This window comes from Legionella sp. W05-934-2, from assembly GCF_964199965.1.
Classification (GTDB): Bacteria; Pseudomonadota; Gammaproteobacteria; order Legionellales; family Legionellaceae; genus JAFIFT01.
This window is the reverse complement of sequence record NZ_CAXMZT010000001.1, coordinates 230,687-288,357: the sequence shown is the minus strand read 5'-3', so window position 1 is coordinate 288,357 and position 57,671 is coordinate 230,687. Positions and strand designations below refer to the sequence as shown.

Genomic DNA, 57,671 nt, shown 5'->3' with positions numbered 1-57,671 from the left:
GACAAATATACCAATATTCTATTCCACCTAGGCGGGAAACTCATCAACCAACTTATGCTCACCGGGTATTTTATATAAGCAACTTACCTGCAATGTTAAGTGTAACAATTCGTAGCCAAAGGGAGGGGAAGATTCAATGCCAAGGTCAATTTTTAATTAAAGCCACACACTTTTTGTTCCATCATCATCCTTATGTTCGCATATTTAACAGTGAATGCCGTATTGAAAAGCACACGCTATCGGGTAACCAACATATGATCTTTAAAAATCGATGATGATTTCGCATAGTTGTATCCCCATCAGGATATTAAACAGAATGGGTATTCGTTTGAGGAATGGCTAACTCGAATGAATTCGCAGCATCTGGTTGATAAAAGCGATACTGACTATTAGTCAAAGATGGCATATCAATAGAGCCAGTTTCAATATCGTTCACGGAATTTATAGATAAAAATATCTCATTAAACGCACGTTGTGCTTGATATACTTGATACATACCGTAGAGTAAGACACAGGGTATGGCAACCAAAGTGAATGACCATAGTGCCACAGATTGTAAATTATCTTGAATCCAATTGAGCAATGTGGGGTTGGCAACAAACTGAGCGGTACTTTCCGAATTACCTTGTTGTTTTTGATTTGTATAAACCAGCGCTTGTTGCTTTGTATAGCCAAGCTGGATAATGGATGAGGCATAATAATGTTTCGCTGTATCACGAATTTGGCCAGTATTCTGTGGGTTAGAAATGCTATTGTTGATAAGCGTATATAGACTGTTAATCGTAAAATACTGATCGAAACAAGTGAATTCGATTGTATTACTCGATTTATTCATATTCATTTTGGGTCTTTTGTTAAAGGCTAGATGATTAACAAAGTTTTGTTGATTTTCGTTGATGATTTGATTGATGGTTTTGAAAGAAACAAGATGACCACTGTTTGATAACTTTATATAGGTAAGTGCTTTTAGAACTTGTATGCGAATATCGTCTTTTTCATCAATATAGTTATCATACATTTGTTCTATCATTTTATAATACTTCCCATATTGACCCGTCAAATAGCTAGGATCAATGCCTAGTTCAAGCCAAATAGGGCGATTGACAATCATATCGATAAACACCAATATACCAAGCGGAGTAGGGGTGTTATCTCTTAGTAATGAGCCTCCGATACTGATGTCTGTGCTTGACGTTCCATTACCATATTCAAGCATACCACACATGAGAGCAGTGGTTTCTTTAGGGTTATTGGTTTTTGGCGTTCTACCGAGCTTATGAAAAAAGTAAATATAATCACAATCAACCCAATCCCAAATTTCAATGGACCATTTGATGCCAGTATTTGCCCTAGTTAAGCTCACAAACCGTTCAAGAATTTTAAGGAAATTGTCTGGTATCAATGACATGACATTACTATGATAGACATCATGAGATGTTGCTTCTAAATCGTTAACATTTTTGTAATCATGAATGATTTCATAAGGCTTAGTGGCAGGAAAATTTAACGCCGCATACCTTGCTCGATGGTTGACACCCTGTTCAATATCATCGATTCCCATTGGGCCTAGTCGGGGCATTGGACGAATATAATCCCGAAGGCCAAATGAGACTAACCCCAAAGCATCACGAGCTCCTGCAGATAAATGAACAAGATGGTTGCTTTTTAGGCGCATCATGCCATCAAGATCTATCAGCGTATGCCCTAGTTGATGGTAGTTTTTTTGGGTAGTTAGCTTACCTGTATCGGTTATATAAAAAAATTGCTCAGATTTAGGCAAAGTGGCAATCATTAAACGAAATTCTTCAAGCTCTTTAGTTGTTAAACCCTTGACATATTGACGATTTGTTAAGGAAGGCAACAAATATTCTTTAGCCACTGAAGTAAACGCGCCATCAGCATTTAAGATTGGGAAGTACCCTATTTGAGGATAGTCTTTAATGGTTTGATGGTGTTCTAAAAGAGTATAAATTTGCTGTTGTGTGATAGTGCCAGAGTCAAACAGCGACAGTGCTAGTTGAGGTAATGTTTTATCGTCAAAGATAGATGCAGAAAAGTCGCATTTTTCAATCGCTTGTTGAAGTTCATCAAGTTTACGTTTATTCAGCGATTTTCTCACTGCCGGATTCTTTTTCGGGTGGAAATTCACGAGATGATTGAAATCACCTGAATGATCACCCTTGGGGTTTACCCGTATTAAGGTGTCCCGCTCTCGAATTCTGCGCCACAATGATTGTAATACAATAGTCGCATTTTCATATTTTTCACGGTTTTTTTCAATATCCTTTAAAAAATCCTGAGACAACATGGGCAATGAGTATTGACGCTTATGATTTAATGCTTGTGAAACAGGATGATACTTTTGATAAAACTGATCCCAAATAACTCTTGCATGACTTAAGCGTGTAATATTTAACATAACACAATCAAAAATTCTTAAACGGTGCAGCTATTATATCATGGATTAACTGATTTATAAATATTCATAATGAATAAGAAAAATGCTTATCCTGTGCCGCACAATGTCATAATTGCCCGCTACCCTGGTGATCGAAGATGGGATTGCGTAAATTCTTAAAAACGCCAGATTATTGACGACAGTCTTGAAATAAGACTATGATTTAAATAGTGAATATTAATAAGGAAATAGAATGAAAGGGATTTTCACACGCATGATGATGCTTTTAGCAGTGATGATTATAATAGCAACTAGTACTCATGCTAATTCACAATCTAATTCAGCTTCGTGCATTAGTTGTCATAAGGATACTAATCAACCTTCAAAGACTACGCCGACAAAGCAATCACTGAACCAAATATGTAACGATGCTAATCATAAAAACCTTCCTGCGTGTAAACAGGAAGATAGTTCAAAGGAAAAATAAACGTTTCTTTGGGCATTAAAGGACGCGACCAACAAAAAAAACTGAGATGGAAAAAGCCTATTTTTTTGAAACACTTTCAGGGTAAATGTTCTCTTTTAAAGATTGCATTTTCCCCGATAGAAAATATACTTCAGCCATCAGAAACAAGGGTGCAATAACCATTTGCCAAAGACTGGTTAAGAAGGCGGGTTTGTTCCCTTCAATTAAATGTCCAATCAATTGAATAATCCAACCAAGAATAAAACAGACTAAAAAGACGGTGATTGATGTTTGACTTGGACCATCTCCGCCAACCCAATGGGCTATCCATAATAGGATGATAAATAGAGGGGTAATACTTAAGCCTAAGCGCCAATTGAGTAAAATATAATAAATTAAGACAGCAATGGTGAGAATCTCTGCACTCGTTAGCGAGAATACACCCGGCACAACTAATTGTAGGAATGAAAACAATACCATCACTGAGAAAACAATCAGCGGGACACCGACAAAATGCGTATACAAGGTGACAGGTTTTTGATGATAGTGGGCGTATGTTTGGGCAAGATCTAAGAAAGATTTCATGTTTATCAAATTCCTTATGATTTTTTTAATAGTGTAGCGTATATTTCTAAATTTGCTAGGGACGTTACATAGTTTATAGTGTAATAAATCAATTATTATTTTTTTGATAAATCACATGACAACTCTATGAATAGACAAATTTTATAGACAGATTCAATACCAGTATAGATGGATGTCATGAATTTGTTAATTTAACTTAGAATAGCTTGGCAATCTGTTATACTTGTTAAAATAAGATGCTAAAAATACGATTTTCAACCTGAAATATACTTCGATAAGGAAATTCATGGATATTGTGCTCCAAACAAAATCAGATAAGCTATTGCAGCCCTTTATCTATGGCACTGCTTGGAAAGAGGACAATACCGAACGTTTAACAACCTTAGCACTCCAGCAAGGATTTAGGGCAATCGATACTGCAAATCAAAGAAAACATTATTATGAACAAGGTGTCGGCTTTGGTATTCAATCATTTTTAGCAAAGAAAACTTGTCAAAGAACGGATTTATTCATTCAAACAAAATTTACGTATGTCAGCGGTCAAGATGAAAGGCTCCCATATGATAAACATGTTTCCTTGACTGAACAGGTTGAACAGTCTTTAAGAAGCTCATTAGAACACCTGCAAACGGATTACCTCGACAGTTATATCTTGCATGGTCCTTATTCTACAGTGGGCATTGGTGCGGAAGATATTGAAGTTTGGCGGGTAATGGAGGAGTTGGTTGAGATAGGCTTGGTTCGTTACATTGGGGTTTCAAATATCAGTGCTCAACAGTTGAAAATATTAATGGATAAAGCATCTATTCAACCTAAATTTGTTCAGAATCGTTGTTTTGCGCTACTTCAATGGGATAAAGAGGTTCGTGATATCTGTTCTAAATCAGACTTTGTTTATCAAGGTTTTTCCCTTTTAACCGCCAATCATCCTTATCTTCAATCACCTCCGATTCGAAGTTTGGCGCAAAAATACAATACAACCATTCCGCAATTGATATTTCGATTTTCACAACAAACTGGAATTTTACCGCTAACGGGAACAACCGATGCAAAACATATGGCGGAGGATCTCAGCATTTATAATTTTGACATCGAAGAAGGTGATAGAAGGATCATCGAACAAATTAGCAGCCACTAATTTGATGTTTTATCGAAAGTGCATAAATAGGGCATTGTTTAACATAATCAGGCGATGATAAACTCTAGGGCTCAAAATAGCGAGTGAATGACGAAATGATCTTTAATATTCTATTGGCTATCCACATTGTTTTTGGCTTAATTGCGATTGTCGCATCACTCATTGCTTTAAGTAGCAAAAAAGGCGCATCATTACATCGTCGTGTGGGTAAACTATTTATGATAGCGATGTTAGGTATCTTTATCACCGCACTGCCAATGTCTCTCATGACGAATAACTGGTTTTTACTGTGCGTTGCTTTATTTAGTTTTTATATCAGTCTTTCGGGTTGGCGGTATGCTATTCGTCGGTATTTGCCAGCACAACTGTGGGAGAAAGTAATCAGCATAATAATGATACTTGTCTCGATAACCATGTTAAGTGCTAGCATAGTTAGTTGGCAGCAAGGTGGCTACAAACCCATTGTGTTCGCTGTTTTTGGGTTGATTTGTCTTCGTTTCTCAATCAGCGACATGTTACTCTATCGTAAAATGAAATACCCCAAATTTGAGCGGTTGGTTCGTCATGTTGGTGGAATGATTGGGGGGACCATAGCGGTTTTTACGGCAGTTTTAGTCACTAATTTCACCTACCAACCTGCTTGGGTTTTGTGGATTGCGCCCACTGTGATATTACTTCCTTTAATTATCTATTGGACTATTCGCATTCGAGCAGGTAAATTAACCTAGACATATCTTTCTAACGAATATAACCGCAGAGATACCCAAGACACTATCTACATTTATACTGAAGCCTAACTGACACATAATGGATTATCCGTCTTTGGCTGAGAGGGTGTTGCCAAATCTTTCGACTTTTGATCAAATAGACTCAAGCCTGCTTGAGTGATTGAAATCGTTTGGCTTGGGTTTGCAGAGGGATTTGTATCATCCGGCTTTTGTAATGAACTAAGAGCACTTGTTGCCGTAGCAATCCTTGCTTCATCCGCAAGTTGTTTTTGCATCTTAGTTTTCGCTTTCGATACTTTGTTAATTAGCGAGATGGCCCATTCAGGAATTTTCGGAACGGCACCAACACTATCATCCCTTAGGGTCGCTTTTTGAACCGGTAGAGAGGAACCTTTCACTTGTCTTGTCATGATTCTTTCAGCACCAAGCGCTCTAATACCGCCTTGTAGACGATAGGCAAGCAGGGCTTCGTAATCTGATTTAAGATGAGCGATTTCTTTCTCTAATAACTCAATGGCACTAGCATCTTTCGCTCGGGTTATTGCCAATTCAATTTTCCGTCTTGCACAATCATAATCAATTTTGAGTTCTGTTTCGTTAATTCGACAAGGTTCTTGTTGCTCTCCAAAAAGACAAAACTCAATCACATCCGCTTCTTCCAACCGTTGTTCTTCTGCACAACGATACATGTTCTTATAAGAATAGCCGGATAATTCCTCTCGTGGTTTGGTGTAAAGGTGGTAATGTAATTCATACGCATCACAAATGTCTTTAATTTCACCGTGTAGAAAAAAGAAATCATGCGACTCATGAGTTAGAAATGCTTGCAGATGTTGTTTGAAATCATTGGGTGTGACATCCTGTTTACACCGATAATGATTGTGGTTCATGTTCGCTTCATCTTCTTTTGTATGCATCGTTTTGACATGAAGGGCATTGCTGCCGCGATAATACAAATCACAACCATTTTCAACTTCCTGATGACAGTCGGAAGCCGCTTTAAATAAAATATCCCGAAAAGCTTGAGGGTATTGATCTTTTACCCCATTTCCCCAAAAATACCAAGTGATGCTTTGCCCTTTGACTTGCACCGCAATTTGTATACCAAGTTGATTACCAACATCCTCAACCTGATAGACGACCCCATCCGTTAAACGGAAATTTAAACCAATATCTTCGTATTGTTTGCAAAGCGACTCATAGCCTTTTCTATCTTCCAGGTCCACTAATTTTTGTAGTGCGCAAGCTGCAGGTGTGGTTGCATCCGATTCGACCAGAGGCACTAAGTGTTGTAATTTTAAAAAAGCAATGAATGGTTTAGTGAAGTCAATTTCTCTTTGGAACATGCCGTTGTCCCATAGGATAATATTTGATTTTATAGTGTACATTTTTTAATAACAAGTTCGATTATAGTAATAATTGAAAGAGCAAACTATGCCCAATGTGATGAAAGAAACACATGGTGCTGATGGTCTCAATCTAAGCGCAGTGAGTCATAGGCATGCTAAATGGTAATGGATATATCAATGCGTCTATTGTTGGTTTTTTAGTCGCCGGTGTTAAAAGACAAGTTTGAACCATATAAATTAAACAGTCCTGTCACAATTAATATCAGAGCGAGAAGCACAACAGGTAAAGGAACCATAATGGCTGCGATTAGTCCACCGATGGCTGCTGATGAAGCTTCGCCCAACACTAATAATGCTTGATTATTTCCAAGGACTTGACCTTGCTCATTTGATTTAACTTGTTGAGATAGCCAAGTTGTGCATGTTGGTAATGCCATGACAGTTGGTATCACAGCAAGACCATAGGTAAACCATATCCAGTTGAAACCGCTTGGAATTAAAACGATTAATACGAATAAACCGCCACTGACTAATAGGCCACTAAGAAGGTGTTGTGTTGAATACCTTTTGGCCAACCTTTGTAAAATAATGAGATTGGCAAGAAAGCACATACATGAAACAAATGAAATCAACATTGAGTAGGTTTGTAATGATGGACTCCATTTATCCTGGACATAAAGTGGGATAACCCGATATAAACCTTGAACAGCGAAAAATATTGAAAAATTGATAAAATAGATCTTGGTTAACTTTTTATGATAAAAGATGGATTTTATGGAGGTTAATGATTGTGATAAATTAATTTTTATTGTTGATGAAGGTGAATATTGTTCATCAAAGTTCAAATAAATCCATAACACTAACAGGGGCACGATACTGGCTACTATGAAAAACGGAGCACTATAGCTTAGAACATTTCCTCCAAGTAAAGGGCCTAAGATATAACCTAAACTACAGGCAGAATAGCCATAGCCAATCAATTTTGTTTTAATAATAGGATCATGGGACCTGTCTGCAATGACCGATTGAGAAATAGCCATATTAGACTCACATAACCCGGTTAAAAATGAAAACAGCAATAATAGTCCAATATTATGATAATCAATACTAAGCGCCATTCCTAAAAATCCCAGGGAACAGATCATGAGAGTCACCAATAAAACTCTCTTGCGTCCATAATAATCGGAGAATGTTCCAATCACTGGTGAACCAAAAAATTGACCTAATGGGTACATTGCTAATAGCAAACCTGAAAAAATTGCCCTCATTGATGTCGATGCATCAGCCGGCAACAACATATAGTTCTTATCAAGCAGCATCGGGATAAATAGCGTAATGGTTAATGCATAACCAAGAAATCCAAGAAGGATGACGGCATATAATGGCAAGAAGTCTCTCACCTTAGTTTGGTGTAAAATAGTTTCCATTTTAGCTTTATCTCTTAAGATTTAATTAACGTAACGATCCACTATTCATGCATTTATGCTAGTAAGTTTTCTTCTTTTTTAGCACCAATTTGATAATTTCCTTGAATTCGCTCCATAATATAATCCGCATATTCTATCGGTTTGAATTGGCTGGCAATGCATTGATCGGATGGAATTGATAATGGGGCCATCATTGAGTGCATATTTGGCTCAAAGAAAAAGGGAATAGAATATCGTTCGCGTCCAGACGTATTGATAACACGATGAGGTGTGGAGATAATTGTATTATTGCTAACAAGTCTAAGCATATCACCCGTGTTTACAATGATTCCTCCTTCTAATGGAGGCACATCAATCCATTGGTTTTCTTGCGTAAGAACTTGTAATCCGCCAACGTTGTCTTGAGTTAACAGCGTTAAAAACCCATAGTCTGTGTGTGGGGCAATTCCGAATTGATCTTCGGGAATAACATCAGGTTGGGGTGAATAATATTGTAATCTTAAATAATTCGTTGGCTTGTAGAAGTAAGGATCAAATGCATAGAAGTCCTGACCTAATGAAATAGCGAACAAACGAATTAAATTTTTCAATAAGATCGTTAGTTCTTCCCGATAATGTAATAGCGTTGGTTTGAAGTTAGGTAGAAGATCGTCCGATGGCCATTGATTTGGACCAGCCATATTAATTCCTTTAATATAATCGGGGTCCGATTTATCGACTTCATGCATCAAGATAAAGGAAGCACTTTGATTTGGCTTTGCTGCCTTTCCTAATGTGGAGACATTAAGTTTAGAAGACGCTAAAGGCATATACCCACGAAAAAATTCGTTTTGAACAATTTTCATTTTTTCTTGTTCAGGTAAATGGTGAAATAAACGCGATTGTTCGAAAATATCCTCGAATAAATGAGGGGAAATGCCATGATTGATGATATAGGCAAAACCAATTTTTGAATAGACTTCAAAAAATCGTTTTGCCAATGGGCGTAAATCTTCAATCTTCTGCGCTTTTTGTAGATCGGAGACATCAATGACTGGAATTTGATGCTTAAATTGACTCATTTGATATTACCTCTTGAACATTGTCTGGTTGAATTAATTCTAGTTTAGTAGCCTATTTTTTTTAATGCGTTGATTAAACAAGAAATATCTTCAAAATTATTATAAAAATGCAGCGAAACCCGTATCCCATTCCCTCGGGCATTTACCCATATATTTTCTTTCTGCAATGCCGTCATTACAGCATTCGGATCGTCGAATGGGCCTATGAGAACATTACCCGATATATGATGACTATCATTAACGGTTAAATGAGGAATTTCATGTTCAGCTAAGGCGTCTAATAGATATTTTGATAACGATTTAACACGTTCGGCGATGTTTTGAATACCAATTTCATTGATTAACTCCAATGCTTTTTCACAACCAGCAAACGAGGTCATATTATCCCAACCCAATTCAAATACACGGGCATCTTGGAAATAATTGCGTTGGTTATTAAAACTCATGGATGATTGGATACTTCGCCAACCGACGATGGCTGGCGTTAACTTTTTAAAGAACTCAGGGCTAATGTACATAAATGATATGCCTTCACCACAACACATCCATTTATAACAAGCGCAAACAAGCGCGTCGATTTTTTGCTTTTTCACATCAACCGGAAACACACCAATACCTTGTGTGTGGTTAACAATTAAGTTGCCTGATTTTTTGTGAGAGGCTAGTTCATCCAAATCTAATTGATATCCATTGGCAAAACTAATACTGCTGGTTATCAGGGTGAAATTTTCGTGAACCGAAGTTGCAAGCATTTCATTCAGATTCGCTTGTAAATCACCATTTATTGACACAAATTCAATGTTAGCGCCAATATTTTCCCAGGGAACCACGGAGGATGGAAATTCGTTTTCAGGAATCATAACAAATTCTTGAGAAGGTAACGAATGAGCTAACACATTCATCCCAAATGACACATTGGGAATAAAAGCGATACTTTCTTTGTCAGCATTAATTAACTTCGCTATTTGTTCGCGGCAAGATTCCATGATGCCAATATTTTCACCAAAAGCATCACCGCCACGATGCATAACAGCTTTGTATCGATCTGTAATCGCTTCATAAACGGGTGTCGGCATGGCGCCGCCCCCAGCGGTCATAAAATAAACTTTGTCATTAGCTACCGGAAATAGCGCTCTGTATTTTTCCCAATTAATCATGAACTAACCTTCTTTACCTTAATTTATAATGCATCATGGCAGGCAAAATTGAGTTGTACTAACTGCAAAAGGTCTTCTTTTGAGACCGCGTGACTATCGAGTTGATACAACGTACCTGCTTTACTTTTAGCAATCCCTAATTTGTTTAATAGCCTTCCAGGTGAATAAATATGAATATGCTCAATGTTAATGTTTAGTTTGTTAAAGATGGCATTCCGTAGTTTCAATGCCAGTAAATTGATTTCTTCGTTGTTAGGCTGATTACTCATTAACTCTAACATTAACACCAACTCATCGTTTTTTTTAACGAGTTGGTAGTCGGAAGCAAAATCATCAAATTCAAATAAAATATCCTCAATTTGAATAGGAAAAACTGATTGACCTTGATAATCAATTTTATCGCTGCTTCGCCCTAATAAATTGATAACAGGGGTTTTAAATTGTCCACACTCGCATTGGGTATGTAACACGCCATAATCGCCGGTTTTATATCGGAAAAGGGGCATGTAATTTTTGTGGGTGTTGGTGAATATAATATTACCGATTTCCCCATCACCTAATACCGGCGTTTTAAAGTCATCTTTTAATAACTCTATGGCAATATAAGGTACCGATGGCAGATGATACTGATGGTTACGACAAGAAACCAAACCACCACTATCAAGCTCAGTTAACCCATAGACACTGTAAACATCGGCTCCGCCGTAAATTCGCTCGATTCGTTTAAACTTTGATTTTGAGATAATTTCACCCGTTAAGATGATTTTTTTTATGGACGATTGTTTTGGATCAAGGCCTTGGGCTTGCATGGCTTCCGCATAGCGCAAGGTTTCCATGGGGCGAGCAATTAAAAGTTCAGGTCTTAATCGTTCAAAAATATCTAACACCTTCCTCGGCGGACACAAATGCGTTCTAACGCCCACGGGGATTGACATGATATTCAGTTGGTTCAATGCTAAATAATACTTTAAACCGATAGGATTCATTTCAAAAGGGAGTGCGATTGCTGCCCTTGTAATGGCATTGTTTTTTAAATCTAACCATTCACTAATAAAATGCGCAAACTCTTGACTACGCTTAGCACTCATATCCGGTATCACTGGAAAAGGGTTGCCGGATGTGCCACTGGTTTCAAAATAAGCAATTGGATTTTTGTCTAACACTTCGCTAGCTAACTGTAACGCTAATGGTTCTTTCTTGTCGATGATTGGAAAGTGGCAAAGATCGTCGAGAGTTTCTAATTTCAATCCATCTATTTCATGAAAGTATGCGTCATATGAGCTGAAATTTTCCTTCATATAACACAAGAGATCGTTAAGACGATTGATTAATTCTTCACGCTCACTTTTTTCTAAAAACAAACTAGACATCTTTACCTTCTCAAATAAATGAACTTAACTTAAGACATGAACTGCTTCAAACGCATCGGTTGTTTGATGAATCGACGATGGCTTACATTTTTTAAATCGCATAAATACCCACTGACACTTTTCTGGATGCTTATCTTGCACAAAAATTTCATAGGTTTTTTTCATGCCTAATGTTTGCGGCTTGGGATAAATAATGATCTCATAGCCCATATCAGCCCACATGGGCATGACAATTGGCATTTCTTCGACAAGATACTCCAAACCATTAGCAAAGAGTTCTTCTTCTGCGACATTAGGGTTGATATTTTGTAGGCGCTCGATATAAATTCTGGCGTTGCTGGAAAGGGCTTCCCGATAATCCTCATTTCTAGCAATTTCTTCATCAATCAGTTTTCGATAATTGGTATAGTCTTTATGAAATAACAATTCGTCCCAGCGAATGATTTGATGTTGATGTTTCAGTTGCTCTAAGGCCATCTGATTTCTTTTTAGCCAGATATCACCTGCATTCTTGGTATATTCATAGGCCTGATAATTACCCATGGCCCCTTTAAAGTTATGCCTTTGTAATGTGTCAGCCATGACAATGTCACAGGATTTGAATTGGTATTTATTAACTAATTCAATGGTTGAAAGAAATTTCCCTTCTTCATGATACGCCTGGCCCACACTGATAAATAAAAGCGCTTTTTTTCCTTGAAAATAGGTTTCTTTATTATCAATTTGAAGTTCAGTTCGAAAAGACGCTTTGTGGGTATTTAAATATTGATTCTCAACACACTCTTCATCCGTATAAGTTCTAATAGCAAAAAGACCGCTCATAAAACAAACCCTTTTCTGTATTACGTGTGACAATCGCCACCTCGGAATTTAACAACTCTTTCCTTAGCCCTTTGTCAACGTAAAGCAAGGCGTTATTTCATCATTGCTATTATGCTGAAACTAAAAGATCGCAAGCCATTGCGAACTATTCTGTATTGATTGAATATTCATACGTTGCAGTATGTGAATTGATTGGGTATGAACAAAAACAATTGTTCATGGTGCTTTAGGAGTGACCATTCTTCATCAAGGGATATAAGTTATCAATTAGTATACCTAAGATGAAATGAGTTCCTTTTTTAAAATTATATTGAAAAGCACTGATGCCCAATTTTTCAATCAAAATATATGTAAATTTACAAATGCATTGAAACAAATTTAGCCACAATTATCGATGTTAGGAATGGACTTGTCTATTGTCCTTTTGGACAATGCACGTGGATTAAAGGATTGTTTGAGGGGGATAGGTCACAACGAGGGCAACTTTTTTTGTGTATTTGAAAATGGATGCTTTATGGCTCTGGGGCTTGAATCGGGGCAATTAAATAATCGTTAAAACATTTTCAGGGGGTCTTCCAATTATCGCCTTTCCGTTTGCTAGAACGATAGGCCGTTCAATCAGTTTTGGGAATTTCACCATTAATTTAATTAATTGATCATCGTTAAGGCTGAGGTCTTTGGCACCACTTGTTTGATAGTCTTCCTCATTTTTGCGGATGATGTTTCTTGGACTAACACCCAATAAAGCGATGATCCTGTGTAATTCCTCAACATTGGGTGGACATTGTAAATACTCTATCACGTTTGGCTCAATCCCTTTATCCTGGATCAATTGGAGCGTTTGCCGAGATTTGCTACACCTGGGATTATGATAGATTGTGATTGTCATAGGATTATATCCGCAAAATAATAAGCTAGTTATTATTCCATACTTTTCACAATTTGTAGAGTGAGGATATGCGATCGTTAATAAAGATACTCTCGTATTTTACTAACAGTATAGGTTGACTATTTGCTGTTATTTATAGGTGATCCCTCCTCGCTCAATGGGTTGATCTAACATTTCCTTGGAAGGGCCAAAATAATAATCTTTGATAGCTTCTCCTAATGTATTCAAATCACTTTCTTTATTCGTTGGGGGATGGTAATCATGGGTGCCAAAATAGTTTGAGGCAGTCCTTAAATACTGCTTGTATGCTTCCTTCAATGTTGGATTGTCTTTATATGATTGACGAGATTGGCCATCATACACCCCTGAGTATAATTTCCTGCATAGCTCAGTATACTCAACGAAGAGTTTACTATCATGATCGCTTAAAAGCGTTTTTCTACCTTCCAAATTTTCTCGCATGAATTCTTTTAAATTGATGCCTTTTTTTCCCATCAATGCAATTGCGGTATCTTCAATCGACCATTTATCGGGATGGGTCTCTATATATCGCAACATAACTTGCATGCTATCAATCAGATGGAGCATATCACTGGCTAAATAGCGGTAGGGTTTGTTTTTGAGAATCGCTTTTTCTAAATTGGTCACACTCTTAAGAAATTGGCAAAGAAATTGCTCCGGATCTTTCAGTGGAGTGCTTGTGCCTTTGTCACACAACAATTCCCTTTTATCAAGCCGTAAATATACCGCTTCTAGAAAAAATCTGTCGATAATTGAAAATAGATGGTCATGGTCTAGTGCTAGAAGCGTTTGGTATTGATTAACTGAATTTTCGGGTATCGATGAAGATAGCAAGCTATTGTTGGATACTTTTGATTTTGTCCAGGCTTTGTTCAAACTTTTGAGTGCTTGGTGCTCATCATCCGATTCTGAAATAATCTGTGTTAATAAGGCCAAGTCGGGGTTTTTAGTAGTGTGTCTTTTCGTAAAGGCACCCACCATACGCTTCATGTCTTCAAAATTATCCGCATTGAGGATTTTTTCAATGAATTTTTCCTCACTGGGACTATGCTTTGTACTTGATTCTTGTTGCGCCTTTAAAATAATTGTTTGCTTTAATCGGGTTAAATAAGACGTCAAATGCTTTCTGTGCATGGAATCTCTACCTTGTGGATATAAAATACATATGTCTAACTATATCACTGTTAAACACGAATACGAAAAAACAAAGCCCTTGAGCAGACACATAACCCAATGGTGTTCTAAACTAACTATAACCTAATTAACATTTGGATGTTAAATGAATCGTCTTTTACTAACATGTTCTTTATTAGCTTGTTTGATGATGCCAAACATGGCTTTCTCTAAAGATGGCTATTGCAAATGCTATTTTAATGTTCAAAAAACAGAGCTTGAGCAAGTAACAGCAAATAGCAGGCGACCGGTCATATGTGAATCGTGTCAAAGCCGATGTGAGCTACTGATTGATAGAGTGAAAAAAGAACAGAGTACGGATAAGGTTACGTTAGATAAATCGGAGTGTTCGTGAATGGTCTTGGTATAGCTTAGCTCATTGATAGGCATAGCAACTTTAATCTCAGATTAAAATTGCTACACGTCATTCAATAGCACCTAAAATGCAGTTATAACATTCCTCTTGCACTTGAAGGGCTACTATCATCTTGTCCGTGGGTTTCTGATTGGGATGATGATAAATTGAGAAGAAATCCTGGTTTGAAGTTTGCAAATGTCACGCTGCTAGTTTTAGTAAGGCTTGTGGTTGTAGTGGTTCTAGTTGTTGTAGTGGTTGTCGTTGTGGTTGTTGATAGCGAGCTTGTCGATTTAGAAGGGAGGGTGTTTGCCTCATCGTATGCTTTCAAGAAACCGCTTTGTTCATCGGATGAAATAAGTTTATGTTTCTCTAATATACTTAAAATATCTATTAATTTAGCTTTACCAATAACTTCCTTAAACTGTGCATGGTAATGCGATTGCTCGGGATCAAAACTATCTTGATGATATTGATCATGATCCGTATCCTCACGATGGACAAATCGATAAACACCGAGTTCTTTCGAACATTGCAAAAAGAACTGGTTAACTTGCATACTTTGGCAGTCCATTTGAGCAAACATGATCAATAATAATAACTCAAATTCGCTGTGGGGGTTTAATTGATTGTCTGACTTTGGATATACGGTTAAGGTATCCTTATATAAACTTAGGTTGACTTTTTTACATAAATAAAGTAAAGGCCTTTGGCATAGATACCTCCCATTGATAGCCTTTGAACGAAGATAAAATGAACATTTAGGCTACCATGTAAACATTAAGGTTTTATTAACTAAACTATCTATGCTTTATAACGTATTGAATCTCAGCGCTTTCTGAAGTGAAGGTGTCCTATGAGGAGTCTTAAAATATAAATCCTTAGCACGGACACTGCTTTAGTTGGCGTATATTATTTATGCCTTTTTTTAATCCCGCACATAGATTAATTCCATAAATTGATTCCCATCTTATTTAAACTCGGGTATATTTCATTACCCGAATAGACCTTGCTAAAAGATTAACCATGACAAAAAAATTATCTAAACAACAAGACACTGCATTTAACCAAGTTCAAGACAACCACCTTGATCATGAACATGAACATGAACATGAACATGGCCATGATTGTGGTTGCTCACATAATGCTAAAACAATTGTGAACCATTCACCGAAAATTGGCAGAAATGATCCTTGCTCGTGTGGCAGTGGAAAAAAATATAAAAAATGTTGTTTGAGTTATTCCTGATTTTGGCAGATTGCCGCCAATCTTCCTAACCCAGCAATTTGTTTAGGCGATTTCCCTTTATCGGTTTATTAATGAGGGGGGGCTCGACCGCTATTTCAATTGATAGGTGCTTGAAATTTGCTCTTCTAATTTGCCTTGTTCTTCTTTGAGACCTTTTAATGTTTTCTCCGTTTTGTATTGATCAACTTTGTTAGTCCAAATTTTTCGATGGTCTCCATTGGCTATCTCTTCTTTGATCTTATTAATTTTTCTGGGAGTAAGTTCCTCGGTATGGCGTGCGAAAGCATAGAGTTGGGCGTTGATTTCATTAATAATATCTTCTTCTTTCTCAAACCCTCCCTTGTCCTCTTTGAGGTGGAAATCAATGACATGACAAACAATGGGTTTGACATTATTCATGTGTAGGCCTGACAAAAAGGCACGATAATAGATATTATTGCGCACAAATAATGGAATAAACGGGTTATTAAGACTCCAAAAGCCATCCAAACGGATAACATGAATAGGGGTTTTAGTTCGCAAAGCCAATTTTGCAGCGCCTGAGTAGATCATCGGTGCATCTTTACCAATATAGGCGAAATTTCCTTGTGGAAATAAGGCAACGCAACCATTATTTTCAAGAGCCTTTGCTGCAGAGTCTAAGACATCAGAGTTTGCTGTTTCCTTAGTCGCGACAATTTGTCCCTTTACGTTTGTCGTGTCATCTTCAGTTTTTTTAGTCGGATTTGCTTTAACAGGAATTGTTTTAAACATACTCAAAAAGCCTTTAACCCCTGGAATTTTATTAAAGCCATCTGTTGCTAAGAACTGAGGAGCGTTCCCTTCCATGTGAGCAGCAACCGCAACTGCTTCCCATCCTGTCCGGTGTGGGACTAGTGTTAAAAGTGCTTTGCTATTGTTAGGAATAGCTAATGGCTCTTGGTTTGTATGAAATGCTCTCATCGTTAATTGAATAAAACCAGCAATAATTCGTGTGATTCGATGCTCATAATTAATACGATTACTGCGTTCTGCAAAACGCATAAGCGCATAAGCCATCATTAGGAAAGCAATCAGTGTATAGAAAATCCAATAGGAGGAGTCATTATTATCATCGAGATTGCAAGTGCTATTTGTTTCAAACTTATTAAACATACAACAAGAGTCCTGTATAAAAGTCGACTAGATGCGCTTACTATAAAACAATACAACGGATTTAGGAACCATTTTTTTCAAGCGATAATAAATTGACGACCCAGTGCAAGTTCAATGAGATAAATGCTAACTTACATACTTAGCAAGAAGATAACTTTTTCTTATATTCATCGGAAAGGGCGGATACATGGCGTGCTAAACGGAGGACCCAATGCTTTGGGCGTTTTTTTATCTTTTGATAACCCCGAATGCCTTCATGATAGGCTAGATAAAGTTCGTATGCATTTTTGGGTGAAATATTCGCTTGTTGCTTTGCTTGACTTGCATACCAGCCAATAAAATCGGTGGAAGAGTGAAATTCATAGCGATTATGGTTTTTACCATTGGCTTTTAAATATTCTCCCCAGGGTTCATTTAGCGCTTGCGCAAAGCCTTTGGAGCTACTATTGCGCGTTGTGGTTTTCGCATTAAAATCTGATTCAATATCAATGATAGCAAACTGGATATGGACGGGAACTCCCCATTTTTTTTCAGTCTTTTTCGCTGCACGATGCCATTCAGGATGGCGTTTAACAAGTTGACATATATTTCTGGCCTGGGAGGTAAACGTAAACAATAACAACACAATACCTAATACCAACCGACAGTACAAAATCATTCTATCTCCAGCAATTTATTTCCCAAATGAGCATATGCTGGCCATTATAATCAATATGTACCCCATATTCAAATCCAATGGAAATCATCTATATCTAATACAAGGGGTCCTCGAGCCATCTCATTGATATATAAAGCAAGCGTTGGTTGGGCCTTGGCCCAACAATTTTTATGCACCTTCGATGGGTCTGCAATAAATCAGTTATTGTAAAGTAACTTAATTAACGATGTAGATAATTGGATTCCTCATCTGATGTTGGGCCAAGGCCCTGAGAGATCTTCAGTTTTTGGGAGATCCTTGATGATTTTTGGTTGAGCGTGTGTTTTAACTATTTGATTTTAAAGGGAAAGTGGCGCGCCCGAAGAGATTGATTCGTTCGTCGCTTTCACTCCTTTCTCACTCCTTCGGATCGCGCTAAAACGCGTCCAAAATGCTCCGCCGCGCTATGCGCTTTTCGCTGCGCATTTTGTCGAACTCACTCGTTCGAACTCTTCGGGAAACTTAGTTTTTTTGGGGTTTATGGTTGTGCGAGCAACATTGGTGGTTTTTGTATATTTCTTTCTTTTTATCATTTGAGTATCCAGTTAAAAGGTATATTCTCTTAACTGGCTGTCCAAGTTCATTGAGTCACATCACCTATAGACTAATTTAATATAAGGACCATTCATGGAAAGGTCGCTTTGACGCTGGGTTTGACTTATGATAGCAACAGATCCTCCTTCCCAAGCACCTGGCACCAAAGAACTGGGGAGCACTTGATATATCGAATTTATATAGTCTTGGAACATATAACCCAGTTGGAAAGTTAATGTTGATCCTTGATTAAAAGTTGTTGTGTAAAACAGTCCTATTTTACCATCTACCTCAGGAACAACGGCTGTCTGACGTTTGTTAGAAAGAGTTGTGTTGGCTGGTGTACTGTTGGTGGGTCCAGTGGTATTTGCGGTCCATGAAGTAAAATTGGTACTCGAAGACACGCTTCCTACCAATAAACTACTTCCAATTCCAGCATTGACACCAAAGTGATTATTCACATAATAACGACCATCAACTTCTAAGCGTGGACCAAACCCTGTAAGGATGGAATCTGTGTGTACTAGATGCGTATAGGGGCCAAAGACAGGATCGCTACCAGTATAATTGTTCGCAATATCTTCTTTTAAATGAGCAGCACTAGCGCCTAAGAGGAGCTCAAGTTGAATATAGTCATTTAGATTAATGAAATGACCGAATACAAAGTTAACGTTATCGATATAGAATTTTACCGTACTATTTGCTTTAGTATTTAGCAAAAATTGCTGCGCTGGACCAAAGTAATAGGCAGGCCCAACCGAAGTATTTGGTTGCGTTGCAGCGAAGTTTGCTGAATCAGTGCTTTGAAAATGCAACCAGTCCAATTTGTACTGATCCACTTTACTTGCGAGATTATATTCCAGTCCAAGCGTAAAAGCAGCCGTATAATCAGGTTTCACAGACTTCTGGTACCAATTGGGTGCCGGAAAGGGAAGCGGCGTGGTATAAACGGCATATTCAAGATTGTTAGCACCAGGTTGTATGTAAAGACCACCAATACTCACCCCGAAGCCTGGCATTTGAGCAAAAATATCATTATCCCCTCCAGCATGAACAGCTATAGTAAAGCCGCATAAAAGACCAAGTAAAAACGTTTTTCCCGGTACGACGTTCATTAAAAAATACTCCTTTATTTTAGAATAGGTACAAAGACAGCAAATGATAAGTCTTCTCATCGACTGTATTTTTAAAATATCAAAGGCTTAACCTGTAAATGCCGAAAGGTTTAGCTGTAGCGAATTATAGGCGCATAGAAGGCATCGTATCCTAGCATGGAATTTGATTTGTTGTTAGACCATGTGATAATAAAAATTAAATATAATCAATGGGTAGCTAATAAATAACAGTATTGTGGATATTGCAAAGCTACGGTTTTTCTAGTTAACGAGAGATGTCTTATGCGAATAGCTCGTTAGCCAAGCGCAGGGCATGGGCCTGGAATTATTTGTTTAGAAAAATAAGCAATTCATTGATTTTTTGTTCAAACGCGTTGAGCGCCTTTGAACAAAAGGGCAAAATGTGTTGATTTTACTGGGTAAAATCAACGATGTTTTACTGCGTCACTGCACAGTATGCAGTGACGCAGGAAATGCATCGATGATAAATATCACGTGGTTTTAACTTGTTAGTCCAGTTCTTTCCGCATAAAAACACAGGAGCTTTCTTTTATCTTGGTTGCCAGATTATAAAAAAGATAATACCCATAATATTAGAGATTGATTGTATTAGGCAGATGACCTGGGGAGCTTCATTATGATTGTTCAAAAAAAGGTGAAGATCCATCAGGGCTATGCCCCGACCAACTTTTCGTAATAAATTAGTGAATAGAGGGTTAAAGACACCAAGTACGGTATAATTTTTTTAGCCAACTATTTTATCTGTACATGATAGTATTGTTTGCCAAGAAAGGAGCTATTTTATAAAGAAAAATTACTCAAACCGCAGCGATCCAATTTCCAAATACACTGCTATACTGGCAGATACATAATAAAAAAAAGGGAATTTTATCATGTTACTCAATAATAAAATTGCAATTGTTACTGGAGCGGCCAGCGGTATTGGTAAGGAAATCGCTCTCGAATATGCAAAAGCAGGCGCCAGCGTTGCAATTGCCGATCTCAACCTTGAACAGGCCCAGGCCGCTGCAGACGAAATAAAAAAAATAGGTGGTCAAGCCATGGCCGTCGCTATGGATGTCACCAATGAAGAACAGGTCAATACCGGCGTTAATAAAATTATAGAACAGTATGGTGCCATTGATATTTTAGTCAGTAACGCGGGGATACAAACGATAGAATCGCTGGATAAATTTGAATTTTCAGCTTGGAAAAGGCTGTTAGCCATTCATTTGGACGGTGCGTTCCTGACCACTCGTGCTTGCCTGCAGCACATGTACAACAGTGACCGCGGAGGCAGCATTATCTATATGGGTTCAGTGCACTCCAAGGAGGCCTCTAAACTAAAAGCCCCCTACGTAACTGCAAAGCACGGCTTGCTTGGTTTATGTAAAGTAGTCGCAAAAGAAGGGGCAGCGCATGGCGTTCGCGCAAATGTGATTTGTCCTGGTTTTGTACGCACCCCACTGGTGGATAAACAAATTCCTGAACAGGCCAAAGAGTTAGGCATCAGTGAAGAGGATGTTATCAAAAATGTGATGCTGAAAGATACCGTTGATGGGGAATTTACCACGACCGATGATGTGGCGCGCACCGCATTGTTTTTTGCCTCTTTCCCCTCCAATGCTCTGACGGGTCAGTCTATCGTGGTCAGCCATGGCTGGTTTATGGAGTAATCTATGAGCGGCAAAAAAAAATTATTGGCTCCGAAATTTGACAGCATTGCGTGCAGTCTGCAGGGCGGTGGCGCACTGGGGGCATACCAGGTTGGTGTGTTAAAGGCGCTGCACGAAGCCGAATACGATCCAGACTGGTTTGTTGGAACCTCCATTGGAGCCATTAATGCGGCGATATGCGCAGGTAATCAAAAACAAAACCGAATTGAGAAACTGATTGAATTTTGGTATGGGATTTCACGTTCAAATCCCTTGGACAGCCTGCCAGTGCCTGATGATGTGGCTTGGAATCGCTGTTTGAATTATTGGTCAGCGCAATCTTCTCTCATTCAGGGACAAGATGGTTTTTTTCACCTTCGCTTTCCGCCCCCGAATATGAGTTGGCATGACGATCCAAAATTATTGAGTTACTACGATACCAGCCCACTGCGACAAACCCTTGAAAAGCTGATTGATTTCGATTGGTTAAATTCAGGCAAGGTCCGCTTAAGTCTCGGAGCCGTTGAAATCACCAGCGGAGAAATTACCTATTTCGATTCCAAAACCACCACCATAAAACCTGAACACATTATGGCCAGTGGAGCGTTGCCTCCGGGATTCCCGGCTGTCGAAGTGGATGGGAAATTATATTGGGACGGCGGTATATCCAGTAATACTCCGGTTAACTATGTTTTAACTGATAGGAACGCCAAAATCCGACTCTGTTTTATGATTCATCTGTTCGATTCCTTTGGTCTCAAGCCAAAATCTCTGGATGATATTCTGAAGCGGAAAAAAGATATTGAGTTTTCCAGCCGGTTTACCAAGACTCTGGAAATGTATAAGGTTATTCATAAGCTACGATACCAAATCGATCAACTGAGTCAATTAATCCCTGAAACAAAATGCAATGAGCCAATTATAAAAGAATGCATCCGTTCCGGCAGGGATCATCACATCGCATTGGTGCGTTTTCTTAATAAAGGGAGCGATACAGATCTTTCCTCCAAAGATTATGAATTTTCAAAACGCAGCATTGATAAGCTTATTAAGGATGGATACGAGCAAGCTGTGCAGGCGGTAAAAAAATCCGTATGGAATCAACCGATCCCTCCGGCAGAAGGAATTGCGCTTTATGATACTGCTAAGGAATACCCGGACTTGAATAAGGAAATAGACACATGAAAGAACAGGATGTGACGCAAAAAGCATTTGCGATGCCCTTGCATAGCCCTTCCTATCCGCAGGGACCCTACCGGTTTATCAATCGGGAATACATGATTATTACCTATGAAACGGATCTGGATCGATTAAAGGAAGTTGTGCCAGCGCCGCTGGAAGTGACGGAGCCATTAGTCAAGTTTGAATTTATTCGCATGCCTGATTCTACTGGTTTTGGTAACTATACCGAATCCGGTCAGGTCATTCCGGTTCGGTTTGGAAACACCATAGGCGGATACACCTATGCCATGTATTTAGACGATCATCCTCCCATTGCCGGCGGTCGTGAAATATGGGGCTTTCCTAAAAAAATGGCACAGCCGAAATTATCTGTTGAAAAAGAAACATTGCTCGGCATACTCAATTATGGTAGCTGCCGGATCGCTACCGGAACAATGGGATATAAATATAAAGAAGCCGATCCGGAAAATATAAAAAAAGGAATGCTAAGCGCCAACTTTCTCTTAAAAATTATACCGCATGTCGATGGCAGCACCCGTATTTGTGAACTGGTGGAATATCACTTACAGGACATTTCTATTAAAGGTGCCTGGACAGGACCCGCCAATCTTGAGCTGTTCCATCATGCTTTGGCACCCGTCGCTACTTTGCCTGTAAAATCGGTGGTCAATGCCGTGCATATTCAATCGGATTTGACGCTTCCTTATGGGAAAGTCATCCACGATTATATGAAATAAATAAACTCTTTAGTACGACTATCAAAGGAATTTGTTGAGCGATTAATTGGAACAATAAGGCGAGAATATTTAGATAGTCTATTATTTAGGAATTAGCGTGATTTGGAACAAAAACTGAAACTATTTCAGGATTATTACAATGAGAGTTGCGCACATAGCTAGTTACAGGGAGAATTACCAGCTGCTAAAGATGAGAAAGGCGTTGGGATTATCTCATTGCATCAATATTATTGGAAATCACACTGTAATAAGCTTTTCAACTTGCCAATCGCAGCATTAATTGAGATTGCACCTAGCACACGTGCCTATGGCTTTAGAAATTTGAAAACTATAGGACTCGTGTTAGAGTGCTGTGCTGTTAAGTGAGTGCCTCCATAAATGGGATAGACCCGTAAGCCTTTGATTTTAATGGGGGAAAAATGGCGCGCCCGAAGAGATTGATTCGTTCGTCGCTTTCGCTCCTTTCTCACTCCTTCGGAGCGCGCTAAAGCGCGTCCAAAATGCTCCGCCGCGCTATGCGCTTTTCGCTGCGCATTTTGTCGAACTCACTCGTTCGAATTCTTCGGGAAACTTAGTTTTTTTGGGGCTTATGGTTGTGCGAGCAACATTGGTGGTTTTTACATTTGATTGGCGCGCCCGAAGAGATTCGAACTCCTGACCTCCTGGTTCGTAGCCAGACGCTCTATCCAGCTGAGCTACGGGCGCTTTTGAAATGGCGGAGAGAGAGGGATTCGAACCCTCGATGGGCTTTTGACCCATACTCCCTTAGCAGGGGAGCGCCTTCGACCACTCGGCCATCTCTCCGTCAATGTCGAGGAAGTATACTGACGTTGAGTTTTAACGTCAAGCATTACTTGGATGATATTAGTTATTTAAATTTATAATGTTATCTTGAGATGAACTATCCTTAAAATAGGCCTAAAATAGATTGATTGATATGCTAAAAAGCAACCTTAGTTGTATCAATCGGTCTAGGTTGTCAGGTTTAATGATTTGATGATAACTGTGAGTGTAGGTATTGACTATGTGTGGTCGTTTTGCTTTATATGCGGATGAGCAGATGTTAAAAAATCGATATCAAGTAACTAATTTACCTTTCATGTCTGCACATTTTAACATCGCACCCACCCAAACAGTTTTTTGTGTGACCAACCAAGACGGTCATACCATCCTTAAAAATATGTATTGGGGGTTAATTCCTCATTGGTCTAAAGACAAAAGACATGCCAGTAAGATGATTAATGCGCGTGCAGAAACGGTTGAAGAAAAGCCAGCCTTTCGCAGCAGCTTCAAATCAAGGCGTTGTATCGTGCCCATGTCAGGTTTTTTTGAGTGGGTTGTTGAGGATGGGCAAAAAAAACCTTATTTTATAACAAATCAGGAAAATCTCCTTTCCGTGGCTGCCATTTATGATAGCTGGCATGATGACAATGAGAATCAATGGATTATGTCATGTGCTGTTTTAACTACCAGTGCAAATTCTTCTATTTCAACGCTCCATAAACGAATGCCTTTGATTTTATCACAAGAAGATGAGAACGAATGGTTAGAAGAAGGGCCTATCGAGTCCTCATTATTCTCCCATATCACACATGAATGCCAGAACATCTCGCTTAGTTATTATCCAGTCACAGAAAAAGTTAACAAGGCTTCCTACCAAGATCAAAAGGCAGTCCTACCTTTGCGGTAATATTCAACAAAATTGACTAAACTGTATCTTTGTCAAAACAACGATACCAATTGAGTGCTAGCAAGGTTTTGCAATCGGCAAATTGATTTTTATCCATCATTTGATAGACGTCCTGTCTCTTTATCACATGGGTTAATATTTGTTCGTTTTCGCATGCGATACCGGCTATGGTTGGCGTCGGCGTTTCAACAACAGTAGCATAATAAAAATAAGCTTTCTCAGTCATAACGCCGGGGGAGGAAAAACCTGAAAATAGAAAATGGAGGTTGTCGACTGTTAAGTTTGATTCTTCTTTAACCTCTTTTATCGCAGTCTCCTCGGGGGAAAGACCTGATTCGATGGCACCAGCGATACACTCAATCAAAAAGGGATCTTCCGATTGATTGCCTATAAATGCACCGCATCTAAATTGCTGGCAAAAAACAAAGCTATCGATTTCTTTCGCATAAATTAACACATGCACGACATCTTTTGTCTCTAAAATTTCCCGATTATTTAGGAGAATTGGCTGATTTTCTTTTTTAAGGTTAGGAATCTTCAAATCAAAGGCCGCGTAGCGATTATATCCAGAATAGATAAGTGTTTGATTAACTATTTTAGTAGTTGACATATCAATGTCCTCAATTCAATTAGTTTCATTATGACGTCTTTATATTGCCTTGTCATTTATATCTATGTTCTTTGTTAATACCGGATGAATGCTATTCGAGTATTTGGTCCTTGCTATACTTGAATACAGAAAACTACTTAAGAGGTTTTTACTATGTCATATTTTGTTGATCGTCATGACGCAGGGCTACAACTCGCTGACATGCTTAAGCGTTATGTAAATGCAAAAAACACCCTTATTCTTGCCTTGCCAAGGGGCGGAGTGCCCATAGCTGCAACAATGGCCTCCGTCTTGAACTTACCATTTGATATTCTCTTAGTGCGAAAATTAGGTCATCCCTATCATCCTGAGTTTGCATTCGGAGCAATATCAGTCAATGATGTGATTATTCTGAACTCCCCTTATTGCTTTGACGATGTTATAGGCCAACCTTCATTTAACCAAGTGCTAATGAATGAGAAGGCCGAATTAGAAAGACGAAATCAATATTACCGACAAAACAAACCCTGGCCTGATTTAACAAACAAAACAATCATATTAGTCGATGATGGAATCGCAACAGGTGCTACCATGAAAGCGGCAATAGCTGCTGTTAAAAAGCTAGGAAGTAGGCGAGTGGTGGTGGCTATTCCTGTCATGCCTGTGGATGAATTAAACGACTTTAAAAACATCGTGGATGAACTGTATGTTGTCCATACGCCATCGGATTTTCGTGCTGTCGGGTGTTGGTATCAGTATTTTGACCAAGTAAGCGATGATGAAGTGATTTCAATTTTATCATAGGGAATTAACAGGCTTCCTTTGAATAATTCCTATGTTAGTTGATAAAAAAGTCGATAACAAAAGGGGCGTTCGCCCCTTAGATTAAAAAAGTCGAAAATTAAGCTTTTACTGCTTGTTTATGCGGATAGCTGTTGCTCCCGTACAACTCCTCTGCAGCCTCTAGATATTTGGATTTTGAAGTGCTTGGTACCTGTTGTACCCCAACAGAAGATAACACTTTCTTATAAATCTGAGTGATTTCTTCAAGTTCTTTTTTTGATCCCTTAAACTCGCTCATGACTGTTTCGAGATGTTTCATGTGTAATAGGAGTGCTTGATCATGTTGTTTTAGGACGTCGAGTTGTTGTTTTAAGTCATCGACTGTGCCTTTTAGGCGAACATTTTCTTCTTCAAGTTGGGAGCGTACAAGTAAGACCTTTGCGGCATTTTCACTGGTTCCACTCGTTAAATTAGATAAAAATTCAGTGAGATTCTTTTGATCACCTTGTGTTTTGATAAAAGCCTCAGATACTTGTTGAAGTAATTCAACCTGTTTGCCTAAATCGATATTCTTTTTGCCTAATTCCTGCAGCTGTTGTAATTGTTTGTCAGTCACATCAGACATAAATTCAAGTTTAGAGGACATTTCATTTGCTGCGCGGGTTACTTCTTTTGCAGAAAGGCTCAAAGCAATGTGATTACCCTTTAATACCTCTAAAATGCTGTCTGGAACAGATTCAATTTTTAACCCGGTATGGCCAATTAGGTCTAACACAAATAACCCACCACCAATGGCAATGCCTAAACCAATCAAGGCATAAACATTGGCTGTTAAAAATAAACCTGCTGCAACGGGCACACACACAGTCGCACCACCCGTTGCAACAATGCGTAAATAGGGTGACCGATTAACCCAAAATATGCCAATTTCTTCGATCACATTGAGATTGATATCGCGTTTGCGGAATAACTGTTCTGCTTGAAGGCGCAATAATTGCTCTTCGGCTTCTTGAGGTAATTTTAATGAGTCCGGCATTTCAGTAGTCGTTTCGACATCCTTCTCAGTCACTTTATTTAGCTCTAGTGCTTTAACAGTGTCTTCCATCGGTTCATTAAAGTGGACTTCGAATAAATTACGGATGCTACTTGCTATGCCCCCTTTATCGTTTGGTAGGCTTAGGTAGATAAGATAGAGTTTCATCCAGCTTTGACGACCTAAGTATTTGCTGGACGCTTCCACTAGATTTTTTGCAGCCTGTTGATTTGTATGGCCGCCAAATTTAAAGCCAAAAGGTCCTTTTGATTCCTCAGGAAACAGCTTTAAATATTCACTACCAATAAAAAACAGATAAGTCTGAAGAATGCCTCGTTCATAGGTAATTGTTCTAATAACATCAGCAGCTGGATCGCCGAAATCAGTCTCGACTTTATTCTTTATCACTTGTTTTAATGGAGAATTCTTATGTAAACCTCGGTAATAGGTGAATAACTGTAACCATTTGATAAGGACATTGCCAGGGTCTTTGTATTCCATCATTAGTTTGACAATACTCAAGGTGGTTTTGCTTTCTTTGCTGTTGGTTTGCACCGACTTATTAAAGTAATCAGTACCCATTGTTTGAATATCATCATTCGTGAGCGGAGGTAATCCTTTTTCTAGATACGATTTCATAACAACATCCCATTCCTTGTTAACAAATTTGAGGCATATCAAAAACCATGATGCTTGAATATTGATTAAAATGCAAGAGCAAAATATCATTTACAATCTATAATTATTGTATAAAGGCCGGATGTTTTTGGTTGATTTCAATAAGGCTTAATTCTTCAAGCTGTGGCAAATATAAATAAGATTACCTTGAAACAAATAATAAGAATATTCCCTATCATTAATAACAAATAAATTGACCAATAGCATCTCAAATACAATGTGTTACCCATCAAAATTATAACTTCGATTCGGTAACACCTCATCCGCCCTACGGGCACCTTCTCCCCATGTCTGGGGAGAAGGAAAAATGAAGGAAGTTATTTGAAAGAATGTTGTTGAGCAGTTACAAAATTATTATTAAGCTGCTACAGTATGTATTTCTAAAATTGCATTCCGTTTCAGGAGGATACATGAGCGAACAATCAAACCTTGTGGGGCGCACTGTGTATGTTGTCGATGGTGCTCGGACCCCATTTTTGAAAGCAAAAGGAGTAGGGCCCTTTAGCGGTTCTGATCTCGCTGTACAAGCTGGCCGTCAATTACTTAATCGTCTGTCTATTGAGCCTGAAATTATTGATGAAGTGATAATTGGCTCGGCAATGCCTGGACCTGATGAAGCAAACATTGCTCGCGTTATTGCGCTTAGGCTAGGGTGTGGAAACTTAGTGCCTGCTTTCACGGTTATGCGAAATTGTGCTTCCGGAATGCAAGCACTCGATAACGCAGCGATACAAATTGCCACGGGCCGAAGTGAAATTGTCTTGGCCGGTGGGACGGATGCAATGAGTCAGGCCCCTATTTTATATAGCCAAAGAATGGCTATTTGGCTCTCTCATTGGATGACTGCAAAAACATTCATGCAAAAAATGAAAACTGTCGGTCAATTCCGACCTTCCTATTTAGCCCCTGTGATAGCTATTTTACGTGGATTAACCGATCCCATAGTCGGGTTAAACATGGGCCAAACAGCTGAAAACCTTGCCTACAAATTCGGTATTACTCGCGAAGAAATGGATGAATTCTCAGTTCGTTCTCACCATCTTTTAGCCGAAGCTTTTGAGAAAAACCGAATGAATGAAGTCACGCCAATCTATAGCGGCAAAGGGAAAGCCTATGCTATGGATGATGGCATACGCCCAGATTCAAGCGTGGAAAAACTCGCAACATTAAAACCATTCTTTGATAAAAAATATGGGATGGTCACACCTGGGAATAGCTCACAAATTACCGATGGTGCGGCATTACTGCTATTGGCTAGTGAAGAAGCCGTTAAAAAATATCGATTGCCAGTGCTTGGATGCATTAAAGACTCTCAGTGGGCTGCACTAAATCCTGCCCAAATGGGATTAGGACCTGTCCATGCCGCAACCCCAATCATGCAAAGGCATCAGTTAAAACCCAAAGATCTCGATTTATGGGAAATTAACGAAGCGTTTGCCGCTCAGGTACTTGGATGCTTAAAGGCTTGGGATAATGATAAATATTGTAAAGAGCACCTTGGATTGGATAAAGCGTTAGGCGCTCCTCCAATTGATAAATTGAATGTGGATGGTGGTGCAATTGCTGCTGGTCATCCTATTGGGGCTAGTGGTGCAAGAATTGTTTTACATCTTCTTGAGGCATTGAAACAGAGAAAGAAAAAGCATGGGATCGCTGCTATCTGTATTGGGGGTGGCCAAGGTGGTGCAATGTATGTTGAACAGTTAAATAAGGTGAAAGGATAATGGCAAGTTATAAACATTTTTCATTAAAAAAAGAAGACGCGATTGCGTTACTTGCCTTCGACCGCAAAGGCGAGGCTGTCAATACCATCAATGATGAAGTCTTAGATGAATTAAATAGTATTCTTCAAGATGTATCTGACATGAAAGTTGAAGGCTTAATTTTCCTATCTGCTAAAGAAAAGGGGTTTATTGCTGGTGCAGATGTTAAGACATTCACCACGATGGAAAACGAGGAAGCCGTGTCCGAGTTTCTGCGTAAAGGTCAAGCGGTGTTTAGTCGTCTTGAGAAGTTGCCGATTCCTACTGTCTGTATGATCGATGGGTTTTGTATGGGCGGCGGGCTTGAATTAGCGTTGGCGTGCGATTATCGGATTGCTACTGATAGTGAAGATACCAAACTTGGACTGCCTGAAGTCTTACTAGGCATTCACCCAGGTTGGGGAGGTACCGTTCGCTTGCCTCGTTTAATTGGTGGGTTTAATGCGTATTCTCAGGTCATGCTTACCGGTGCGCCTATTCGTGCTAAAAAGGCTAAAAAATTGGGCTTTGTCGATGATGTTGTGCCCATGCGCCAACTAAAGCGAGCAGCAATATACTATATTAAAAATCAACCGAAAAAGCATAGCCCAAGTTTCTTACAACGGTTAACAAACCAAGCTGGCATTCGTTCGTTACTATGCCGGTTGGTGCGTTCGCAAATAAGTAAACGAGTTAAGAAACAGCACTATCCTGCACCTTACGCCATGATAAATTTATGGGAAAATGAAGGTTCTCAAGGAGATAGGGCTTATTTGAAAGAGGTTCAATCGATTAAAAAGTTGGTCAGTGAAGGAAACACTGCTCGCAATTTGATTCGTGCCTTTTTCCTCAGGGAACAAATGAAAGGTTTTGCAAAAGATTCAAAGTTTCATGCAAGCCATGTTCATGTGATTGGTGCAGGAACGATGGGGGGAGATATTGCCGCTTGGTGTGCTTTAAAGGGCCTTCGAGTCACATTGCAAGACCAATCAGCCGACCGCATCGCACCTGCCATCGCTCGAGCTTATACGCTTTATGAAAAGAAATTAAAGCAACCACGTCTAATACAAGCGGCGATGGATAGAATTGTTCCGGATGTGGAAGGTCACGGTATCCAGCAAGCGGATGTGATCATTGAAGCCGTCTTCGAAAATCTTAAGGTTAAACAAGATTTATTCAAAGACATTGAGAAAAAAGCGAAAAAAGATGCGATCTTAGCAACAAATACCTCCAGTATTCCATTGGATGATATTGCAAGTGCCATGGAAAATGGGAAACGACTGGTTGGAATCCATTTCTTCAATCCAGTTGCTAAAATGGAATTGGTTGAAGTGGTTGTTAGTGATCAAACTCTAAAATCAGTCGCTAAAAGTGCCAATTCATTCGTTGGCCAAATTGGACGTCTGCCATTGCCGGTAAAATCGAGTCCAGGCTTCTTAATTAATCGTGTTTTAATGCCTTACCTCATGGAGTGTGTGCAGTTATTAGAAGAAGGGGTCGCAGGTGAAACGATTGATAAGGCGGCAAAAGAATTCGGTATGTTTATGGGACCCGTTGAGTTAGCCGATACAGTAGGCCTCGATGTCTGTTTAGCAGTGGCTGAAAACTTAACGCAATATTTTGGTGGCACTGTTCCTGCGAAACTAAAAGAAATGGTTGACGACGGTCGTTTAGGACGCAAGACAGGTTATGGATTTTACCTCTATAAAAAAGGGAAGCCTGTTAAGCAAAAAGTTGCTTCTGACAAAAAGGAACGTCAACGCATTGCTGAGCGACTTATTAAGCGCATGGTGAATGAAGCGGCGGCTTGTTTACGAGAAGGTGTTGTTGAATCAGCTGATTTGCTCGATGGTGGCATGATCTTTGGGACAGGATTTGCGCCCTTTAGAGGTGGACCTATCAATTATGTGAGAACGCTAGGTTATGATAAGACCAGAGATCGCTTTACGTCCCTTGAAAGCACTTATGGTGATCGATTTAAAGCGGACGAAGGTTTAAAATCACTTTTCAATCATTAAAAAGAGTGGGGGTATGGCTTGCCTTTTAAGCCATACCCTTACTTAATTAGTATAAAAGATAGCCATGTAATCAGTAAAGCAGCAAAAATATCAATTGGGTAGTGCCAACCTAGCAACACACACGCCACGATGAGCAGACAATTATTCACAAGTAATAGATAAAATGCAGTCTTGTAGGGATAAACCAGGTACAAACATAAAATTGCCCATATTGTGTGGTGGGATGGCAGTGCAATCAAACCACCTTTTAGGGTGCTTGGTGGAATATAATGTCTAATTTCCATAAATTTAAGCCCAGTGGCATATTGTTCCGCAGTGAAATGGGGACTTTTCAAGAATGCCGCTGGTGCGGCTGTTGGAAAAAAGTAATAAATAGAAAATCCAATGAGCGTTGTTAATAACATGAGACAATAGTAGCGCCTCAAACGCTCACGGCTACGATTTGGTTCAAAAAAGATAACTAACATGATTAATAGCGGTATGAAGGCCATCTGCATTGCCAATGTTCCATAACTAAAGACTAACAAATAGGATAGCCATGGTTGTTGATAAGTCCAATGCATAACTTTGGTCAGCGAAAATCCGATGCTTTGCTCAAGCGAGATAAGATACGAATCAATAAGAGGAAAAGGTGTTAACTGCACAGCATTCGTCGCATAGGTCATGGAAACCATTGTCAGAAAAAATAACATTAGCTCTAATGTGAACTGGGAAAAGGCACTTTCTTCTGTGTTGGGGTTAAGAATATGGGCGCCTAAAAGAAACAGCAAACAGAAAATCGCAAAAAAGAATGAATTTTTTGGGAAATAATTGTTGCCGATATATTGGTGTGTAAAATGATTAGAAATAAATACAAGAGTGCTCAGTAATAAAATGGTTAGCGATAATGCTAGCCATAATATTAGGTAAGAAGAAGGCTTCTTATGATTCGATAATATCCTCAGCATTTTTCTCTTTAATAGCGTGATAAATCTCTTCACGATGGACTTTGATGGAACGAGGTGCCTCTACACCAAACTTAATATTGCCATGTTCCAACGTCTTAAAGGCAATAACTTGAACTTTTTCTCCGTTTAATTCAACGGTAAAAGGTTCTTCAAAAGGCACATTCAAAATATCCATGAAAGACATCCTCGTCTTAGTATTGACACTTGTAAAGAAAGAATCTCAATTTATATGAAATGACCTGGGTTGTCACGTAAAAAATACGATTGATTTTAAAATAGTTTTCTCTATGTTCTAATCTTAATCATAGTATGATTTCTTCAAAAGATACAATTTAAAATTAATGAAATATAAGTTCAATTTTATTGCAACCATCGGATTAAACTGTTACTATTATCTCGCTTTTTTTTAACCTTGCCTTATTGCTATTGCGCAAAAGGCTTTAATCCGAAGGGTAATTCATGAGACATTATGAAATTGTGTTTTTAGTTCATCCTGATCAAAGCGAGCAAGTACCTGCGATGGTAGAGCGCTATGAAGGGATGGTGAAAAAATCAGGTGGCAGCATCCACCGTAAAGAAGATTGGGGCCGACGACAGTTAGCCTATCCAATTAACGATCTCCATAAAGCGCATTACACTTTATTAAATATTGAATGTGATCTCCCAACATTAAATGAGATTAAAGATGCATTTAAATTTAATGATGCCATATTGCGTCATATGATTATTAATCGTAAAGAAGCCATTACCACACCATCGGTAATGATGAAGAAAGATAAAGAAAGAAGCGTTGCTTAATTGGAGGTTGTTATGTCGTCTTTTTCACGTCGAAAAAAAATGTGCCGATTCTCAGGCGAAGGTTCTGATGCAATCGATTATAAAAATATCGAGTTATTAAAGGGTTATATCAGTGAATCGGGTAAAATTGTACCAAGCCGTATTACTGGCACACAAGCTCGTTTTCAGCGCTTATTGGCAAAATCAATAAAACAAGCCCGTTTTCTAGGGTTGCTTCCTTATTGTGACAGCCATAAATAAGTTGTCGAGCTTAATTACGTATCCCGTTTTGATGATTTAAAGAGAGAATTCGATGGAAGTTATTTTATTAGAAAAAATCCGAAATTTAGGGGATTTAGGCGACACAGTTAATGTGAAGCCCGGTTATGGCCGTAATTTTCTTGTCCCCCAAGGTAAAGCTGTATTTGCTACACCCGACAATATAAAGGTGTTCGAGCAAAGACGTTCAGAACTTGAGAAAAAAGCGAAACAGTTGTTATCCCAAGCTGAGCAACGAGCGGCTAAAATTAACGACACCAAGCTTGAAATGTCTGTTCAGGCAAGTGATGAAGGCAAATTGTATGGCTCGATAGGCCCAATTGAAATCGTTCATGCGCTTACTGAAAAAGGCATTGACGTTGAAAAACGTGAAGTTGTTCTACCAGAAGGTCCGATACATTATGTCGGTGACTATCAAGTAGAAATTCATGTGCACACCGATGTTGTTGCTCAATTAGAAATCACAGTTTTGTCAGCTTGATTCGATAGATTTTGTCGGGCCTTTACAGGCCCGATATCTTATTTCCTACCCCATTTTTTTATTTTAGCGACGGTATTTTCAAAATACATTGTTAAAACAGGCACAACAAACAACAATAAAAAGGTTCCAAATGCTAGTCCAAAAACAATCGAACAAGCCATGGGTATTAAAAATTGCGCTTGAATGGAACGCTCAAATAATAAAGGCGTTAACCCTGCGATTGTGGTAACGCTTGTTAAAAGGATGGCTCGAAGACGTCGGCTAGATGCTTCAGTAATAGCATGGATTATTCGCATTCCTTCTTGTTTCAATGTTTGGTATTCGTTGATTAAAATAATGGAATCATTGATGATAATGCCACTTAGACCGAATAAGCCAAACAGCGATAATAGGGTGATATCAAGGCCCATGAACCAGTGGCCAAGTAATGCTCCAATTAAACCAAGCGGGATGGCTGTAAGCACAACAAATGGTACGAAATAAGAGCCAAACACCCAGGCTAAAATGATATATATTAGCAACAAAGATGTGAATATACCCACTTTGATATCATACAATGTAATGGCTTGATCCTCTGCTTTTCCTTTGAAGCTAAAAGTAACGTTATATTTATTTTCTAAATTCTTTAAGAGGGAATGTTGTATTTGTTCAAGTATCTCATTCGCATTGGCTTGGTCAGCATCAACATCTGCTTCAATGTTTGCCGATAATTTATGATCATTATGAACAATGATTTCAGGTAAGGACTGGTATCTGATGGTGAGGATGTCTTGTAGAGGGATTAATTTACCACTGGTTGTCTTAATCAATAAATGGTTTAGTGTTGCTCGATTGTAACGTAAATGTTTATCGAGGCGCACCATCACTTCAATCTCTTCATTTGGATCATTGAAGGTTTGTAAAATTTCACCTTGAAATGCAGCACGGAGTTGTCTGCCAACATTGTTGGTTGTTAATCCCAAAGCTTTACCTGTTTCATTAATTTTAAATATCAACTGCTCTTGGGCATAGGGGAGGTTATCGGAGATGCCTGTTACGCCTGGTGTGTTTCTTAAATATAACTCAATTTCATTTAATGCTTGTTTGATATTAGCGATTGTGCTGCCGTTTACTTGAATTTCAATATCTTTACCTGGTGGGCCACCGCGTGGGGAAGATATTGCGAGATTGCTAATTATATCTGTCACTTGTAGTCGGTTTCTTAACTTTTCGATAACTTCTTGGTTTGTAAATCCCCGTTGATCGTTTTCTATTAATTCAATTAAAACAGATCCATAATCAGGCCCCAAACGAAATCTATATTCATCTTCATCCGTTCGATTGAGAATATAGTAGGCTAATTCGACACTATTTTTTAGCTGGTAAGTTTTATCCATTTCAATGCCAATTTCATATGCTTCATTGACTATGCTTTGTAAAAAATGCATTTGCTTTTCTTTGGAAGTACCGGAAATGAACTGAATATTAGCCTTGATGGTATTTGATTCAGGCGTAGGGAAAAAAGTGAATTTTAAGGAACCGGATATTAGCAAAGAAAGCACCAGAATAACTAAGCTTGACGCAGCAGCGACAACCCAAACATGATTGATAAGTGCTTTTCGGATGATGGGTAAAAATATTCGGTAACGAAAATAATAATAGGTTTTATCGATTTTGGAACGTATAAGGTATCGATTTTTGTTAAGGTGTTGAATTTTCAAAAATGAATGGTACAAATGACCGGGTAACACCAAAAAGCATTCAACCAGGGATGCGACAATCACGCAAACAACAATTAACGGAATATCGAATAATATTGTGCCTATTATCCCACTGACCGTCATCAAGGGAATGAACGCACTAATGGTTGTCAGAGCTGAGGCAATAATAGGGGGCATCATTTTATAGCAGGCGCTGATAATAGCAAAATCTGGCCGATGGTGCTTTTGGTAATTGGTTAATGCTTGTTCTGCGACAACGATAGTGTCGTCAACGATTATTCCCAATGTCAGTATGAAAGCAAATAAACTGACCATATTGATTGAACCACCATTCAAATACAAAACATAGAGTGCCGCTGATAGGGAGATAGGAATGCCAACACTGACCCAAAGTGCTGTGCTTCTATCTAAAAATAGAAAAAGTAAAATGACAATCAGTATTAAACCACTTAGACCATTCGATAATAGCGTATCAATTCTATCTTTTATTAATAACCAGTTTTGTTGGAATAGCACTAAATTAACTGACTTACCGAGGAGTTGTTGTTTATTCTTTATCCAGTCTTGAGCAATCTTGGCCATGTTCAGAGCACTATCTTGATTTTTCCGATAAAGCTGTAAAATAACGGCTGGTTTTCCCTGATAGATGATTATCGGTTCTTCTGTTGAGTAGGTTTTTTTTATTTGAGCAATATCTGATAATATAATGCCACCACCTGATTGATTGCCAAGAACACGTAAATTATTAAAATCTTGTACGCTTCTTTTTTTTTCGACTGCTCGAAGGTTTTGAGCGTTTTTTGATTTTCCAATCTGTCCTGATGGAATATCCTGGCTTTCCAGGGCGATCGCGTCAGCAATATCGTTAAAAGATAAACCAAGATTGTTCAGTGTAACTGGATTCAATTCAATGCTAATTTGCTGTTTCGGCAAACCAATCACATTTATTTTAGATATCCCTTTGTCTTGTAATTCTTGTTGCGACTGCCAGGCAATATAGCGTAACTCATCAATATGTTTTGGGCCATAAATTATCAAATAAGCAATACGTTCAAGCGGCTCTAACCGCTTAATGATGGGCCTTTCACTGTTGACTGGAAAATCTCTCACCCTTGAAACAGCATCCCGGACCTCCTCGCTGGCTAAACTCATGTCAATTCCATCTTCAAACCGTATCGTTATCTCGGCCGCAGATAAGCTCGCTGTTGATTTAATATCTTTGATATTATCAACATCGCGCAATTCTATCTCAATTGGGTATAAAATGCTTTTTTCTACATCGTCTGCGGATGCACCAGGCCATACCACTCTAATCTGCACCAAGTTCAAGTCATAACTAGGTAGGAACTGAACATTCATTTTTAAAAGGCCATATACACCCGAGATTACCATCAACGCCATCAATAAATTTGCTGCAAGCGGGTGGCGCATAAAGATTGTAATGATGTTGTGACTATTTTCTTTCATTCGTCGTCACCATTAATCCATCACGTGCATTGGGCAACTTGCTACTTAAAAGGTTGAATTTATCTGGTAAATCAGTTTGGCGTATCAGATAAAAAAGCTCTCCTTTAATATACTTTTCACCCAAAACCTGAACATGGACGGATTTTAATCGATTATTCTTTATTAAATAGATTCGTGATTCTCCATATAAGGATGTCGAAGGTATCACATACACGTCATTTAAAACAGGTAGTTGCAGATACACTTTAACAGTTTGATTTAATGGAAATAACAAGCTATGTTTGGCAGGAATTTTAAAAAAAATATCAATGGTTGAGGAACCTTGCTTCAATGATGCCCCTGTTCGTAAAACGCTTAAATGTAAATCCAACGGTGACATTATTTTTGCTTTAAACGAACTTGTATCTTCCATTGCTTTTGTAGTCACGGCGAGATATTTATAGGGCAATTGAGCACGTATTTCAACGTCATTTAAATCATAAAGACTAACAATTTTGGAACCATACCCAATCCCATCACCTGGTGAAACAAATACCTCGATAATTCGACCATGAAATGGGGATGTTAGCGTTGCATCTGCTAAATCTAATTTGGCTTGTTGATATTGGTGTTCCTGCTGCATTTTTTTTGCTTTTAATCGATTCAAGCGAAGGGTATGCGTCTTTATTTCGATGTTTTTCTGTACAAGCATGATTTGTTGACTTAAGAGTTTATTTAATGCTTCGTCGACATTCGATTGCGCTTCAAGTTTTCTTACTTCCAATGTTTCGAGACGTTTCATCATCGTTTCATTTGTATTTACTAACCGATTTAAGTATTTTTCTGATTTTATATCAAGATCATTTTCAACCATCTCCATCTGTATTTGTGAGTTTATTTCCTCAATAGCCATTTGCTTTTCATGAACGATATGTTCAAATTCCTCTGGGTCAAGCATGACGAGCATGTCATCTTTTTTTACAATATTTCCCTCTTTAACATACACCGTTTTGACGGTCGTTTGTAACGACGATGTGATGGTAGTGGTTTTAGGCGATTCAACTTGGCCATAAAGAATTATTTCAGGTGAGGTGTTTGATTTTTGGATAGCAATAGATTGCACAGGCCAGATTTTTTCAGTGATCTTGCCTGAAGGCTTACTACCACTTGTCAAGATAATCCCTGTTACTAATAAAATAGTGAGTAATATAAAAACAAATGGTATGACTTTATTTAATGTAATTTGATTTTTCATGCTTTAAATTTCAGTCCTTATGTTTAATTATAATGAAAAATGAAGAAATTTCTTGCTTTCGTGCATGTTTGACTAATTGAAGAGCTATATGCTCATCCCTCAATCGCTTTAAATTGAGGGTGCGCTATTCTTTATTATGGATGCTGCTAAACTTATATATACAAACAAATGAAAGAGCTATCGCATGGCTTTTAAAAGTTAGTTGGATTCAAATGCACTTAAATATTTCCATGCATTTCTAAATGACTGATATCGATTGATAATTGGTGATGCATATGTCAAAGCATAGTAAATACTTTTATTTAATCGTTTATGCATTAGTTTGCCTTCCCTTGGCAAGCTTTTACTTAAGCGGTATTTATTTTCTCTTAGTCCCGATCACGGTTTTTATCGTTATACCCATAATCGATTTTTTTTTCCGAGATGCTATTAACCCTGGCTCTGAAGAAACGATGAACCGTAAGCACGATCTCTTCTATCAAAGAATTCTCTTATTATATCTACCGACACACGTTGCCCTCATTGTAGGTGGCATGGTTTATCTCTTTGTTATGCCGATATCATTTATTGAGTTAGTGCTTCTAAGTTTTATGATTGGGATTATTACAGGCAGTGTGGGGATTAACATCGCTCACGAATTAATGCATAAAGCAAACTTGTTGAATCAGGTTGTCAGCCGAATCATACTGACTTTTGTGTGTTACGGTCATTTTGTAATTGAGCACGTCCGAGGGCATCATGTGAATGTTGCCACGCCAAATGATCCGGCTACTGCGAGATTGAATGAATCAATTTATCGCTTTTTACCACGCACCGTGATTGGTTCTTGGAAATCTGCCTGGAAAATTGAAGGCAACCGGTTAAACCGCCAAGGAAAATCATTTTATCACTGGGACAATGAATTTTATTGGGTGATAACCGGTCCATTGATACTTATATGTATGGCCTATAGTATTGTCGGTGCACTTGGAGTCATATTTTTCTTACTTCAAAGTATAGTTGCAATATTAATGTTGGAGGTTGTGAACTACATTGAACATTATGGCTTAGTGCGAAACAAGTTAGCGAATGGTCAATATGAAGTAGTAGGGGAGAGACACGCTTGGGATGCCGATCATTGGTTAAGTAATCACATTCTATTTAATTTAATGCGTCATGCAGATCATCATATTTATGGTTTTAAACCTTATCAGATTCTCTTGATAAGTAGGCAAAGTCCAAAACTACCGGCAAGTTATGCAACCTTATATTGGCTAGTCTTTATCCCGCCGCTTTGGTTTACCATTATGAACCCAATCCTGGATGCGCATCAAAGAACTGAGCAGCAAGTTCACATCGCTTCATAATTTGGACCACCACCACCTTCTGGCGTAACCCATTGTATATTTTGTGAAGGATCTTTAATATCGCACGTTTTACAGTGTATGCAATTTGGGCTATTAATCTGAAGCCTCGGCTTGCCTTCATCGTCTACGATTTCATAAACATTTGCGGGGCAATAACGCGTTTCAGGCGAGGCGTAGGTTTGATAGTTCAAGGATATTGGAATAGCGGTGTCTTTTAATTTAAGATGGCAGGGCTGGTTTTCATCATGATACACATTGCTTAGCGCTAAAGAGGATAGTTTATCAAATGTGAGTTTATTATCAGGCTTTGGGTAGTCAATTTTTTTGCAGACTGCTACTGGTTTTAGTTGCCGATGATCGTCTTGGTTTTTGAGTGTCCAAGGTGATTTGCCATGAGCGATGTAATTCTCAAATGCAGCATTGGCAAGTCCTAGCCATAAACCTCGGTGAAATCCCGGTCGTATATTACGTACTTGATAAAGCTCTTTACCCATCCAATCCTGACGAATAACATCATCTAATTGTTTTAAATGGAGAACGGATGTGTTTTCATCTGCTTTTTCTAACGCGTCAAAACAACATTGAGCTGCAAGTTGGCCTGATTGGATGGCCATGTGGATCCCTTTTATTTTCGGCACATTGATAAAGCCTGCAGCACATCCAATTAAGGAGCCACCAGGAAATGCTAGTTGAGGGATCGACTGCCATCCGCCTTCGTTCAGTGCTCTGGCACCATAGCTAATTCGTTCACCACCTTCCAGCATCTTGCTAACCAAAGGATGGGTTTTAAAGGTTTGCATTGTTTTGAAAGGATCAAGCCAAGGGTTTGAATAATCTAAACCAATAACAAAACCTAAAGCGATACGGTTGTTACTTAAATGATAAATAAACGAGCCACCATAGGTGGAGGTATCTAAAGGCCAGCCAACAGTGTGAACAACAAGACCCCGTTCATGTTGGTTCTCTGGCACTTGCCATATTTCTTTAAGACCGATGGCATAGGTCTGGGGATCGCAATTTTTTCTTAGATGATAATGGGCCATCAATTGTTGGCTAAGGTGCCCACGACAACCTTCAGCAAAAAGCGTTTGTTTGGCCAATAAATGCATGCCTGGTTGAAAATTGCTGGTTTGGTTTCCTTGTTTATCAATACCTAAATCACCTGTTTGTATACCAATCACCTGATTTTGATCGTCATAGACGATTTCACTGGCTGCAAAACCAGGGAAAATATCGCAACCAAGTTGTTCAGCTTGCTCAGAAAGAAATTGGCATAATAACCCCAAAGATATAATGTAGTTACCTTCATTTTTCATTGGCGATGGGGTTGGGAGTTTGAACGATTTTGTTTTAGAAAGGAAATAAAAGCGATCGTCTTTAACGGGCGTATCTAAGGGCGCCTTTTGCCAAGAATCAGGCAATAATGCTTGCAAGCTTTTAGGTTCAAGCACGGCACCTGATAATTGATGAGCACCGATTTGGGCTGCCTTTTCAATCAAGCAAACAGAAATATCTTGATTACTAGCTTGAGCAAGTTGTTTTAATTTGATTGCGGCTGATAAACCTGCGGGCCCAGCACCCACAATCAGCACATCATAAGTCATTGATTCGCGTTCCATAGGGCCCTAAAATATATTCTGTTAATCTTAAAAAATTATATTTAAATAGTAGAGACAAGGTTACTGTCTGACAATTTTGAGGTTTCAGTGTGTGTGCTTTCAACCTCTGGTAGTTTCAGTGATACGTTGGTTAGCGTTGTATAGAGACTTTGCCAAACCTCTTCAGATTTTTGTCCTGATAATAGTTGACGGAATCCATTTAATTTCTCAATGATTTGATTAACGCGCTCTTTGCGAGTTAGAGACGTATTTTGAATGATTGTATTTGCACTGTTTAAGAAATCTTCAAATTCAACTAAATTTACCGCACCTTGTCTTTTAAATCTTCCTAATGAAAAAAATGACAACAAATCATATTGGCTATTGGCATGTTTACGATAGTCACCAATTTTTGCGGAAGCATCACAAACAATGGTTAAAAAATCAATTTCATCTTGGTTACCTTGAATTTTTTTAATATGAGAGAAGTAAGTGAGACTTTTAGCGATAGCTTCTTTACCCTTACAACCAGATTCCCATATTTCATCGGATAGTGTTTGCTTAAGATACGCTTCAGCAATTGAAATTCTAAGGTTATCTTCGATATCAATTTTATCAAGCTCTGTAACCAGTGCATTAAGCAGGACAAATCGCCAGCTTTTATTAAGGCCAGTGCGCCATTTTACAAATGTTTGTGATTCCAGGGTTTCTTGTATATATGAAATGATTGGGAGAATAGGCCAGGCTAATTTTATGTTAATCATGGATGGGGAGGATATTTTGTCTATGAGTAATACTGCCTTTGTTGGATCTAGTTCTTTAGATTTGCAGTAATTTTGAACAATCACAAGAACGGCCGGACTAATTTTGGCGAGCGCTTTTTTTACCGCTCCATCTGTTATCGAAATTTGTAATGTAGATAACATTGTCTCAGCTTGATCTTCTAAGCTACTATCAATTTTCTTTTGCATACAACCATCCTTTGTTTCCTTTGAAAATCATGTGGCGATCACACTTGTTGATATTATGGAAAACAAGAACAAAGTGCAATCATTTTTTTGTGTATTTTAGAAATTAACCACGATGAATGTTCACTAATCATCTGTTGTTGGCAATAGATGACGGTAGATTACTCCTGTGAATTGGGCGTTGCGGACAATGATGAGTGGATTGAATTGATAGAATCTAAGGTCTAACTTAAAATGTTTACTTAATAAGTTGAGCGGCTCTTTCACCATGGTCTGTATTTGCGGGATCGTCTGCATCAGCTGGTGTTGAATATCAGGATGGCTAATTAATTGGTAGGGCAATAATACAGAATCATCCTCCGTCATGCGCAAAGGCGAAGATAGGGAGGTTATCGTTAAATTGGTGTGGTCATTTCGAGGTATTGAATTAACATCCGATGTTTCTAATAGGCGGCATTTAAAGGATAGAGCAAGGGATTGAAGTTTCTGGTTGATGTCTTCACTTTCTGCACACGAAAGTTCATGATGATAAGATAAATAGTTCCCATTGCTATCTTGTAGGTAAAACGGATCACTGCTCGCAAAATAACTGTTATTAGGGTGGATGCAGGGTAGGGCATTCGCATAATAATGGTGCTTTAACTGCTTTCGCCATAACCAGGGATGGATGGGTATGCATGTGTTGCAATGTGACGGTTTTACGCCATAGCAAAGTATTTTTCCCTGAAACCCAGGCATGTATTGTAACGCTTCTCTAATAGAAAACTGGCTGGGCAAAGGAGAATGGTGCTTGCGGATAAATTGTCGATTAGCCAGTTGTTGCAAAAACAACAACTGCTCAGATGGATTAACGGCTGCGTTCGATTTGAGTGATATCATTCCAGTTAGTTTTGCATAATGCATGACATGTTGGTCATAGGCTTCATTCATCACTTTTAAAATAATATTATGATACGCTTCATCCAATTGGTTTGAGGGAGGATTAGCCAATAGGGGGAAATTTTCCATAATTGAATCAATAATTTGTTGCATTTGTTTTTGCAACACGCCAATGCCCATTTCCATCAATAAGAATCGACAATAGTCACTGATAGCTTGATGGTTTGTAACAGTCATATTCATGCTTGTATCCTTACAGATTTTACATAAGACACACTTAAATTAATAAGGACGACTGTCACTGCGTGTTTATGTTTAATCTGATTTAATCATTCTTTTATTTAATATAAATGATAATCATTATCATTTGCAATATTTTTTATGAAATTAATTAGTTGTTAGATAGGCTGAATGGAAAAAATTTGTCTACACTAACAATAACTACGAATAAGAGGATGACATGATGATAGATAAATTTACTTATCAACCAAAAGGGGATAAAAAAAACTCGGACTATTTTGAAGAATATCGCATGAAAATTTATGAAAGACGTGAGAAAACAGGTCTTGAACAACTTTTTGGTGATATGAAGGGTGTTGTTGTCCAGGTACAAACAGGCGATGCATTAGACTATATCAAGGAATTATATTCCATGATGCCTTATCGGTTCGCTAAAGGTTATATCAATAATACACATAAAATATATATCCTGACTAATACATCAAACTCCCCCATCTTTATTGTCATGGAACCCCTTGATCCCAACTTTAAGGACGATATCACGCGTTTAAATAAAATGTATCCTAATTCGAGAGAGAAATTTAACGCACGCTATGTTGGGGAGATATATCATAGCGACAACATTGACGAAACCAGAAGCATTTTAGAAAGTCAAGATTTTAATTTTCATAACCAAGATATGACAGAAAATAAGTTTTATTGTAATAAAAATATATTATTCACGCGTCTTTCAGATTTTACTTATAACTGTTTAGGTTATACCAAAAACTCGATGGAGGATTTTGATAGCCTTGAATTGGGTCAACCATTCCAGTTAACAAAGACTCAGCTTTCCGAGTTGGATAAAGTGGCACAATTTGCATCGGATAATGGGTTAGATAAACTCATGTTGGGTATTGATCACATGGCGACAAGGATCCTCGCTGGCGAACGAGAAGATGCTATTCTAGAGTTTTTATGCTTATCCAATTATTATTTTTGGGGAGCCTATAATATATCGGATATGAATTCATCGACGAATGTGAATCGTATTCCTCATGGAAAAGATATTAGATCGCCTGCTAAGGTGTTTACTGCAAATAATACCCCATTCATGGTAAACTCGTTCGAAAATTTACCCATGCCTACTGAAAACTTTGTTCGTAATTATGGGCGTCGAATGCACCATATTGCGATTGAAATAAGGGATGGTGATCATTCGTCAGGACAGAAAAACATTGATTATGTTGTTAATAAAATTAAGACAGAACGACATGTCGGTTTTTTGGCGCAAGTTTTTGGCGAATGCAAAGATGAGCCGGATTTAAAACAGATATTTTCCAAACATTCTGCCTATTCATTGTTGATTACTGAATATGTTGAACGATGCCATCATTTTGATGGGTTTTTTACGAAAGCAAATGTTGCTGCCTTAACCGAAGCGGCTAGTTTAGATGAAGAAGTGAAAGCTAGTCATGAGAAAAATCCAGTTATCGGCGATTAGAACCCCTTTCTTGGAAAGGGGTAAATGCTTGATGCGCTAATTAAAGGTAGTTTGACATTTAAAAAGAGTCTGGGGACTTTTCTTCAATGAAGAACCACAAAACAATTGATGCCAACATCATCAATGGCAATATGGATAAGGCCACTTGGTAGTCTAACGTATTGTATGGTAAATCATTAGCTTTCTCTAATGCTTTAGCCACGGTGCTGGAGTGCTGTAATTTAAAGCTGGTATCCAGTAGATAACCAACTAAAGGCTGACCTAAGGCTCCCCCGACCATATTGGCCATGTTCATAAAGCCAAGTGCTGAGCCAGCCATTTTTTTGCTATGAATCAATGCCATTAATGTAAATGAAGGCAGAAAGAAACTTGAAAATAAACCTAGCGCAAAGGTTAAATAATAATACATATTGATGGAAAGCGTATTAACATAAATGATGATGAACATGCAGAAAAATGAGACTATCGATGATAAAAGCATCACAAATTTATGAGAACTCAACATGCGAACAAGTATTCCACTTAATGGCGCACCAAACACCCATCCAAAAAAGAGCATAGAATTCAACTCTGCGGCTGTCGTTTTAGATAAACCATAAACACTTTGAAAAAAAGGAACGCCCCATAGCCCACCAAAAATGGAAGTTGTTGCAAACATTAATCCGCCGTAGATGGCAATCCACCAGCTTTGTTTATGCGTTAATACTAATTTTAACCCTTCCAATAAATTGGAGTTTGTCGTAGCCGAATTCTCATCTAATTTTTCATTGGCACTAAAAGAGCGAGAAAGCGTTGGTGAATGACGCACGAACAATACAATAAGAGCCGCTAAAAACAGGCCAATAAACGCAAGCGTTGCCATTGCTTGGCGCCAACCGACATTCTCAACAAGATGCGCTAATGGTGCTTGACCAAAAATACTGCCTGACATCCCGATAGTGACCATAAACCCCACTAACAGGGAAAACTGCTTTGGGGTAAACCAATTAGTCGCAATTTTCATGGTGCATACAGCAGCAAACGCAGCCCCAAAGCCGATAAAAAATCGTCCTGCACCGATAAATATAATACTCGGTGCTATCGCAAATAAAAAACAACCGGCAACGCAGGAAAGTGTTGCGCCGGTTAGTAAATAGCGGACGTTGTAGTTATCGACAAGGACGCCGACAGGCATTTGCATCGGGGCATAGGCATAAAAAAAGAAGGCAATAGCAGAACCTAATACTGCGCCGTGAATGCCAAATTCATTGATTAAATTATCAGACATGACGCCAGGGGACACTTGAATTAAGTTTTCATAAAAATAGAAAGAGCAGCCTAAAAGCCAAATAAACCAAGGATAAAATCTTGATGCGCTATGAACAGAAGGAGTGCTAGTAGAAGTATGCATAGACGATTGCCCTGATTATTAATAAAATTAAATACAGTGCAATCAATTATAAAACACTTTTATCACTCTGGTCAAAAAGAATCTGCAGTAGCATGGTTCCAATCTCTAAAATATGAAGGAATCTCTTTACCTTCGAGTAATTGGCGGTACGCTAATTGAGGAAATAACTCTGAATAATTCATTGCCCGCATATCGTCACGACGGTAATAGATAAACTCAGGTCTTAGTTTATCAGGATGATCAATACCAATTGCTCCAGTTAACTCGAGAAACGATTTTACCGTTTCTTTATGGTAATTATAAGTATGAAATCGCTTTTCATTGGGTACTAATGCTTCATTTCGTGAAGCATCCTGGGTGGCCACGCCGGTGGGACATTCATTCGTATTGCATTTACGAGCTTGAATGCAGCCAACGGTAAACATCATCGCTCGAGCAGAGTTGCACATATCAGCGCCAATGGCGATTTTGTGCATCATGTCAAAGCCGGTTGCAATTTTGCCACTTGAGATAATGCGAATTTTATCGCGCAAACCACAACCCAAAAGCGTGTTATGAACAAAGGGAAGTGCTTCGTTGATTGGCATACCTAGTCGATTGCTGAACTCAACAGGTGCCGCACCCGTACCTCCTTCAGCGCCATCGACCGTTATAAAATCGGGCAGGACATTGGTTTCCAACATGGCCTTGCAAATACTAAAAAACTCGCGTTTGATGCCAATGCAAAGTTTAAAACCGATGGGTTTTCCTCCGGAAAGTTCTCTTAAATGCGTAATGAAAGTCATTAACTCTCTTGGATTTGAGAACGTGTTGTGGGTTGGGGGTGAAAAACAATCCTCGTCTTCAGGAATTCCTCTGATTTCGGCAATTTCTGGTGATATTTTAGCGGCAGGTAAAAGGCCGCCATGGGAAGGTTTGGCGCCTTGTGAGATTTTGATTTCAATCATTTTAACAACATCGAGATTGGCTTTTTGTTCAAATAGCTCGGGATTAAAGGTTCCATCGGGGTTGCGGAAACCAAAATAGGCGGTGCCAAGTTGTAATATGATATCGCCACCGCGTTTTAAATGGTATGGGCTTAAGCCTCCTTCACCGGTATTGTGGGCAAAATTCCCCATTTTTGCGCCCCAGTTTAACGCTTCAATTGCGTTATGTCCCAGCGCACCATAACTCATCGCAGATATATTTAATCGTGAGGCGTGGTATGGCTTTTTACACGCATCGCCCCCAACCCAAATTCGCTCGGATTCTGGATCGACGATTTTAGGTGATAACGAATGATGCGCATATTCATAGCCAGGCTGGTAAAGATCTAATTGTGTACCAAAAGGGAGTGTATCGTTAACTAACTTTGCTCGCTGATAAACTAAGGATCGGGTTTCACGATTAAACGGTTGTTCGCTTTGATTTGTAGCGACAAAGTATTGCTGCATTTCGGGGCGTATGGATTCGAGTATATAGCGCATATGCCCAATTACGGGATAATTTCTAAGAATATTATGGGATGAAATATAGAGATCATACAACCCAATCAGAATGTAAGGAACCACTATAAACAATAGTATGTGGGCGTGTGGCCAAATATATCCCACGCCAAAACTAATGAATAATCCGAGCGCTGAAATAAAAAAGAAGATTTTTTTAGCCATGATATCCCTATTACTTTTTTAGTATTTGATTAATTTTAATTTAGCACAGTTCGACACAATGAGGGTAATTACCTTTGTTAGAAAATCATAAATAACGTCCCGAAATGCCAAATTATTGGCTAGGGGACGTTATAGAAATTAGACGATCACGGGTATTTGTTTAAGAGCAGATATAAGTCAAGCTAAATTGTAATACATGCGTATACAATCGCGCTAGCCGCAATCCTTCGTCATATGGTTGACCACCGATGCTATCAAGATTGCTTTTACCCCAATCGGCAAATTGATAGCCAATGCCGCCATGCCAATTTTGGTTAAATGCTGCTTCTAAACCGCCACCGAGGGTGTAGGCAAATGCAGCTGTGGTGGTGTTGGAGCGGAAGGTTGGCATTTGTGGTATCTGGGTTTCCTTATATTGATGCGAGGAATTCATTCCCAGACCAAAAGAACCCATAATATAAGGCATGAAAGTTTGATTTTGGGCACCGAACAACAGCATGCCTTTTAATCCAACACGGCCATGGGTAATACGATATGAGTATGTATAGGGTTGCACTGTTGCACTGGGTGATGGTATGACTGTCCCTTGCAATTTGGCTTGTGACGATCCGGCCGCTGCGATTCCGAAACGGCCTGTCATATAATTTGTTAAAATATGTTGTAAAGCAAAATATAATTCGCCTTCACCGAGTGTGTTCCATTTTTTATTGGCAATGTAATTGTTGAAAAGCGGAATCGGGGTGCTGGTGCTATATTGCATCTGCGTATCACCCGCTTTTGTCCAGCCAGGACCACCACTAACCGTAATTACTTTTGTCCAGACAATGGGAAATTCATCGTTTGGTCCAATTAGGCCATCGTCACAAGCTAAACATCCAGCTTGAGTGCTACTGGCAAATAACAAAGATAAAATGGATGAGGTTACTAATTTACGAATCATGAAAATCCCTTTTTATAAATATTATGTTATCTTACCCAAAGCGCACTGATATGACAATATTGCTATAATAAATTTACAAACCGGATAAAGGATAGGTTATGAAAGGGTTTCTCGTTATGCTGAGTTTAGTACTGTCAGCCAATTGTTATGCACAGGAAAGGCCCACGCGCTTAATTGGTCAACAATATAACAATGTGCCAGACTGTATCAAATGGCGGTCAACAGATTGTCTCAATGTGATTTGTATGAATTCTCCCGATAGAAATTGCGAGGAGAAATGCAAAGCGGATATAGAGAAAGTCTGTAAACAAGAGTTTGGTAAATTCTAGAAATCGATGTCTAGCTGAAATCTTCCTAACCCTTGCAAAGTGACGACCGTTTGTTAGTCCCATAGAACATTATAATCAAACCAAAGGGTATGTAATTTGGCACAAAGCTTGCATGACTATCACTATCTCAATTATCTTGCAGGCAAAAAAGGTTTATGAGCGACGAAAAACAAGAAAAAGAAAAGGATAAAGACGTTCTTTCGCAAGAAGAAATTGATGCGCTATTGCATTCTGTGGGGCCAGATGACGAGACGAATGAAGAACAAGGAGATAATTCTACCAGTTCGGAACCTGAGCCCCTAGTCACAAGTAGCAAAGACACTTCTTCTGACGATAGCTCTCAAAAACCCGCGAAGGAAGAAAGCCAGAGTGAGCTGGCTGCCATCCAACGCAAACGTCAAGAAGATGTTATTCGAGTCGTCAACTTTGCCAACCAAGAAAGAAGTGTACGAGGCGAGCTGCCAGTTCTTGATAAAATCTATGACAGGGCTGTTCGATACTTTAATACTGATATCTACCAACTCATGGCTAAAGAACTACAAGTTGAGCAGGAGCCGCTTCAATTTATTAAACATCGCGAATACTTATCCTCTTTACCAAACCCAACCTATTTAGCAGTGCATCTTATTAAGCCATTAAAAGGGAAGGCTATATTTTGTTTCGATAAGGTGTTTATCTACGATTTAGTGGATTATTATTTCGGTGGGAATACCCATTTTCAATCGGATAAAAACCGTAATGATTTTACTGCAACAGAAATGCGGGTGATGGATATTGTTCTTGAAAAGTTACAAAAAAACATCGAACAAGCGTGGGCACCGATCGTTCAACTCAAAGTCGTAAAAGCTGCCGATGAAACCAACCCTCAGTTACTGCACATTGCTGAACCGAACGAAGTGCTATTAGTCAGTAAATTTAATGTGACGTTTGGTGAGGAGAAAGGCTTTTTCTCGTTTGTTGTCCCTTATTTAATGGTAGAGCCCCTTAAACAACAGTTAGAATTAGGTGCCGCAAGGCCTGATGATGAAATTGACCCCAACTGGATTAATTCGTTAAAAGAAGAATTGATGGATGTTAACTTACCGGTAGGAGCCCATATTGCAAGGTCCAAAAGCACGTTGCGACGCGTTTTAAAGTGGCAGGAAGGTGATTTTGTTCCCCTAGAGAAGCGAGATAGGCTAACGCTTGATATTGAAAATATCCCTTGTTTTGAAGCTGAAATGGGTGTGGTTGATGATAAAAGGGCTGTTAAAATTGTAAAAAAAATAACCTATTAGGAGAGTGATCATGTCTGATAATGAACCAGTAGAACAAACAGCTAAAAAAGAAACTGGTGAGAATCTTGCAGGTGATGCAGAAAAGATGGAAATGATTCTTGATATTCCTGTGGCAATAACAGTAGAGATAGGTCGAACCAGGATGACAATTCGTAATCTATTGCAGCTCAACCAAGGTGGGATTGTTGCATTAGATAGGTTGGCAGGCGAACCTTTAGATGTTTTAGTAAATGGAACATTGGTTGCCCATGGAGAGGTTGTTGTGGTCAATGATAAGTTTGGCGTACGCTTAACGGATATTGTTAGTAAGTCTGAGCGAATTAAGCGGCTACAATAATGAAAAAAATCATCTTAATACTAGTATTTATTCCTACTCTCACCTTTGCAGCCAAAGCCCCCGACGTGGGTGGCCATGTTAGCGGTGCAGAGTGGCTGCGCATGATGATTGGGTTGGGATTTGTGATTGTTGTTATTTTCCTGTTAAGCTGGATATTGAAAAGAGTTCAAACAGCTGGGTTTGCCAGCAATTCCACGATTAAATTATTAACCGGCCTATCTTTAGGCGGCAGGGAAAAGCTTATGATGGTTGAAGTGAATGGTCGTTTTCTACTACTAGGTGTTGCTCAAGGAAGTGTTTCACTGGTCTATGATTTTGGGACAGAAAAGCCTGAATCATTAGAGCGCTCCCAAAAGTCCTCATTCGCAAATATCTTTAATGCTGCGAAGGGAGGCAAATCATGAGACGATTGTTTGTTTTAATATGTTTGGCGTTTATGTTGGTACCTTCAGTTGCCAGCGCAGCACAATTAACATTGCCAGCCCTAGCTGTCAACAATATGCCCTCCGGTGGTCAAACCTATAGCATCAATTTGCAAATTATCGCTTTCATGACACTGTTAAGTGTTTTACCTGGGTTGTTGCTCGCTTTAACCTCTTTTACTCGAATTATGATCGTACTGTCAATTCTTCGACAGGCGATAGGGATGGCTCAAACACCAACCAATCAAATTTTAATTGGCCTTTCTTTGTTTCTTACTTTTTTTGTCATGTCACCGGTGCTAACAGAAGTCAATAATACAGCCATACAACCCTATATCCAGGACAAAGTTAACTTTTCTGATGCAATGAACAACGCTCAGAAGCCTTTTAGACAATTTATGTTAAATCAAACGAGGAAAAACGACCTAGCGCTTTTTGAACGCTTTAATAAAACCTCCTATAAAAGCCTAGATGACATACCCATCACATTGATAATACCTGCCTTTATTACCAGTGAATTGAAAACAGCTTTTGAAATAGGCTTTATTTTATTTCTGCCTTTTTTGGTCATTGATTTAATCGTTGCCAGTGTTCTTGTTGCCATGGGTATGATGATGTTGTCTCCGCTGATTATTTCGCTACCTTTTAAAATCATGTTGTTTGTCATGGTTGATGGGTGGACATTAGTCCTTGGTTCATTAGCATCAAGTTTTGCCATGAGCTAACTATAAGGAGATTGCAATGACACCATCAACTGTTGTTTCTCTGTTTAGTGAAAGTGTTTATGTCATTATTTTAATGTTAGCGGTATTAGTATTGCCTGGCTTAATTGTTGGTTTGCTGGTGGCAATGTTTCAAGCAGCAACCCAAATTAATGAAATGAGCTTAAGTTTCATCCCAAAATTACTCGTAACCTTTTTAACACTCATTTTCGCAGGGCCATGGTTATTAAAAACGATGGTTAATTATACGGACTCTTTAATCAATAGTATTCCTTATTTAATAGGTTAAGATGACAATCGACTACCCTTTATTCATTCAATACTATAGCCAATTAATATGGCCTCTGGCTCGAATAAGCGGCCTATTTTTGTCGATACCGTTAATTTCATCTTCCATGGTACCAGGAAGAGTTCGAGCAATATTTGCATTAACGATCGCATTTGTTTGTGCGCCCTTGATTTCGCCATCGATGAGCTTTTTAAATTTCAATGGGACGTATATTTTAATTGCTATCCAAGAATTGTTGTTGGGTGTTGCGATGGGATTTGCATTACAGATTGTCTTTCAAGTCTTTATTTTGGCGGGTCAAATTGTTGCGCTACAGGCTGGATTAGGCTTTGCAACGATGATCGATCCCACGAGTCGTGCCAGTGTTCCTTTGTTGGGGCAATTATACTTATTTATTGTATCGTTAATATTTCTGGCATTAAACGGGCATATTGCCGTAATTGGTGCTTTAATGGATAGCTTTCAGCAATTACCTTTAGGTCACAACGTTTGGCATTTTGATTCGATATTAGCATTGATAAAAATGTCTGGCTGGATGTTTAAACAAGGAGTATTAGTAGCCTTGCCAGCGATATTATCGATGTTAATTGTTAGCTTAACGTTTGGAATAATGACCAAAGTAGCACCACAATTAAATATTTTTTCCATCGGCTTTCCTATCACGCTATTAATGGGAATTATTATTATTCGGTTTGGATTGCCGGGGTTGAGCCAACAAATTGAGCAGTCGTTAGAAATAGGGATGAACACAATCTATGGGATGTTTCAATAATGGCTGAAGAAGATCTATCACAAGAAAAAACCGAACAGCCCTCTCCCAAGCGCCTAAAAGAGGCGCGAGAGAAAGGGCAGGTGGCTCGTTCAAAAGATTTCAATGCTTTAATTATCCTGACATTTGCTGGTATCGGCTTTTGGGTCAGCTCTGACTATCTTGGCAGTCAGTTAGAAAGTATGATGAGACAAGCCTTTTCATTTGTCCCTGATGACATTAAAACCCCCTATCATACGATTAACTTATTATCCTCCGTTGTAAAAACTGGGTTAATTGCAGTTTTACCGATATTGATTGTCATTTTCATATTATCACTCATCGCACCTATTATGATGGGTGGCTGGGTTTTTAGTACGGAATCACTTAAGCCACAAGCTTCTCGCATGAATCCTATTAAAGGATTTAAGCGAATGATCTCACTCAAAGGTTTCATGGAATTAGCCAAAGCATTGGCAAAATTTGTAATTATCGCGACAGTTGCAATTTTGGTTTTAAACTATCAATTGGCTGAGTTTATGGCTCTAGCGGGTATGTCAATTGAATCAGCTATTTCAAAAGGCCTAATCACTGTCCTTCAATCGTTCATTATGATAGCTAGCAGCATCATTATTATTGCAGCCATTGATGTTCCGTTTCAGATATATGAACATCAAAAGCAATTAAAAATGACCAAACAAGAAATGAAGGATGAGTTTAAGGAAACAGAAGGAAAGCCAGAGGTTAAAGCGCAAATACGCCGTACTCAACAAGCCATTGCCCAACGAAGAATGATGAGCGAAGTACCGAAAGCGACGGTGGTACTCACAAACCCAACCCATTATGCGATTGCGATTCGATATGATCAAGAGGGGGATAGAGCCCCTTACATCGTGGCTAAAGGTAAAGACATGATGGCCTTACAAATTGGAAAAATTGCCAAAGAACATGAAGTCCCCCTTCTAAGAATTCCAAACTTAGCAAGAGCTATCTATTTTTCAACGGATATCGATGAAGAGATTCCGCATGGGCTATATATGGCTGTGGCACAGGTTCTTGCATATATTTTACAAGTGGGTAAAGAGGTGACGGAAGATGAAATTCCTGATAGATTAAAGGACCTACCCATACCCGATCATCTCAAACAAGATGCCAAGGAGGCTGACTAATGGATGCGGCTATTAATACCCTTCGTCAGTGGGTTCAACATGGACTAGGAACGCCAATTATGCTGGTGATCATGCTTAGTATGATGATCTTGCCTCTGCCCCCATTCTTACTCGATATATTTTTTACATTCAACATTGCTTTCTCAATGATTGTCTTGTTGGCAGTTGTCTATAGTGAACGACCGCTTGAATTTGCTGTTTTTCCAACGGTGATATTATTAGCAACCTTGTTAAGACTGGCCCTGAATGTGGCTTCAACACGGGTTGTTTTGCTGAACGGTCATACTGGTACTGACGCGGCTGGTCAAGTCATTAAATCATTTGGTGAGGTCGTCATTGGCGGAAACTACACGGTTGGTTTGGTTGTATTTTTGATTTTAATGGTCATCAATTTTGTGGTCGTCACCAAAGGTGCCGGTCGGGTGTCGGAAGTCAGTGCACGCTTTACTTTGGATTCCCTCCCTGGAAAGCAAATGGCAATTGATGCGGATCTAAACGCTGGAATTATAAACCAAGAGCAAGCACTATCTCGCCGAGAAGAAGTCTCTAGGGAAGCCGATTTTTACGGGTCGATGGATGGTGCTAGCAAGTTTGTTCGCGGCGATGCGATTGCGGGGATTATCATTTTAGTCATCAATATCGTTGGTGGGTTAATTATTGGCGTTGTCCAACATAATTTATCCTTTGCCGAAGCAAGTCATAACTACATTTTATTGACGATCGGTGACGGATTAGTGGCGCAAGTGCCTTCCTTAATATTATCGACTGCCGCTGCGATTATGGTAACACGAGTGTCCGGGGCACAAAATATGGGGCAGGCTGTTATCCACCAAGTATTTGGTCGATCACGGTCATTGATGATTGCTGCGGCAATTTTAGGTGCGATTGGTATGATTCCCGGTATGCCACACGTTGCCTTTTTGACGCTTGCCATCGGAATCGGTGTTATTTCTTGGTATATGTACCAAAATGAGCAACTGCGAACTAAACAAAGTGCGGAGGGAGAAGATGTTGAAAAACCCACCAAAGAAACAATGAAATCAAAAGATCTTTCTTGGGAAGATGTCAGCCAAGTCGATACGATTGGTTTAGAAGTAGGCTATCGGTTGATTCCACTTGTCGACCAATCGCAAAATGGTCCTTTACTGGCAAGAATTAAAGGGGTGAGAAAAAAGCTATCCCAAGAGCTTGGTTTTCTAGTTCCAACTGTTCATATACGGGATAATTTGGATTTACAGCCCTCCCATTATCGTATCTCGCTTGCCGGCGTTGTGATGGCTGAGGTGCAAGTATTTCCGGAAAAATGGCTCGCCATAAATCCTGGACAGACTTTTGGCGAATTGAATGGTATAGAAACAAAAGATCCGTCATTTGGTCTTGAAGCTGTTTGGATTGATGAATCTCAGAAAGAAGACGCAAGTGCTTATGGGTATACGGTCGTTGATGCCTCAACTGTCATCGCAACCCATATCAGTCAAATATTGAAAGATAACGCAGCCAAGTTAATCGGTTATGAGGAAACACAGCAATTACTCGATAAAGTTTCGAACTATTCGCCAAAATTAATTAAAGAGCTTGTGCCTGATAATTTATCCTTAGGGGCTGTCAATAAAGTATTACAAGGGTTGCTCAACGAAAAGATACCTATCAATGATTTACGAACGATTTTTGAAACGTTAGCAGAGGCCGGTCATCATAATAAAGAAAGCGATTATTTAATTAGCCAAGTAAGAATTGCGTTATCACCGTTGATAACACAAAGAATTTGTGGGTTTGAAGATGAAATGCCAATTTTAACGTTAAAACCAGAATTGGAACAAATATTGCATAACTCATTACAAGGTACAACGGGTCAGTCTGCAGGCTTTGAGCCAGGCCTTGCAGACCGTATCCAGCAATCGGTTTCTAATTTTGCCAATCAACAACTGGCAAAAGGGGAACCGACGGTACTGGTGGTGCAACCGGGATTACGCTCTTTCTTATCGAAGTTTGTGTTAAGCGTCGCACCCAACATACATGTCTTATCCTATCAGGAGATACCTGATAATAAACAAGTACGCATTATAGGTACAATTGGCTAACTGGGGTAGCTTATGAAACTGAAACGGTTTACCGCGCCTGATACCAGGACGGCTATGCAACAAATAAAACAAACGTTTGGACCGGATGCAGTGATATTATCGAGTAATACCGTGGCAAATGGTGTGGAGGTTGTCGCTGCCATTGATTTTGATGAGTCAGTGATCACCCAACAAGCTGCCGTGGCAAGTGCAGCACCAGAGCCTGAAGCGCGGCAATCCTCGAGTGCCAAGCCTGCTACTTCATTAGATGATATGAGAGAAGAAATCGTCACTTTGAGAAGTATGTTAGAGGCTCAGTTACGTGGCGGTGCCAATAACGACCCCCTTCGGACCGTTCTTATGCAACGCATGACATATTTAGGGATGAGTTTTGAATCGGCCGCTAAATTAATTGAGACGATACCAACACATGTTACTCAGGCCCAGGCCTGGCAACAACTATTAAATACCATTAGTAAATGTATCACGATTAAAGATGGTCACCGCATAGAAGAGGGCGGTATTTATGCCTTTGTTGGCCCAACAGGTGTTGGAAAAACAACCACGTTAGCGAAAATAGCTGCGCGATTTGTGTTGCGTTATGGTGCTGAGAATTTAGGACTAATTTCCATGGATACTTATCGCATCGCTGCGCAAGAACAATTGGTTGTTTATGGTAAAATATTTGGCGTCGATGTGTACAAAGCCGAAGACCAAACCGCATTGACAAGGGTTATAAAACAACTTTCTGGTAAAAAATTAATTCTCATAGACACCGCGGGCATGAATCCCTCGGATGAACGGATGCATGTGCAAATGGATGCGTTGAATATTCATCATCATTCCATTGCGACCGTCATAACACTTCCCGCTACTAGCCATTATCAAGTCATTATTGACGCAATTCGAAAATATCAAACGCAAAACATTGATCAGTGCGTCATTACCAAATTAGATGAATGTAAAGCAATCGGTGGGATATTATCCGCTTTGATAGAAACGGGAATGCCTGTCAGTTATTTAACACATGGTCAACGGGTTCCTGAGGATATTAAGCTGGCAACTCGATATCAATTAATTGAGCAGTTAGCTGAACAAGAAATTCACTTATTTCGTGATTCATTAAATGAAAGCACCACAGTGCAGGATGCATAAAGGGGATTTTA

54 protein-coding genes and 2 tRNA genes (2 of these 56 running past the window's edge) are annotated in these 57,671 nt (G+C 39.0%); 28 read left to right on the top strand and 28 right to left on the bottom strand.

Annotation, left to right across the window (positions count from 1 at the left end):
• On the top strand, nt 1-275 hold the 3' portion of the coding sequence (locus AB3348_RS01345) for a hypothetical protein (RefSeq protein WP_367605739.1). 79 nt of this gene lie to the left of the window's left edge; only the last 275 of its 354 coding nucleotides appear in the window; the start codon falls outside the window, past its left edge; its stop codon occupies nt 273-275.
• 32 nt (nt 276-307) lie between these two features.
• Here AB3348_RS01345 and AB3348_RS01340 read toward each other — a convergent pair whose 3' ends face one another.
• Both AB3348_RS01340 and AB3348_RS01335 read right to left on the bottom strand, forming a co-directional pair.
• The gene (locus tag AB3348_RS01340; protein ID WP_367605738.1) at nt 308-2,419 is read right to left on the bottom strand and encodes a hypothetical protein; all 2,112 of its coding nucleotides are present in this window, start codon (nt 2,417-2,419) and stop codon (nt 308-310) included.
• A 523-nt stretch (nt 2,420-2,942) separates the two neighbouring features.
• The gene (locus AB3348_RS01335; RefSeq protein WP_367605737.1) at nt 2,943-3,449 is read right to left on the bottom strand and encodes a DUF962 domain-containing protein; all 507 of its coding nucleotides are present in this window, start codon (nt 3,447-3,449) and stop codon (nt 2,943-2,945) included.
• A gap of 286 nt (nt 3,450-3,735) precedes the next feature.
• Here AB3348_RS01335 and AB3348_RS01330 point away from each other — a divergent pair, with 286 nt between their 5' ends.
• A complete protein-coding gene (locus AB3348_RS01330) occupies nt 3,736-4,587 on the top strand; it encodes an aldo/keto reductase family protein (RefSeq protein ID WP_367605736.1) in 852 nt (283 codons plus the stop codon).
• A gap of 95 nt (nt 4,588-4,682) precedes the next feature.
• A complete protein-coding gene (locus AB3348_RS01325; RefSeq protein ID WP_367605735.1) occupies nt 4,683-5,315 on the top strand; it encodes a hypothetical protein in 633 nt (210 codons plus the stop codon).
• Nucleotides 5,316-5,380: 65 nt separating this feature from the next.
• Here AB3348_RS01325 and AB3348_RS01320 read toward each other — a convergent pair whose 3' ends face one another.
• The 8 genes from AB3348_RS01320 to AB3348_RS01285 form a co-directional block, all read right to left on the bottom strand.
• Nucleotides 5,381-6,661: a hypothetical protein gene (locus AB3348_RS01320; protein WP_367605734.1), complete on the bottom strand. Its 1,281-nt coding sequence runs from the start codon at nt 6,659-6,661 to the stop codon at nt 5,381-5,383.
• Nucleotides 6,662-6,861: 200 nt separating this feature from the next.
• On the bottom strand, nt 6,862-8,091 hold the full coding sequence (locus tag AB3348_RS01315) for an MFS transporter (protein WP_367605733.1): 1,230 nt from the start codon (nt 8,089-8,091) through the stop codon (nt 6,862-6,864).
• A 53-nt stretch (nt 8,092-8,144) separates the two neighbouring features.
• Nucleotides 8,145-9,152, bottom strand: coding sequence for an isopenicillin N synthase family dioxygenase (locus AB3348_RS01310; RefSeq protein ID WP_367605732.1), 1,008 nt, complete (start codon nt 9,150-9,152; stop codon nt 8,145-8,147).
• A gap of 44 nt (nt 9,153-9,196) precedes the next feature.
• Nucleotides 9,197-10,309, bottom strand: coding sequence for an aminotransferase class V-fold PLP-dependent enzyme (locus AB3348_RS01305; RefSeq protein ID WP_367605731.1), 1,113 nt, complete (start codon nt 10,307-10,309; stop codon nt 9,197-9,199).
• Between the two features lie 23 nt (nt 10,310-10,332).
• Nucleotides 10,333-11,679, bottom strand: a complete 1,347-nt coding sequence (locus AB3348_RS01300) for a phenylacetate--CoA ligase family protein (RefSeq protein ID WP_367605730.1) — start codon at nt 11,677-11,679, stop codon at nt 10,333-10,335.
• Nucleotides 11,680-11,703: 24 nt separating this feature from the next.
• Nucleotides 11,704-12,501: a tRNA-dependent cyclodipeptide synthase gene (locus tag AB3348_RS01295; protein ID WP_367605729.1), complete on the bottom strand. Its 798-nt coding sequence runs from the start codon at nt 12,499-12,501 to the stop codon at nt 11,704-11,706.
• 541 nt (nt 12,502-13,042) lie between these two features.
• On the bottom strand, nt 13,043-13,390 hold the full coding sequence (arsC, locus tag AB3348_RS01290) for an arsenate reductase (glutaredoxin) (RefSeq protein ID WP_367605728.1): 348 nt from the start codon (nt 13,388-13,390) through the stop codon (nt 13,043-13,045).
• A gap of 129 nt (nt 13,391-13,519) precedes the next feature.
• A complete protein-coding gene (locus tag AB3348_RS01285) occupies nt 13,520-14,545 on the bottom strand; it encodes a hypothetical protein (protein ID WP_367605727.1) in 1,026 nt (341 codons plus the stop codon).
• A 145-nt stretch (nt 14,546-14,690) separates the two neighbouring features.
• On the opposite strand from AB3348_RS01285, the gene AB3348_RS01280 reads away from it, so the two are divergent.
• Nucleotides 14,691-14,939 (top strand): hypothetical protein, encoded by a 249-nt coding sequence (locus tag AB3348_RS01280; RefSeq protein WP_367605726.1) that lies wholly within the window; start codon nt 14,691-14,693, stop codon nt 14,937-14,939.
• Between the two features lie 94 nt (nt 14,940-15,033).
• Here the strand turns inward: AB3348_RS01280 and AB3348_RS01275 are convergent, their stop codons facing one another.
• Nucleotides 15,034-15,498 (bottom strand): hypothetical protein, encoded by a 465-nt coding sequence (locus tag AB3348_RS01275; RefSeq protein ID WP_367605725.1) that lies wholly within the window; start codon nt 15,496-15,498, stop codon nt 15,034-15,036.
• A 467-nt stretch (nt 15,499-15,965) separates the two neighbouring features.
• Between AB3348_RS01275 and AB3348_RS01270 the strand changes: the two genes are divergently transcribed.
• The gene (locus tag AB3348_RS01270; protein ID WP_367605724.1) at nt 15,966-16,187 is read left to right on the top strand and encodes an SEC-C metal-binding domain-containing protein; all 222 of its coding nucleotides are present in this window, start codon (nt 15,966-15,968) and stop codon (nt 16,185-16,187) included.
• A 90-nt stretch (nt 16,188-16,277) separates the two neighbouring features.
• Here AB3348_RS01270 and AB3348_RS01265 read toward each other — a convergent pair whose 3' ends face one another.
• From AB3348_RS01265 to AB3348_RS01255, 3 genes are all read right to left on the bottom strand, one after another.
• A complete protein-coding gene (locus tag AB3348_RS01265) occupies nt 16,278-17,321 on the bottom strand; it encodes a lysophospholipid acyltransferase family protein (protein WP_367605723.1) in 1,044 nt (347 codons plus the stop codon).
• Nucleotides 17,322-17,460: 139 nt separating this feature from the next.
• Nucleotides 17,461-17,979, bottom strand: a complete 519-nt coding sequence (locus AB3348_RS01260; protein ID WP_367605722.1) for a transglycosylase SLT domain-containing protein — start codon at nt 17,977-17,979, stop codon at nt 17,461-17,463.
• A 632-nt stretch (nt 17,980-18,611) separates the two neighbouring features.
• Nucleotides 18,612-19,667, bottom strand: coding sequence for an Lpg1974 family pore-forming outer membrane protein (locus AB3348_RS01255; protein ID WP_367605721.1), 1,056 nt, complete (start codon nt 19,665-19,667; stop codon nt 18,612-18,614).
• Between the two features lie 893 nt (nt 19,668-20,560).
• Between AB3348_RS01255 and AB3348_RS01250 the strand changes: the two genes are divergently transcribed.
• The 3 genes from AB3348_RS01250 to AB3348_RS01240 are packed head-to-tail and all read left to right on the top strand — an operon-like array spanning nt 20,561 to nt 23,241.
• Entirely contained in the window at nt 20,561-21,343 is a 783-nt protein-coding gene (locus tag AB3348_RS01250) for a 3-hydroxybutyrate dehydrogenase (RefSeq protein ID WP_367605720.1), read from the top strand.
• A gap of 3 nt (nt 21,344-21,346) precedes the next feature.
• Nucleotides 21,347-22,507 carry a patatin-like phospholipase family protein gene (locus AB3348_RS01245; protein WP_367605719.1) on the top strand — a complete coding sequence of 387 codons (1,161 nt, stop codon included), beginning with the start codon at nt 21,347-21,349 and terminating at the stop codon, nt 22,505-22,507.
• Entirely contained in the window at nt 22,504-23,241 is a 738-nt protein-coding gene (locus AB3348_RS01240; protein WP_367605718.1) for an acetoacetate decarboxylase, read from the top strand. Before AB3348_RS01245 ends, AB3348_RS01240 begins: the two co-directional genes overlap by 4 nt.
• Before the next feature lie 628 nt (nt 23,242-23,869).
• Here the strand turns inward: AB3348_RS01240 and AB3348_RS01235 are convergent.
• Both AB3348_RS01235 and AB3348_RS01230 read right to left on the bottom strand, forming a co-directional pair.
• Nucleotides 23,870-23,946 (bottom strand) — tRNA-Arg (locus AB3348_RS01235).
• Nucleotides 23,947-23,954: 8 nt separating this feature from the next.
• Nucleotides 23,955-24,045 (bottom strand) — tRNA-Ser (locus AB3348_RS01230).
• A gap of 220 nt (nt 24,046-24,265) precedes the next feature.
• Here AB3348_RS01230 and AB3348_RS01225 point away from each other — a divergent pair.
• Nucleotides 24,266-24,931: an SOS response-associated peptidase gene (locus AB3348_RS01225; RefSeq protein WP_367605717.1), complete on the top strand. Its 666-nt coding sequence runs from the start codon at nt 24,266-24,268 to the stop codon at nt 24,929-24,931.
• A 16-nt stretch (nt 24,932-24,947) separates the two neighbouring features.
• On the opposite strand, the gene AB3348_RS01220 is transcribed toward AB3348_RS01225, so the two are convergent.
• Nucleotides 24,948-25,541 (bottom strand): NUDIX domain-containing protein, encoded by a 594-nt coding sequence (locus tag AB3348_RS01220; protein WP_367605716.1) that lies wholly within the window; start codon nt 25,539-25,541, stop codon nt 24,948-24,950.
• Between the two features lie 153 nt (nt 25,542-25,694).
• Here AB3348_RS01220 and AB3348_RS01215 point away from each other — a divergent pair, with 153 nt between their 5' ends.
• The gene (locus AB3348_RS01215) at nt 25,695-26,324 is read left to right on the top strand and encodes a phosphoribosyltransferase (protein WP_367605715.1); all 630 of its coding nucleotides are present in this window, start codon (nt 25,695-25,697) and stop codon (nt 26,322-26,324) included.
• Nucleotides 26,325-26,421: 97 nt separating this feature from the next.
• Here the strand turns inward: AB3348_RS01215 and AB3348_RS01210 are convergent, their stop codons facing one another.
• Nucleotides 26,422-27,975 (bottom strand): hypothetical protein, encoded by a 1,554-nt coding sequence (locus AB3348_RS01210; RefSeq protein WP_367605714.1) that lies wholly within the window; start codon nt 27,973-27,975, stop codon nt 26,422-26,424.
• A gap of 449 nt (nt 27,976-28,424) precedes the next feature.
• Between AB3348_RS01210 and AB3348_RS01205 the strand changes: the two genes are divergently transcribed.
• Nucleotides 28,425-29,738: an acetyl-CoA C-acetyltransferase gene (locus tag AB3348_RS01205; RefSeq protein ID WP_367605713.1), complete on the top strand. Its 1,314-nt coding sequence runs from the start codon at nt 28,425-28,427 to the stop codon at nt 29,736-29,738.
• A complete protein-coding gene (locus tag AB3348_RS01200) occupies nt 29,738-31,774 on the top strand; it encodes a 3-hydroxyacyl-CoA dehydrogenase NAD-binding domain-containing protein (protein ID WP_367605712.1) in 2,037 nt (678 codons plus the stop codon). The genes AB3348_RS01205 and AB3348_RS01200 overlap by 1 nt, the downstream gene beginning before the upstream one ends.
• A gap of 38 nt (nt 31,775-31,812) precedes the next feature.
• On the opposite strand, the gene AB3348_RS01195 is transcribed toward AB3348_RS01200, so the two are convergent.
• Together AB3348_RS01195 and AB3348_RS01190 are read right to left on the bottom strand one after the other, a co-directional pair.
• Nucleotides 31,813-32,721 (bottom strand): phosphatase PAP2 family protein, encoded by a 909-nt coding sequence (locus AB3348_RS01195; RefSeq protein ID WP_367605711.1) that lies wholly within the window; start codon nt 32,719-32,721, stop codon nt 31,813-31,815.
• Entirely contained in the window at nt 32,696-32,896 is a 201-nt protein-coding gene (locus AB3348_RS01190) for a carbon storage regulator (protein ID WP_367605710.1), read from the bottom strand. Before AB3348_RS01190 ends, AB3348_RS01195 begins: the two co-directional genes overlap by 26 nt.
• 284 nt (nt 32,897-33,180) lie before the next feature.
• Here AB3348_RS01190 and rpsF point away from each other — a divergent pair, with 284 nt between their 5' ends.
• From rpsF to rplI, 3 genes are read left to right on the top strand one after another with little or no spacing between them, the layout of a single operon-like run.
• The gene (gene rpsF, locus AB3348_RS01185) at nt 33,181-33,519 is read left to right on the top strand and encodes a 30S ribosomal protein S6 (RefSeq protein WP_367605709.1); all 339 of its coding nucleotides are present in this window, start codon (nt 33,181-33,183) and stop codon (nt 33,517-33,519) included.
• 12 nt (nt 33,520-33,531) lie between these two features.
• Complete coding sequence (gene rpsR / locus AB3348_RS01180) at nt 33,532-33,759, top strand: 30S ribosomal protein S18 (RefSeq protein ID WP_367605708.1); 228 nt, start codon at nt 33,532-33,534, stop codon at nt 33,757-33,759.
• A 52-nt stretch (nt 33,760-33,811) separates the two neighbouring features.
• A complete protein-coding gene (rplI, locus tag AB3348_RS01175) occupies nt 33,812-34,258 on the top strand; it encodes a 50S ribosomal protein L9 (RefSeq protein WP_367605707.1) in 447 nt (148 codons plus the stop codon).
• Between the two features lie 38 nt (nt 34,259-34,296).
• Here rplI and AB3348_RS01170 read toward each other — a convergent pair whose 3' ends face one another.
• On the bottom strand, nt 34,297-37,425 hold the full coding sequence (locus AB3348_RS01170) for an efflux RND transporter permease subunit (RefSeq protein WP_367605706.1): 3,129 nt from the start codon (nt 37,423-37,425) through the stop codon (nt 34,297-34,299).
• A complete protein-coding gene (locus AB3348_RS01165; protein WP_367605705.1) occupies nt 37,412-38,659 on the bottom strand; it encodes an efflux RND transporter periplasmic adaptor subunit in 1,248 nt (415 codons plus the stop codon). Before AB3348_RS01165 ends, AB3348_RS01170 begins: the two co-directional genes overlap by 14 nt.
• 275 nt (nt 38,660-38,934) lie before the next feature.
• Here AB3348_RS01165 and AB3348_RS01160 point away from each other — a divergent pair, with 275 nt between their 5' ends.
• Nucleotides 38,935-40,005, top strand: a complete 1,071-nt coding sequence (locus tag AB3348_RS01160) for an alkane 1-monooxygenase (protein WP_367605704.1) — start codon at nt 38,935-38,937, stop codon at nt 40,003-40,005.
• Here the strand turns inward: AB3348_RS01160 and AB3348_RS01155 are convergent.
• The 3 genes from AB3348_RS01155 to AB3348_RS01145 all read right to left on the bottom strand — a co-directional run bounded on the left by AB3348_RS01155 (nt 39,990) and on the right by AB3348_RS01145 (nt 43,693).
• Nucleotides 39,990-41,624: an electron transfer flavoprotein-ubiquinone oxidoreductase gene (locus AB3348_RS01155; RefSeq protein WP_367605703.1), complete on the bottom strand. Its 1,635-nt coding sequence runs from the start codon at nt 41,622-41,624 to the stop codon at nt 39,990-39,992. The genes AB3348_RS01160 and AB3348_RS01155 overlap by 16 nt on opposite strands.
• Nucleotides 41,625-41,665: 41 nt before the next feature.
• A complete protein-coding gene (locus AB3348_RS01150; protein ID WP_367605702.1) occupies nt 41,666-42,574 on the bottom strand; it encodes a hypothetical protein in 909 nt (302 codons plus the stop codon).
• Between the two features lie 123 nt (nt 42,575-42,697).
• Nucleotides 42,698-43,693: a hypothetical protein gene (locus AB3348_RS01145; protein WP_367605701.1), complete on the bottom strand. Its 996-nt coding sequence runs from the start codon at nt 43,691-43,693 to the stop codon at nt 42,698-42,700.
• A 220-nt stretch (nt 43,694-43,913) separates the two neighbouring features.
• On the opposite strand from AB3348_RS01145, the gene AB3348_RS01140 reads away from it, so the two are divergent.
• Entirely contained in the window at nt 43,914-45,173 is a 1,260-nt protein-coding gene (locus AB3348_RS01140) for a hypothetical protein (protein ID WP_367605872.1), read from the top strand.
• Nucleotides 45,174-45,231: 58 nt separating this feature from the next.
• Here AB3348_RS01140 and AB3348_RS01135 read toward each other — a convergent pair whose 3' ends face one another.
• The 3 genes from AB3348_RS01135 to AB3348_RS01125 form a co-directional block, all read right to left on the bottom strand.
• Entirely contained in the window at nt 45,232-46,563 is a 1,332-nt protein-coding gene (locus tag AB3348_RS01135; protein ID WP_367605700.1) for an MFS transporter, read from the bottom strand.
• 71 nt (nt 46,564-46,634) lie between these two features.
• On the bottom strand, nt 46,635-48,212 hold the full coding sequence (locus tag AB3348_RS01130) for an FMN-binding glutamate synthase family protein (protein ID WP_367605699.1): 1,578 nt from the start codon (nt 48,210-48,212) through the stop codon (nt 46,635-46,637).
• Nucleotides 48,213-48,372: 160 nt separating this feature from the next.
• Nucleotides 48,373-49,152 (bottom strand): outer membrane protein, encoded by a 780-nt coding sequence (locus tag AB3348_RS01125; protein WP_367605698.1) that lies wholly within the window; start codon nt 49,150-49,152, stop codon nt 48,373-48,375.
• 98 nt (nt 49,153-49,250) lie between these two features.
• On the opposite strand from AB3348_RS01125, the gene AB3348_RS01120 reads away from it, so the two are divergent.
• The 11 genes from AB3348_RS01120 to AB3348_RS01070 all read left to right on the top strand — a co-directional run.
• Nucleotides 49,251-49,481 carry a hypothetical protein gene (locus AB3348_RS01120; protein ID WP_367605697.1) on the top strand — a complete coding sequence of 77 codons (231 nt, stop codon included), beginning with the start codon at nt 49,251-49,253 and terminating at the stop codon, nt 49,479-49,481.
• 155 nt (nt 49,482-49,636) lie between these two features.
• Nucleotides 49,637-50,758 (top strand): flagellar motor switch protein FliM, encoded by a 1,122-nt coding sequence (gene fliM, locus AB3348_RS01115; RefSeq protein ID WP_367605696.1) that lies wholly within the window; start codon nt 49,637-49,639, stop codon nt 50,756-50,758.
• Nucleotides 50,759-50,843: 85 nt separating this feature from the next.
• Complete coding sequence (gene fliN, locus AB3348_RS01110; protein WP_367605871.1) at nt 50,844-51,095, top strand: flagellar motor switch protein FliN; 252 nt, start codon at nt 50,844-50,846, stop codon at nt 51,093-51,095.
• Nucleotides 51,095-51,499: a flagellar biosynthetic protein FliO gene (fliO, locus tag AB3348_RS01105; RefSeq protein WP_367605695.1), complete on the top strand. Its 405-nt coding sequence runs from the start codon at nt 51,095-51,097 to the stop codon at nt 51,497-51,499. The genes fliN and fliO overlap by 1 nt, the downstream gene beginning before the upstream one ends.
• Complete coding sequence (gene fliP / locus AB3348_RS01100; protein WP_367605694.1) at nt 51,496-52,242, top strand: flagellar type III secretion system pore protein FliP; 747 nt, start codon at nt 51,496-51,498, stop codon at nt 52,240-52,242. Before fliO ends, fliP begins: the two co-directional genes overlap by 4 nt.
• Before the next feature lie 16 nt (nt 52,243-52,258).
• On the top strand, nt 52,259-52,528 hold the full coding sequence (gene fliQ / locus AB3348_RS01095; RefSeq protein WP_367605693.1) for a flagellar biosynthesis protein FliQ: 270 nt from the start codon (nt 52,259-52,261) through the stop codon (nt 52,526-52,528).
• Between the two features lies 1 nt (nt 52,529).
• Nucleotides 52,530-53,300, top strand: a complete 771-nt coding sequence (gene fliR / locus AB3348_RS01090; protein ID WP_367605692.1) for a flagellar biosynthetic protein FliR — start codon at nt 52,530-52,532, stop codon at nt 53,298-53,300.
• On the top strand, nt 53,300-54,445 hold the full coding sequence (gene flhB, locus AB3348_RS01085) for a flagellar biosynthesis protein FlhB (RefSeq protein ID WP_367605691.1): 1,146 nt from the start codon (nt 53,300-53,302) through the stop codon (nt 54,443-54,445). The genes fliR and flhB overlap by 1 nt, the downstream gene beginning before the upstream one ends.
• A complete protein-coding gene (gene flhA / locus AB3348_RS01080) occupies nt 54,445-56,526 on the top strand; it encodes a flagellar biosynthesis protein FlhA (protein WP_367605690.1) in 2,082 nt (693 codons plus the stop codon). Before flhB ends, flhA begins: the two co-directional genes overlap by 1 nt.
• A gap of 12 nt (nt 56,527-56,538) precedes the next feature.
• Nucleotides 56,539-57,660 (top strand): flagellar biosynthesis protein FlhF, encoded by a 1,122-nt coding sequence (gene flhF, locus AB3348_RS01075; RefSeq protein WP_367605689.1) that lies wholly within the window; start codon nt 56,539-56,541, stop codon nt 57,658-57,660.
• A gap of 10 nt (nt 57,661-57,670) precedes the next feature.
• Nucleotide 57,671, top strand: a 1-nt sliver of a protein-coding gene (locus AB3348_RS01070; protein WP_367605688.1) for a MinD/ParA family protein. Its footprint extends 866 nt past the window's final position; just 1 of its 867 coding nucleotides falls inside the window; only part of the start codon is in view: it crosses the right edge, with 1 base visible at nt 57,671; its stop codon lies beyond the right edge, outside the window.

What these genes read in the sequence shown, in the direction of transcription:
- AB3348_RS01300 (WP_367605730.1), bottom strand. Translation starts at nt 11,679, where the DNA reads ATGTCTAGTTTGTTTTTAGAAAAAAGTGAGCGTGAAGAATTAATCAAT.
- AB3348_RS01225 (WP_367605717.1), top strand. Translation starts at nt 24,266, where the DNA reads ATGTGTGGTCGTTTTGCTTTATATGCGGATGAGCAGATGTTAAAAAAT.
- AB3348_RS01140 (WP_367605872.1), top strand. Translation starts at nt 43,914, where the DNA reads ATGATAGATAAATTTACTTATCAACCAAAAGGGGATAAAAAAAACTCG.
- flhF (WP_367605689.1), top strand. Translation starts at nt 56,539, where the DNA reads ATGAAACTGAAACGGTTTACCGCGCCTGATACCAGGACGGCTATGCAA.
- fliQ (WP_367605693.1), top strand. Translation starts at nt 52,259, where the DNA reads ATGACACCATCAACTGTTGTTTCTCTGTTTAGTGAAAGTGTTTATGTC.
- rplI (WP_367605707.1), top strand. Translation starts at nt 33,812, where the DNA reads ATGGAAGTTATTTTATTAGAAAAAATCCGAAATTTAGGGGATTTAGGC.
- AB3348_RS01125 (WP_367605698.1), bottom strand. Translation starts at nt 49,152, where the DNA reads ATGATTCGTAAATTAGTAACCTCATCCATTTTATCTTTGTTATTTGCC.
- AB3348_RS01255 (WP_367605721.1), bottom strand. Translation starts at nt 19,667, where the DNA reads ATGAACGTCGTACCGGGAAAAACGTTTTTACTTGGTCTTTTATGCGGC.
- fliR (WP_367605692.1), top strand. Translation starts at nt 52,530, where the DNA reads ATGACAATCGACTACCCTTTATTCATTCAATACTATAGCCAATTAATA.
- AB3348_RS01335 (WP_367605737.1), bottom strand. Translation starts at nt 3,449, where the DNA reads ATGAAATCTTTCTTAGATCTTGCCCAAACATACGCCCACTATCATCAA.
- AB3348_RS01285 (WP_367605727.1), bottom strand. Translation starts at nt 14,545, where the DNA reads ATGCACAGAAAGCATTTGACGTCTTATTTAACCCGATTAAAGCAAACA.
- AB3348_RS01265 (WP_367605723.1), bottom strand. Translation starts at nt 17,321, where the DNA reads ATGTTTAATAAGTTTGAAACAAATAGCACTTGCAATCTCGATGATAAT.
- AB3348_RS01170 (WP_367605706.1), bottom strand. Translation starts at nt 37,425, where the DNA reads ATGAAAGAAAATAGTCACAACATCATTACAATCTTTATGCGCCACCCG.
- AB3348_RS01205 (WP_367605713.1), top strand. Translation starts at nt 28,425, where the DNA reads ATGAGCGAACAATCAAACCTTGTGGGGCGCACTGTGTATGTTGTCGAT.
- AB3348_RS01325 (WP_367605735.1), top strand. Translation starts at nt 4,683, where the DNA reads ATGATCTTTAATATTCTATTGGCTATCCACATTGTTTTTGGCTTAATT.
- fliO (WP_367605695.1), top strand. Translation starts at nt 51,095, where the DNA reads ATGAAAAAAATCATCTTAATACTAGTATTTATTCCTACTCTCACCTTT.
- flhA (WP_367605690.1), top strand. Translation starts at nt 54,445, where the DNA reads ATGGATGCGGCTATTAATACCCTTCGTCAGTGGGTTCAACATGGACTA.
- AB3348_RS01245 (WP_367605719.1), top strand. Translation starts at nt 21,347, where the DNA reads ATGAGCGGCAAAAAAAAATTATTGGCTCCGAAATTTGACAGCATTGCG.
- AB3348_RS01165 (WP_367605705.1), bottom strand. Translation starts at nt 38,659, where the DNA reads ATGAAAAATCAAATTACATTAAATAAAGTCATACCATTTGTTTTTATA.
- AB3348_RS01340 (WP_367605738.1), bottom strand. Translation starts at nt 2,419, where the DNA reads ATGTTAAATATTACACGCTTAAGTCATGCAAGAGTTATTTGGGATCAG.
- AB3348_RS01280 (WP_367605726.1), top strand. Translation starts at nt 14,691, where the DNA reads ATGAATCGTCTTTTACTAACATGTTCTTTATTAGCTTGTTTGATGATG.
- AB3348_RS01295 (WP_367605729.1), bottom strand. Translation starts at nt 12,501, where the DNA reads ATGAGCGGTCTTTTTGCTATTAGAACTTATACGGATGAAGAGTGTGTT.
- AB3348_RS01220 (WP_367605716.1), bottom strand. Translation starts at nt 25,541, where the DNA reads ATGTCAACTACTAAAATAGTTAATCAAACACTTATCTATTCTGGATAT.
- AB3348_RS01315 (WP_367605733.1), bottom strand. Translation starts at nt 8,091, where the DNA reads ATGGAAACTATTTTACACCAAACTAAGGTGAGAGACTTCTTGCCATTA.
- AB3348_RS01305 (WP_367605731.1), bottom strand. Translation starts at nt 10,309, where the DNA reads ATGATTAATTGGGAAAAATACAGAGCGCTATTTCCGGTAGCTAATGAC.
- arsC (WP_367605728.1), bottom strand. Translation starts at nt 13,390, where the DNA reads ATGACAATCACAATCTATCATAATCCCAGGTGTAGCAAATCTCGGCAA.
- AB3348_RS01320 (WP_367605734.1), bottom strand. Translation starts at nt 6,661, where the DNA reads ATGTTCCAAAGAGAAATTGACTTCACTAAACCATTCATTGCTTTTTTA.
- fliP (WP_367605694.1), top strand. Translation starts at nt 51,496, where the DNA reads ATGAGACGATTGTTTGTTTTAATATGTTTGGCGTTTATGTTGGTACCT.
- AB3348_RS01240 (WP_367605718.1), top strand. Translation starts at nt 22,504, where the DNA reads ATGAAAGAACAGGATGTGACGCAAAAAGCATTTGCGATGCCCTTGCAT.
- fliM (WP_367605696.1), top strand. Translation starts at nt 49,637, where the DNA reads ATGAGCGACGAAAAACAAGAAAAAGAAAAGGATAAAGACGTTCTTTCG.
- AB3348_RS01190 (WP_367605710.1), bottom strand. Translation starts at nt 32,896, where the DNA reads ATGGATATTTTGAATGTGCCTTTTGAAGAACCTTTTACCGTTGAATTA.
- rpsF (WP_367605709.1), top strand. Translation starts at nt 33,181, where the DNA reads ATGAGACATTATGAAATTGTGTTTTTAGTTCATCCTGATCAAAGCGAG.
- AB3348_RS01150 (WP_367605702.1), bottom strand. Translation starts at nt 42,574, where the DNA reads ATGCAAAAGAAAATTGATAGTAGCTTAGAAGATCAAGCTGAGACAATG.
- rpsR (WP_367605708.1), top strand. Translation starts at nt 33,532, where the DNA reads ATGTCGTCTTTTTCACGTCGAAAAAAAATGTGCCGATTCTCAGGCGAA.
- AB3348_RS01270 (WP_367605724.1), top strand. Translation starts at nt 15,966, where the DNA reads ATGACAAAAAAATTATCTAAACAACAAGACACTGCATTTAACCAAGTT.
- fliN (WP_367605871.1), top strand. Translation starts at nt 50,844, where the DNA reads ATGGAAATGATTCTTGATATTCCTGTGGCAATAACAGTAGAGATAGGT.
- AB3348_RS01250 (WP_367605720.1), top strand. Translation starts at nt 20,561, where the DNA reads ATGTTACTCAATAATAAAATTGCAATTGTTACTGGAGCGGCCAGCGGT.
- flhB (WP_367605691.1), top strand. Translation starts at nt 53,300, where the DNA reads ATGGCTGAAGAAGATCTATCACAAGAAAAAACCGAACAGCCCTCTCCC.
- AB3348_RS01210 (WP_367605714.1), bottom strand. Translation starts at nt 27,975, where the DNA reads ATGAAATCGTATCTAGAAAAAGGATTACCTCCGCTCACGAATGATGAT.
- AB3348_RS01145 (WP_367605701.1), bottom strand. Translation starts at nt 43,693, where the DNA reads ATGAATATGACTGTTACAAACCATCAAGCTATCAGTGACTATTGTCGA.
- AB3348_RS01130 (WP_367605699.1), bottom strand. Translation starts at nt 48,212, where the DNA reads ATGGCTAAAAAAATCTTCTTTTTTATTTCAGCGCTCGGATTATTCATT.
- AB3348_RS01215 (WP_367605715.1), top strand. Translation starts at nt 25,695, where the DNA reads ATGTCATATTTTGTTGATCGTCATGACGCAGGGCTACAACTCGCTGAC.
- AB3348_RS01155 (WP_367605703.1), bottom strand. Translation starts at nt 41,624, where the DNA reads ATGGAACGCGAATCAATGACTTATGATGTGCTGATTGTGGGTGCTGGG.
- AB3348_RS01120 (WP_367605697.1), top strand. Translation starts at nt 49,251, where the DNA reads ATGAAAGGGTTTCTCGTTATGCTGAGTTTAGTACTGTCAGCCAATTGT.
- AB3348_RS01310 (WP_367605732.1), bottom strand. Translation starts at nt 9,152, where the DNA reads ATGAGTCAATTTAAGCATCAAATTCCAGTCATTGATGTCTCCGATCTA.
- AB3348_RS01160 (WP_367605704.1), top strand. Translation starts at nt 38,935, where the DNA reads ATGTCAAAGCATAGTAAATACTTTTATTTAATCGTTTATGCATTAGTT.
- AB3348_RS01135 (WP_367605700.1), bottom strand. Translation starts at nt 46,563, where the DNA reads ATGCATACTTCTACTAGCACTCCTTCTGTTCATAGCGCATCAAGATTT.
- AB3348_RS01275 (WP_367605725.1), bottom strand. Translation starts at nt 15,498, where the DNA reads ATGCAAGTTAACCAGTTCTTTTTGCAATGTTCGAAAGAACTCGGTGTT.
- AB3348_RS01195 (WP_367605711.1), bottom strand. Translation starts at nt 32,721, where the DNA reads ATGCTGAGGATATTATCGAATCATAAGAAGCCTTCTTCTTACCTAATA.
- AB3348_RS01260 (WP_367605722.1), bottom strand. Translation starts at nt 17,979, where the DNA reads ATGATTTTGTACTGTCGGTTGGTATTAGGTATTGTGTTGTTATTGTTT.
- AB3348_RS01330 (WP_367605736.1), top strand. Translation starts at nt 3,736, where the DNA reads ATGGATATTGTGCTCCAAACAAAATCAGATAAGCTATTGCAGCCCTTT.
- AB3348_RS01200 (WP_367605712.1), top strand. Translation starts at nt 29,738, where the DNA reads ATGGCAAGTTATAAACATTTTTCATTAAAAAAAGAAGACGCGATTGCG.